This window comes from Chryseobacterium lactis (genome assembly GCF_003815875.1).
Lineage (GTDB): Bacteria > Bacteroidota > Bacteroidia > Flavobacteriales > Weeksellaceae > Chryseobacterium > Chryseobacterium lactis.
In genome coordinates this window covers 5247872-5305542 of record NZ_CP033924.1, presented here as the reverse complement: position 1 = coordinate 5305542, position 57671 = coordinate 5247872, and the positions used below count along the sequence as shown (strand labels likewise).

Below are 57671 nucleotides of genomic sequence, written 5' to 3'. Positions count from 1 at the left end.
AAACTGATCTTTTAATACTTTTTCATTGAAAGATCCCTTAAGACTTGCTACCACACTGGCTTTCTCGTTCGCATCTTTAATAAGCGTTCCTACAGCTGTAGATACTTTGGTATAAACTGCATCAAAACCTGTGATGGAGATTACATTTCCTTTTGTATCCATTTTCATGTTAAGCTTATTGCCGGTAAGTGCTCTGTTGATATTCCAGATCATTTTAAGCTCATCTTCTTTAGGAAGAGGTTGTTTTGTATCTACCACAACCGTTTTTCCCTGTGCAGACTGAGAACTTCTTTTTGCAACAAGATTAAGGGTCATATCATATACGTTTCCTTTGATATCATCTACGGTGAAGTTCATTTCATCTGTAGATTCGCTGGTAGCGGTAATAGATTTTCCCTGAGGATCTGTCATTGTTTTCACATCTCTCTGGTAAGTGGTAAGAGGATATGTTTTTCCTTTTTCAAGTTTAAAAGTTTGTTTCACAATCCCTGCAGAGTCTCTGATTGCCGGATTTTCTGCAACTTTTGCTACAGAATCAGCAGGAACTTCCACCGTAACTGTTTTTCCTGTTTTAGGATCTACTTTCGTGATTTTTGCCGTTTCTTTTTTACAAGATACAAGAGCTATAGATGAGATAAGCGCTAATGCTGCTATGTTTTTCATTTTCTGATTTTTTAAGTGTTGTGTGTTATCGAATTAACTTATTTCAATATTTTCTGTCTTACAGCTTCATATAAAATCGCGCCACAAGCAACAGAAACATTCAAAGATTGAGTTTTTCCTTCAATCGGAAGCTTTATTTTTTCGTCTGAATGGTGTAGTACTTCTTTAGAAATACCTGTTTCCTCATTTCCCATAACGATCGCACATGGCTCTGTGAAATCTACTTCGTAAATTAATTTTTCTGCCTTTTCACTGGCAGAGAATACGGTGATTCCGCTTTGTTGCAAAAAGTCTACCACATGTGCAAGGTTATTTTCTTTACAGATTTTGATATTATAAAGAGCACCTGCCGATGTTTTTATAGCATCAGAATTGATGGGAGCTCCTCCTTTTTCAGGAATAACAATTGCATCTACACCTACGCATTCTGCAGTTCTGCAAATCGCACCAAAGTTTCTTACATCAGTAAGCCTGTCCAGAATCAATAAGAAAGGAGTTTTTCCTTCTTCAAATAACTGGGGAACAATATCCTCCACTTTATGAAACGGAACATCCGAAATAAAAGCAACCACTCCCTGGTGGTTTTTTCTTGTAAAACGGTTCAGTTTTTCAACCGGAACATAATTGGGACGGATTTTATTTTTCGCTAAAATTGCTTTCAGTTCAGCATAAATAGGGCCTTGAAGTGCATTTTGCACAAAGACTTTGTCAATTGTTTTTCCCGCTTCAATTGCTTCAATAACGGGACGTAGCCCGAAAATAAAATCGTCTTTCATTGAAAATTTATTATATAATTATATAGTGAATGGCTAATTGTGAATTTTACTTTATAAATCAATTTTTTACTCATTGACTTACCCAGTAAGATTCACTATCTTCCTATCTCTCCTAAAATTGCTCTTTTTTGTGCCATCACATAACCATAGTGAAGGCTTTCGTGCATATTGTTAAAGATAATAGCATCCTGGATGCTTTTCAGGTCCATTCCGAAACTCGTGGTGTAAGGAGTATAGTCTGAAAAGAAATCGCTGTCATAATCCTTCATCAGAATTTTTGAAGTTTCCGTTAGTAAAAACTCCAAATCTTCCACTTCAGATTTTTGGACATTTAAGTTGGGTAAAGTACCTTTTTTATAAGTTTCAATCCAATACTTATCAATACGGAACGGATTTCCGCTCAGGTAATAGTGCAAAAGCTGTTGTGTAGCAACGGTATGGGCAATATTCCAGTAAATATTATTGTTGAAACCATCCGGAATCAGCAGCAAATCCTCGTGGGATGTATTCTGAAGGATGTCTAAAAGGTTCTTTCTTACTTGTCTGTGCGCTTGAAAATGATAATTCATTTTGCGAAATTTTTAATCTCCAAAAATAGGGTAATAAACTGGAAATGACAATTTTTTGGATCAACGATTAAAGTTAAAATTTTTTAACTCTTTCAAAAAATAATATTAATTACACTGTTTTCTAAAGAGATCCGATCATAATCGTATGGAGATTATCTGGTAAGTCTGATACAATTGTTAAATACAAAATCCCTCCTTTGAACATTTTCATAGGAGGGATAAACCAAATCTGAATTTTTTTTGAACTTTATTTTTTAATGATTTTATGGCTGAAAGCAGTGCCGTCTTTAAGAACGATTTTTAAAATATAGGCCCCTTTTCCGTAAGAAGAAAGGTTTATTTTGTTCTCTTTATTCGTTTCAGATATTTTTTTTCCATCCATGCTAAAAAGAGTCAGCGATCCTACTCCTGCTTTTGATTGTATGGTCACAATATCAGTAGTGGGATTTGGGTAGATAGCGACATCAACTGTTTTAATATCTTTTACATTTAAAGAAGAATTACTTTTCCCCTGCATATAAACAGAAAGGTAGACATCACCGTTTCTTTCATTAAAAACAGCGGTAGGGATAGTGTGCTTTAACGTGTGATTTCCTGCAGCCATATTACTTACTGTAAATTCCCTGATAGGGACAGCTGCACCAGGACACCAGTTATTCCATAATGTCCAGTCGGTCCTAGGAGTGAATCCATAAATCCTGTTGCCTTGTGTATTATAGATTCTATAAGGTTCACAGGAGACTCCTCCCGGGGTATAGGTAAGAACTTGTACATCGTCCAGATAAGTATAATTCTGTCTTCTGTTATATTCTTCACCTCCGGGATTTCCACCATGTGGGGTGGATATTACAAAGAAGCGGGCATTTGAGACAGGATTGGGAAGATTAAAGGTTGTAATTCTAACGGTCTCACCTGTAACGTCGGTACTATTATAGTTGTTGAGTCTGTTGTAAGTAAGTATAGGAACTAATGTATTGTAATCAGAAGGACTGCCTATATTATTTGATGATAAAGTAAGAGTTCCGGTAAAAACATCATTTCTGCTATTGCAGCCTACTACTTCATTATTAGCAGCATAGGGAACGCCAAAAACGTCCAGTTCCATATAGATGTCATAGGTGTTTCGTAGTTGGGTGTCATGAAATATGCTGTATAAATTACTTACATCATAAGTATAAGGAACTTCTGTAGGAGGAACGTTTTTGTTCATAAACGGAGTAATATAGCGGGCAACTTCAATTCTTTTAATGTTGGAATCATCCATTGTATAAGTAGTTTGATTTTTAGGGACTAATGTAAGAAAGACTTCTCCCAGGCGATCATAATTGTCACATAGTGCACCTATTTTTACGTTGATAGTGATTTTTGACTGGAAAGAATTAAGTTCATTATCTGTCAGTTTTCTCGAGTATCTGGTATTGCCCAGTCTGATCAATCCGGGTGGAATTGGTTGTGATACTGTAGCGGCATATCCGTCATAGTAAGTTGCTTGGGTGATCACAGGAGTGAGGGTCTGTGATTTAAACAGGCCTGCAATAAGTAGGCTTAGAAAAAATATTTTTTTGTACATAGTATTGGTGTTTTTATAAATGTATAAAAAAATATGCTATAAAAAAAAGTTTATTTTGTTGATTTGATAATTTATAACTCTATTTATTGTTAATTATTTAAAATAAACTATATGTGATGAATTTGTGAACAAAGTATGAATGATATCGATTGGTATTCTTAATAATTTTAAATTAAAGGTTATTTTGATTAAATTTTGAAATATTATAGTAGATAATAAGGTTATTAAGGTTGTTAAGTTTAAATTATATTTATTTCTGGCTGAAGATGGTGGCTTTAACAAACAAAAACTCCTCACGAATATTCTTCATCAGGAGCTTATATCTTAATTGTTTTAGAATGTAAATTCAGAAAAGTTATCTTTCTTTTATTTTTTAACAATTTTATGTTTAAATGCAGTTCCATCCTTAAGGACGATATTCAATACATACACACCAGCACTGTAAGAAGAAAGATCAATTGTGTTTTCTTTGTACGTTTCAGATAGCTTCCTTCCATCCATGCTGAACAGACTTAGTGAGGCCACAGCTATTGGTGATTTTATATGTACAATATCAGAAGTAGGATTAGGATATATACCCACATCGACTGTTTTAATGTCTTTTACATTTAAAGTAGCATTGCTCTTCCCTTGCAAATAGACAGATAAATATACATCACCTTGATTTTGATTAAATACAGCTGTGGGAATTGTATGTTTCAGTGTGTGGTTTCCTGCAGCCATATTAGGTAATGTAAATCCTCTGATCGGGACAGAGTTTCCAGGACACCAGTTGTTCCATGAAGTCCAGTCGGATTCAGTCTTGGGAGTTGCTCCATAGATTCCGTTCCCTTGTGTGTTATATACCCTGAATGGCTCACATGATGTCCCTCCCGGTGTATATGTTAGCATCTGTACATCATCAATATAAGTATAGTTTTGCCTTCTTACATATTCTTCTCCGCCGCTATTGGCACCATGCGGAGTGGATATTACAACAAAGTTGGCATTCGTGATAGCATTAGGGAGGTTGAAATTTACAATTCGTACCGTTTCACCCGGAACGTCCGTGCTGTTGTATTTATTAAGTGCGTTATAAGAAAGTAAGGGAACAAGGGTGTTATAATCACTGGCTGCTCCGGAATCATTCGAAAAGAATGTCAGCGTTCCGGTAAAGACATCATTTCTGCCGGCACAGCCCGGAACTTCGTTATTAGCCGCATACGGAACTCCAAAAACATCCAGTTCCATGTAGATGTCATAAGTGTTACGTAATTCCGTATCATGAAATATACTGTATAAATTGCTTACATTATAAGTATACGGAACTTCCACGGGAGTTCTGTTTTTATTCATAAACGGAGTAATATACCTTCCGACTTCAATTCTTTTAACATTTGGGTCATTGATTGCGTAGGTTGTCTGATTTTTGGGTACTAATGCAAGGAAAACTTCTCCCAGGCGGTCATAATTATCACACAAAGCACCTATTGTGACCCTCATCGCAATGGTTGTTTTAAAAGAATTAAGTTCAATATCTGAAAGCTTTCGGGTGTATCTAGCATTATTTAATCTGGTCAATCCGGTAGGCACAGGCTGTGATACCGTTGCGGCATAACCATCATAATAAACTGCTTCTGAAATTACATTAGTCATTGTGGTTACCTGTGATTGTATAAGACCCGTAAAGAATAGACTTAAAAAAAATATTTTTTTGTGCATATTACTTGGTATTTGTTGTAAATATATCAAAATATGTATTAATTTTCACTATTTGTTGAATGGAGTTGCGATTTGTTTTGTTTTTTATTGGCTATTGTGTAAAACTTAAATATTGACTGTTATGTACTTATGTTAATAATATGATTGAATAATCTATTTTTGTTATATAAATTTAAATTTTATTGTTATTTTAGCATAAAATCAGATATTAATATTGTCAATTATGAAAAGAATTTTACTTTTACTTCTGGTGTTGATATCGTCCGTGTTTGATGCACAGATCAATCTCAATATCGGAAGTACAAACGTTGGAAGCGCCCCTGTAAGCAGTTTTTTTTCCTATTCATACGTTCAGCAGATCTATCTTAAACAGGAAATAAATACCAATGCTGCCGGAAATATTACCGGGCTTACATTTTATCTGGATCCAACAGCAACAATTACCGATTCCTCTAACTGGACTCTATATCTTGGACATACCTCTAAATCAACTTTTACTTCAAGCACAGATTGGATTCCTGCTTCTCAGCTGACTCAGGTATTTGCCGGAAATGTTACAAAAAATAATGGTAAAGTTGAAGTGGTTCTCACCACACCTTTTCCATATAATAACACAGATAATTTAGTAATAGCAGCAAAAGAAAGTGCTCCAAGTATTGATATTAATAATTTTGATGAGGTGTTTCGTGTGTATCCGTATCTTCCCAATTCAACGCTTTATTATAAAGGAGATCGTGAAGTAATTGATCCTGCGTCTCCACCGGGAGGATTACGGGCGGATTATAAATCAGCAATAACAATTTCAGGATTAATTCCCAATACAACGCCCGGATGCCCTATTGTACTTTATCCTGCCAATAACGCCCAATATATCTCCTTGTCTCCTAATATAAGCTGGCAAGCGGTTTCAGGAGCCAGCTCTTACAAAGTTTCTCTGGGAACAGGCACAGGAGGTACGGATATTATTAATCAGCAAGTAGTAAGTACAAATAACTTGAATCTTTCACCCTCAATTGTTCTTAACCGCGATACAACTTATTACTTAAAAGTGACAGCTGTTTCAGCAAATGGAGAGTCTGCCGGTTGTACAGAAAATACTTTTAAAACCATCCCTCCGATACCGGTAAATGATGTCTGTACGGGAGCTTTGGTAGCAAGTACTTTTCCTTATTCCTATGTGCAGAGTGATGCGATGTCTTCTACGAATAACGGAGGATTTATTTTGGCATGTGCCAATGATGGGATGAATGATGGTCTTTGGTTCAAGATGATAGGAGACGGTGGGCAGTATTCCATTAAAGTAGCTCCTTCTACGCTTTCTTTTGATCCTAAAATTGGAGTTTTCCTTGGAACATGCAGTAACCTGACTTGTGTAGGAACAAGAGATAACGGTGGTGGAGGTACTGCGGAGACGTTGGTGATTCCAACGATTTCAGGAACCGAATACTTTATAAACGTAGGCTCGTACGAAGATAATGTAGATATGCCGGAAGATGTGTTTACAATTACAATTACCAAGCTTTAATACGGTTCTAATAAGATAATGAAAATGTTGTGATACATCTGTCACAACATTTTTTATGATCGATAAATATCGAAACTCATAGACCTGTTGATTTACAGTAGATTATAGCATGGTTTCTTTTTCCGGAAAAGTTATGGGATTAGGTGATCATTTGATTTTATGTATAAGAAAATCAGGCTGTTTGCTTCGGAATCTATTGCCGATACCGGAATTTTTAACAAACTTTAACTCAAAAATGGCATTGATTGTGTTGATTAATGCAAGTATTTATCAGAAATTTACCACTTATTTTAAATCAAGCTATGTCAGATATATATCAAGCAGAAGATATCCGCCAGTTGACGGAAAAAGTAAAAGAAAAAAACTACTTATTTTCTCTTCTGAGACAAGAAATCAACAAAGTTATTATTGGACAGGAATACATGGTAGACCGTCTTTTGATAGGGCTTTTAGGCAATGGTCACGTCCTTCTTGAAGGGGTGCCGGGACTTGCTAAAACCTTAGCCATAAAAACTTTGGCAGATGCTGTTCATGGTGAGTTCTCAAGAATTCAGTTTACACCGGATTTGCTGCCTGCAGATGTGGTGGGAACAATGATCTATAATATCAAAGACAATGATTTCTCAATAAAAAAGGGACCCGTATTTGCCAATTTTGTCCTTGCCGATGAGATCAACCGTGCGCCGGCAAAAGTACAGTCGGCTCTTCTGGAGGTGATGCAGGAGAAACAGGTGACCATTGGTGATGAAACCATGAAGCTACCAAAACCATTTTTGGTGATGGCCACGCAGAACCCTATCGATCAGGAAGGAACTTATTTGCTGCCGGAAGCACAAAGTGACCGTTTCATGCTGAAATGTACCATAGATTATCCTGCTTTCGAAGATGAAAGACAGGTAATGAGGATGGTCTCCACTTCGCACCAGCCAACAGTGAAGCCGGTAATTTCTCTTCAGGATATTGTAGATGCTAAAGAATTAATCAACCAGATTTACCTGGATGAGAAAATTGAAAAATATATCCTGGATATGGTATTTGCAACACGTTATCCGGAAAATTACGGACTTTCTGAGCTTAAAAATTATATCAGTTTTGGAGCTTCTCCGAGAGCATCTATTAACCTTGCTATCGCTTCAAGAGCCTATGCATTCCTTAAAGGAAGAGCTTTTGTGATTCCTGAAGATGTGAAAGCACTGGCTAAAGATGTATTAAGACACAGAATGGGCTTGACCTTTGAAGCCGAAGCGGAAGATATTTCAACAGAAGAGATCATCAACCGAATTTTAGCAAAAATCCAGGCACCATAATGAGTGACGTTATAATCAGGAAAGCCGTTAGTGAGGACTGCGCTTCAATGTTGGAGTTAATTAAAGAACTGGCAGAATATGAGAAAGCGTTGCATGAAGTAACGTTAACTTTAGACCAGTTTACAGAAGACGGCTTCGGTCAATCTCCGGTTTGGGGTGCATTTGTTGCTGAATTTGAAAATGAAATTGTAGGGATTTCTCTCTATTATGACCGATATTCAACCTGGAAGGGAAGAAGGTTATATCTTGAGGATCTTGTGGTGACAGAAAGATTAAGAGGAAAGCAGATCGGTAAGTTGTTGTTTGATGCCACACTGGAATATGGAAAATCAAATCATTATAGCGGAATGGTATTTCAGGTATTAAACTGGAATGAACCGGCCATCAACTTCTATAAAAAATACAGTCCGAAGTTTGATAATGAATGGTTGAATGTATCCATTGAGTTAAAAGATTAACTCGAAACCAGGATCCCACAATTCAACATTAAACTTTAAATTTTAAACTTGTCTATGCAGATAAAAGATATTGTAAAAAAAGTAAAGCAGATAGAAATCCGTACAAGAAAAAAGACGGAGGCTGCTTTGATGGGACAATATCACAGTGCCTTTAAAGGGCAGGGGATGACTTTTTCCGAAGTTCGTCCCTACCAGTTTGGAGATGAAATCAGAAGAATCGACTGGAATAAAACCGCCCGTTTCCGGGAACCATTCGTGAAAGTAATGGAAGAGGAAAGAGAGTTGACCATGATGCTTTTGGTGGATATTTCTGCCTCAATGGATTATGGAACACAAGTTCAGCTGAAAAGAGAATATGTAGCGGAAATTGCTGCCAGTTTAGGATTTTCGGCTGCCGGCAATAATGATAAAGTAGGTTTGATCCTTTTTGCCGACAAAGTATACAAAGTAATTCCTCCCCAAAAAGGAAGAAAGCATATTCTTTCCATCATCAGTAATATTCTGACTGCAGATTATGTTCCGGCAGAATCTAAAATAGATAAGGCAATGGAATATATGATGGGAATTTTTAAAAGAAAATCGTTGGTTTTCCTATTATCAGACTTTGAAGATGAATATGATTCCAAAATGCTAAGAGTAGCCTCCAAAAAACATCAGCTGCTGGGGATGAGGATTTATGATGATAAAGACAATGAGATTCCCGACGTAGGATACACTCTTTTGTATGATGCGGAAACAGGAAAACAAATATGGGCAAATACTTCCAGTGCAAGATGGAGATATACCTTTGCAGAAGCGCAAAAACAAAAATTGAGAACCTTGGAAGAAGATTTTGCCAGTAGTTCAGCCAGTTTTATGAATATCAGTACCGGCTCGGATTATTCAAAATTATTGTATAACTATTTTCAGAAAAAATAACACGGAACTTTATCCGTAAAAATACCAGGCTGCTGCCTTTATTATTGACATTGAAAAAAATATTTTTAATACTATCTTTTCTAATCTGTGCAAATGCTTTTTCACAGATATTATCCTCCAATGTAGAAAAGAAAACGATTGCTTTAGGGGAAATCAATCATCTGATCATAAAAATTGACAATATTAATGATCAGCAGGTAATTTCTGCACCAAAAAATGAATTACTTCCGTTTCACTTTGAAGAAACGAAAGACAGTATCGGACAAGGAGCCAATTTATACGAAAGAAAAATAGAATTTGCCGTTTTTGAAGAAGGTAAGTTTACAATTCCCGAACTTGAATTTAAAGTAGGTGATAAAATTCTTAAAACCATTCCTTACGAAATAGATGTTATTAATACCGCTCAAAAAGCAGATCAGATTAATGATATCATGAAAAATAAAGAGGTCAAACTGGAGGCTAAGGATTATTGGGAGCTGTACAAGTTCTATATCCTGGCAGCATTAGCCCTTATTGCACTTATTATCGCGATTTTTATGATTGTAAAATGGGGCAGGAAAGCAAAAAGCTCACCTGTTGTGGCTACCAATCAGACTTTAAAAGAACTTGATTCTCTTAAAAAGAAAAAATATATTGAAGAAGGTAATTTCCGTTCCTTCTATGTAGAATTGATTGATATTTCAAGAAATTTTATTACAAAACAATATCGGCTTCCAGCAGATGTCCTGCTAACTGATGACCTTATTGATGTTATGAAAATGAATAATACCATTTCTCAGGACAATGAAAAAATCATAGAAGATGTATTTCTCAGAGGAGACTTGGTGAAGTTTGCAAAAACTTTTCCGGATCAGGTTACCATGGAAAAAGACTTTGCTGATATCAGAGAATTTGTGAAGCGGTCATCGAAAGATTTAGAATTTGAAAACTTGAGGAAGGATGTTTAATTTTGAGTTTTACAGTCCGTGGTTTTTATTGCTTTTTCTGCTTTTTATCCCACTTTTGATCAAAGATGTGGGACAAAAGAAAAGGAAAGGAATAAAGGTACCCACCATCAAAAACATGGACAACAGCGGTGGGATTCAGGGGGTGCTTTTTGTATTAAAAATATCAAAGTATATCATTCTTTCTGCTTTGATTATTGCCATGGCAAGACCCAGAACTTTCACAGTTTCACAAGATCGCGATGATACGAAAGGTGTTGATATCATGCTTTCGATTGATGTTTCTTTAAGTATGCTGGCAAAAGATCTGAATCCGGACCGTATTACCGCTTTAAAAGATATTGCAGTAAAGTTTGTTCAGAAACGTCCGAATGACAGAATAGGAGTTGTTGCCTACGCTGCAGAAGCCTTTACAAAAGTGCCTGTCACTTCAGACCATCAGGTAGTGATTGATGAGATTAAAAATCTGAATTCTGAAGGTCTTGAACCGGGAACTGCGATTGGAGAAGGACTTTCTGTTGCCGTAAACCATTTAATTAAAAGTAAGGCCAAAAGTAAGGTTGTGATTTTAATGACGGATGGAGTGAGCAATATACAAAATGCAATTCCGCCACAGATCGCTGCTGAACTGGCAAAAAATAACAATATCAAGGTATATGCAATCGGAATCGGAACTAATGGATACGCACTGATGCCTACGGCGCAGGATGTTTTCGGAGACCTTGTGTTCACAGAAACTGAGGTTACGATTGATGAGAATACATTAAGAGAAATTGCACAAACGACTGGTGGTAAATATTTCCGAGCTACTTCAAACAGCAGTTTGGGAGAAATATATGATGAAATTAACCAATTGGAGAAATCGGATGTGAAAGTCTCAAAATTATACAACTATGAAGAATATTTCAAAATTTTCCTTTGGATTGCTTTGGGGATGTTGGTTGTAGATGCAATGATGAGGTGGGTGTTTTATAAAATTTTAAGCTGATGAGTTGGTCTTTAGGAAATTATTGGTATTTACTTTTACTGTTGCTTTTGCCGCTGTTAGCATCCTTTTTGATCCGTTTTTTAAAATGGAGAAAGAAGAAAAGAGAAATTTTTGCAGCCAGCCAGTTTCACGATAATTTATTTGAAAAAAGTTCCGGATTTACAAGATTTTTCCCGGCGTTATATCTTCTGGGAACATTATTTCTGATATTTTCGATTATTGACCTGTTGAATGGTTCAGAAGAAGTGAAAAGCAATCAGAAATTGAATAACGTGATCTTTATGCTCGATGTATCCAATTCGATGAATGCTGAGGATATCGATCCAAGCCGTCTTACCGAAGCGAAGAATCTGATGTTGGGAACCATGCAGAAAATGAAGAATGATAAAGTTGGAATTGTCATTTTTGCAGGACAGGCAATGTCGATTATGCCTTTAACTACAGATTACAACTCTGCAGAGACTTATATCAGCGGTATTGAAACGAACTCCATGCAGATCCAGGGAACAGATTTTTTGAAAGGAATGCAGGCAGCTGTTGAAAAATTTAAAAACGTAAGCAAAGGATCCCGAAAAGTAATTCTATTGAGTGATGGTGAAGATAATGAAGGAAATGATAATGCTGCGATACGCCTTGCCAATAAAGAGGGAATCAGTGTAACTTCTGTAGGGATTGGCTCAGACGAAGGAGCTCCGGTTCCGGAATATGTTTTCGGCCAGTTAATGGGTTACAAAACCGATGTGAACGGAGGTACGGTAATCTCAAAAAGACAGACGGAAGCGTTAAAGAAAATGGCAGAATCTACCGGCGGAACTTATATCGATGGGAATAACGTCAATGAAGCTCCAGACAGGATTATTGATGCAGTAAACAAGAATTCTTCGGGTGCCGCAACACTCGTGAAATCACAGAATGCCAATCATTATTATCAGTATTTTCTGGCAGTTTCTATATTATTTTTCTTTATAATTTATATTTTTAATCCTAAGAAAGATTTTAATGTGTAAATTTCCTCATTGTTAATCGGTATTTTGAGTAAATACTTTAACCCAATTTTAACAAATAAAACTCTGTTTCTTAACATATAAAGGAATAATTTTGCAAGTGATGAATACTAAAATCATTTTTTTATCGTTTATTGCTATTTTCTCATTCTCAGGCGTTTTGTTTGGGCAGGAAAACTATAGAACTTTGGTTCATGAAGGCAATCAGAAATTTGACGGTAAAGATTATGATGGAGCATCTTCAAAATACATGGAAGCTGCAAAATCTAATGACAAAGATTTTACGGCTCATTACAATTTGGGAAATGCTTTATATAAAAGTAAAAAGTATGAAGATGCAAAGGCCGAGTTTGAAAAAGCACAACAGCTTTCCCAGACGCTTCCAGATAAGTCAGCAGCTCTTCATAATTTAGGAAATACCTATATGCAGATGAACCAGCCGGAAAAAGCGGCAGATTATTATAAAAAGGCTCTGAAGCAAAACCCATACAGCGAGGCAACCAGAAAAAATTATGAAATTGCCAAACTAAAAGAAAAAGAACAACAGCAGAAAAATCAGCAGAATAACTCAGGAAAAGGAGGTGGCGGTAGTGATCAGAACAAAGGTGATGATCAGAAAGGTGATAAAGACCAAAAGCAGGATCAGGGAAATGGCCAGCAGAACGAAGGTAAAAGCGATCAGGGAAATAACCCTCAGCAGAACCAGAATAATGAAGGCAGGATGCCAAAGAATCTTGAAAATGCTATCTTAGATAAAATAAACGAAAAAGAAAAAGAAACCGCCAGAAGAATTTTAAATAAGAATTCTTATTCGATGCCTGAAAGCAACGAGAAAGATTGGTGATGCAGCACAAATTGATTTACATATTGCTTACTTTGGCATCCGTAATTGCTTACGGACAGGTAAATCTTTCTATGGACGCAGATAAATCCGAATATGGAAATAAGGATGTCGTGAACCTTACCATTTTGTTGGAATTGAACGGAAGTGATCTTGAACAGCAGACCCGTTTTCAGCTTCCGGACCTTTCAAAATTTAATATCATAGGCAGCGGATCTGTCACCAATACAGTCATTGATCCGGCTACCAATACTTTAATTACCCAAAAGATCTCCAGAATTGCCCTTGAACCTAAGAAAAAAGGGAAAATCAAAATCGGTTCAGTACTGGTTACGGTGAATAACAAGATTTACAAAACGGAACCTTTTGATGTAACAATCAAGGAATTTGTTGAAAAGAAACCTCTGGCCGTTAATACTTCAGGCGAGGTATATCTGAACATGGAAATCGAAGATAGGGAAGTATATCAGGACCAGCCTACGATTGCTGTCCTGAAGGTCTATTCAAGGAATATGGATAACCTTAGGAAAGTTAAAAATATCCGTCTTCCGGAGCAGGATAATATCAACGTACATGCCATCAACTTCAATAAATCTGAGATCGACCCATCAGGAACAGGAAATATGGCTTCTCAGGTATTGGCCATGTTTTTGGTATTTCCAAATGAAGCAGGATATATAGAAGTACCGGCTGTTTCCGCTTCTTTAAGCTCTTACTCCAATAAAAATAAGATTCTTTCCAATAAGATAAAACTTAACGTTAAAAAGCTCCCCGAAGGTGCTCCCGACTGCTTCAAAAATGCAGTAGGAAACTTCAAAGTAAGTGTTTACAATGCATCTAAAGAAAAAGCAGAGGCTAAGAAACCTCTGAATGTTGTTGTAAAAGTTTCAGGAGAAGGAAATCTTCCGGATATGGAGCTTCCTAAAATAGCAGCTTCTCCGGATTATGAAATTTTTGCCCCGAAGATTACCACCAAGGTTTCTCCCGGATCTACCGGAATGAAAGGTGAAATCCTTGCTAATTATGTTGTAATACCGAATAAGTCAGGAGCGATCTCGATCAAAACGGAGCAATTTGCATTCTTTGATCCTGAGAATAAGGAATATATTGATCTTGGACAAAAGACATTAGCTGTAAACGCTTTTTCTCATGATCAGATTTTAGAGGCCCGTTCAACAGTAGAAAAGGTAAATGAGTATACCAATAATCTTCTTGAAACGGTAAATACTCCGGTTTTAAAAACAACATCTTTTAAAGTAAAAGAGAAAAGTAAGTTCCATTGGAATATTCTCTTAACTAATATCGCTATTCTTTTAGGGCTATTTATTGCGTATCTGTTATTTAAAACTTGGCAAAAAAAACGTACATTAGTTAGGGAAACTGCATCTCCAAAACCTTTAGGCTCAGTGGCTGAAACGGAAAAGGAGATCAGAGAATTGCTGAAAACAGATATTAATGACTATTTTGGATACCTTGAAAACCTTAAGGATAACGGAGAATATGAAAAGTTCTTTGATACACTGGAAGAATTGGATCAGGAAGTAAGAAATCAGTATTTTCAAAGTACTCCCGGGGAGTTTAAGACTTTCCTTGAAAAGCACAAAGGTTCTTCGATCGCAGAAGAATATAGCAGCCTGCAGCAGAAAATTCAAATGGAGAAATATTCTCCTGTGAAATCTAATGAGGCCCTTGAGGAACTTTTGAAAACAATTGTTAATTTATATTCACAAATTAGCAAATAATCAGTTTATTTTCATATTTTTGCGAAATTTTTAATTACAAAGAGATGGAAATTTTTGAGGGTTTCTCTATTAAAGAGATCGTTACCAGCTTTATGGTTCTTTTTGCCGTAATCGATATTATCGGTTCGGTTCCCGTTATAGTAAGTCTTCAGCAGAAGTTCGGACAGATTGAAGCTGGAAAAGCTGCGATCACTGCCGGGGCTATTATGATTATTTTCCTTTTCGTAGGAAACAAAATTCTTAAACTGATCGGGGTTGATGTCAATTCGTTTGCCATTGCCGGAGCTTTTGTGATTTTTGTCATAGCGCTGGAAATGATTTTAGGAATCGAAATCAACAAAACAACGGAAGCAAAAGCCGCATCCATCGTTCCCATCGCATTTCCATTGGTGGCAGGTGCCGGAACCTTAACCACAGCTTTATCCCTCAGAGCTGAATTTCATGATATTAATATTATTTGTGGAATTATTCTTAATACAATTTTCGTATATTTGGTGCTGAAATCAGCGAAATGGCTGGAAAGAAAAATTGGAGATGCTACCCTGATGATTCTTCAGAAAGTTTTCGGAATTATTCTTCTGGCGATTTCAATTAAATTATTCACCGCAAATTTTGCTCAGTTGGTGCAGAATTATATTAATTTTTAAGTATCATGCAGAAGTTTTATAAAGTATTTCTAGTAGTATTTATCGTTTTCATGGCCATTAATCTTTATGCGATCAACTGGCAAACTGATATTTTAGCAGATGAAGACAATCTAAGATTTGTGTTTTCAGCCGCAGCATCAGCTATCGGTATTATCCTTCTTTTTGTGATGGATACCTGGAGCAGAATCGGAGCAAAGAAATAATCAATTATTTCATTATACATATAAAACCTCTTTCGTTTGAAAGAGGTTTTTTGTTTTAAAAGGTTGTGCTATTTTAAATGATTTGTCTTATCAAATATTTCCAGGGCTTTTTGCAAATCCTGGCTTCTGGCATTCGCTACGGTATGCAATTCAAGTTTCTTCCGGGTTATCTGCAGAATACTATCACTGGCCTTATCTACCTTTTTAATATCATTTGTGAATGTTATTTTTTGCTGTTCGATAGATAAACGGTCCAGTATAAATAGATCCTTTAACGCTTTATAATAATTAATGGCAGCTGTTTTTACCGGTGCAGCATCTTTAATATTGTCAGTAGGTATTGCCGATAGATCTTTGATAACGGAATCAAAAAACTTTTCTTCTTTATTGATTGAAGAAAGAGCTTCGTCGAAATTACGTTTTATAAGATTTTGTGATTTTTCTGTTTCATATCCGGTAGTATCAACCAATGCCTTAAAAACAATCTGTTCTTTATCGGTGATCTCTTTTCTGAAATCGCGGGCTTTTTTTGATGTACAGGACACCAATCCGACAAGCAGTACTAAGCTGAAGATAAGATTTGATTTCATAATGATGTTTTTAGAAATGATGTTCTGTAAAAGTATTAAAAGTTTGGTAACTGTTTTTACTTTTAAAAATTAAAAATTTCCAATTTTATGATTACAAAATCTTGTTTTTAGTAAAAGTTTATCTGGAAAATAACTTTTTACCGGGAAGTGAAATTCAATTTGATATAACCAGATTTTTCAGGATAGCTTCTGACTTTAATTCTGTTTCTACCCATTCTTTTTCCGGATTACTCTGTGCGGTGATTCCACCTCCCACGAAAACATGTACACGATCCCTGTATAGTCTCGCACATCGAAGGTTTACGAAATAAAGGATGCTGTCTTCTGTTTCCACTTTTATATAGCCGGCATAGAATTCACGGGGAAATTTTTCATACTTCCGGATATTCTCATTACAGAAATCTTTTGGAATGCCACAAACCGCCGGAGTAGGGTGCAAATCCTGAATAAGGGGGTCAAGATCTTCTGGTCTGATATGAGTTTTAAAATCGGTGCGTAAGTGCTTGATGTTTCCCGAAATATGATCATAGGTTTCCGATTGCTGAATCTGGTTTGAATAATTTCGGAGAATCTCTTGAATATAGGTTGTCACAGGTTTTTGCTCTTCAATTTCTTTTTCTGACCATTCTTCTGATACAGGAAGAGTTCCTGCCAGAGCCATCGTTTCAAATTCGTGCGTGATTTTGTTGAATTTCCCTAGTACCTCAGAAAAAGCTCCCATCCATGCATTCTGACCATCATTGAAAATATATCTGAAGGCATTAGGATAAGACAGGCATAGATTTTTGAAACTTTCTTTAAAATCAATACTTGTAAAGTCGGTAAAGATCTTTCTTCTCGAATAGACCAATTTAGGAAGGTTATTTTCCTTGATGACTTCAATAACCTGTTGTAAACTCTTAGAATATTCTTCCTGAGTCTCTGAGGCGAAATGCGTTGTATCATTTGCCAGGGATTCACTAGTGATAGACAGATGATCCGGTTCAGCAGGATTAACTTCGATTATATTTCCATGAAAACTGACCTGGTGAATACCATCGTAGGAATAAAAATTAACGGGATTTTTATTATTTTTTTCATCTACAGAATGCAATCTTTCGTCGAAAGGAAGTTTGAAATAAATCATTGGGCTACATTTTGAAAATCATTGACCGAAAATAATATAAGAAATTTCCTGGTTGATTTTCCTTTCTGCAAAGGTATTACTAGTCTCAAAAATGTCAAAATAAAAGCCCCTGTTTTTTAACGGAATATTCTTCTTTTTGAGTAGATGCTGAATTATTTCTTCTTCGGTAATAGCAAGGTCATTGTTGTTCTTAATGCCCATTTCGGTGCATAGTCAGGACGTTCCACATAATAACCACCACCTAAATCGGCACTAAAGTGTGTGGAACCTATTTTTAGCATTTTTCGACCTGCCAAATAAATGGGAACTGTCCATTGGCTTCTCTTCCAGTTATAGGTAGATTCGCTGCTCAGAATGACAGCTGTCGATTGTCCGTAAACGAAGAAGGGTTGTAAAAAGGTTGCACTTGTATTCTCTCTTGTTCCCGGTCCCACTACAGACCAAACATGATTGGCCAAAAGACCTGCGGTAAGTTTTCCTTGCTGTGTAAGTCCTACTGCGGTAGGTCCCACTCCCAGTTTTCCTTGCCCTAAACTACGATCCGTAGCTGAAGGCCACAAAATAACAGGACCAGCTCCCCAAACGATCCCATGTGCTGCTTTTTTAGGGGAAAGGAAAAAACTATGAACAATATCTCCTAAGCCGAATTTGGTATCCGGTGTATATTTTGAGGTGGAAATTACGGGAACAATAACACGCATGATTAAATTCCAGTCTTTGGATATGGAAAAAGGAATTACCGGTTGGAAATTAGTAGCGGTTGAAAAACCTTTATTATCGATTCCTCCTTTCCATCTTGCATTAAACTGCATCGGTACGCTTATTAAGCTTGAAATAGGGTTGGCTAGCTGCTTGGCAAGGTTGGTTGCTTTTTCCTCCGGAGGGTTCTGAGTAACTTTTGTTGTGTCATAGGCAGTTGTCTGTGCATGACTATTGGTACATAAAATAAATGCTATAAGAAAATAAATGAATGTCTCTTTACGGTAAGTTTGAATTTTTTTCATTGTTTTAACTATTTCTGGATTTAAAATCACCTCTTTTTTCTTTTACAATGATAGTGTGCTTTATAAAGGTTTTTATTATCCGAAAATATTCTTTTGTTGTCTGATATTCTCTAGTTAGTGAATTTCGTGTCGGCTTAGAAAAATAATGATTTTGAAGAATACCGGACATCAGAACGAAAAAAGAGCTGCTTCAACATTGAAGCAGCTCTTTCATATTCCTGGTAAACTTAATTATCTAAGAATAATATTATTGGTCATCGTTGTATGATTGATGAGTGTTCCTTTTTCGTCACGGATTTCAATTTCGGAAACGTGCATGGTCTTTCCTTTTCTGATAAAACGAGCTGTTGCCGTTACGATCCCGTCTTTTTTACTTTTCAGGTGATTGGAGTTGATGTTTGTTCCGACTCCGTAATACTTATTTCCATCGATAAAAATATTAGACAGGCTCGAACCTAGTGTCTCAGCGAGTACACAACTGGCTCCTCCGTGCAGAATTCCGAAAGGCTGATGAACCTTTGGCTGTACCGGCATGGTAGCAGTAAGGGTTTCGTTTTCTACGTCTATATCAATGAATTGTATTTCAAGTGTTTTTGCTAATGTTACACCTTCTCCCCAGTTGTTTAAAAAGATAAGGAGTTCTTCTTTGGTCTGATCTTTCATTTTATTAATTGATAAATGATGATTGATAAATAGTAAGCAGGCAGGTAGTTGTGCTGAATTCTGAATTATTCTCCGGCACCCATGATATCAGGATTCCAGTTGGCGGGAACTTTAGGAACAATATCATTTTTTACATAATAATCCTGTATTTCCTGCATAATTTCAGAAAATGGAACTGAAGCTATTCTTTCATAAGGAATGGTATACCCCAAGTAAACCGTATTTCTTTTGAAATCACCGGCCGCCAGTACAATGGGTACTTTTGCCGCCAGAGCCATATGGTAAAATCCTTTTCTCCATTTTGGAACCCAGCTTCTTGTCCCTTCAGGAGTGATAACAAGGCTGAAATCTTCTTTGGCAAATTGTCTCGCTACGAAATTAACGAGATCATTTTTCTGAGTCCTGTCGATTCCGATACCTCCAAGACCTTTTACAACACCTCCATACCAGGCTTTGGTATGTGCATCTTTAATAATGATCTTTAATGGTTTTCTTAATGACCAATAGGCAAAATTTCCTAAAATGTATTCCATATTGTGGGTGTGTGGTGCCACCACAAGGATACACCTGTTGAGATTGTTCACATCGCCCTGTAGAACGACTTTCCATCCCATTAATTTTAACATCAGTTTGCCTATCAGCTTTTTCATAGATTCTTGGATTAAAAACAAAAAAGTATAACCAAATATTGGTTATACTTTACAAATATATTGAAAATATTATCGCTCTTAAAATAAACCGTTAATTAAATCTACGATTTTCATTACGAATTCTAGTGCAAATTGTATCATAACAATAGTGTTTTTTGGTTGATTTGGTTATTAAATTTTTAACAGTACGAAATTAAAACTTTTTTTTTACATACCGAACTAAATACTATGATTTTTTTTCACTTTTATGAGAGAAGAAGAGTGTGAATTTCAAACGGTTGGCTATCCATTCACACCTTCCACCACTCTCTGAAGTTAATTATTTAGTTTGTATGGAAATTTCGTTTTTTCCGTCTTTGATTTTAATGTCTACATCTTTATTGATTTTTTTGATGTCAGATGCTACAGAATCAATTACTTTCTTTGCCTGATTATTAGGAACTTTTTTACCATTAATAATAATACTGTCCTTATCGTCAGAATTGTATTCAATGCTTGAACCGTTTACTGTAATCTTATTTTTTTCGATTCTGATTCCGTTGTGGTTTTCGTCTCTGTCCTGATCATTATCATTGATGCCATCACCGTCTAAATCACCATCGAAGTTGATACCGCTTTTTTTCATAGAGATTACCACTGTTTTTTGAGGAACTACAAGTTCGTAATCAACTCTGTAATCTCTGAATCTGTGATCATAAGGATATTTAATAAAGTTAGGAAGCATTACTTTGTTGTTGACAACTTCTACAGGAACGGTCACCTGAACCGGATAGTTATAGCCGTTTCCTTCTTTTTTAATGATCAGGTAAGGCGTTTTGATATCTGATTTTCTCGTTACATCTACCGAAATATAATCTTCTTCGTAAACGGATTTTTTATCAGAATAAATGTCATCGTTATACGCTTTGAAATTCTGAGGGATATTAATTTGTTTTACATCTACATACACCGTGTCAGATGTAGTATTGATAGCAACATTTTCTATATCTTCCTTACTTCCTCTGTAGATCAGGTTTTTCTTCGCCATGCTGATTCCGAAATAAGTTCCCAACCCGATAAGCAGAAGAAATAAACCACCGATTACCCATCCGATATTTCTCAATTTGGTTTTTGGTGAGAATATTTTGATGCTTAGTAAGCTGAAGATAATGGCAGGAATTAAGCTTCCGATCACCATCATAGCAGCTAATACTTTATCAAGCCCCTGATCATCCATATAGAATCTGATTTCATTCGCTCCCGGGAAGTCAGTATCCATTCCGAAAAGACCAAAAACCACAAATACTCCAATGATGCTTCCAACAGCCATTAGTACGAGGATTCCACCTACAATATACTTGAATACATTCCATACACCGCTGCTTGCGTTATTGATATAAGGTTTGTTTTCGTTGTATATTTCTCCGACTCTCTGTGTAGATTCGTTAGCAAACTGAACCAGTTTGTTCGATTCATTTTTAAGATTGTCGAAGTTCATAGGCTTTCCCTGCATTTTCAGGAAATCTGCTGCTGTTTCAGCCTTAGGAAGTACAATCCAAAGAACAACATACAGAAGTCCGATCAATGAAGAAGAGATGGCTGCGGTGAAGATTCCAAGAATGAAAATTCCTAACCAGATGGCTCTCATTGCAGTAATATCCATTCCTACATATTGAGCTAATCCTGCGCAAACCCCTGCAATTTTTTGTTTTTCAGGGTCACGGAATAATTGTTTTTTATCTGTGTAACCTGTGCCTGGGTTGCTTTTTTTGTTTGTCGTTTTTTCAGAAAAATAAGCTTCTTCCTGTTCTTCAATTTTTTCAGGGCTTCCGATTTGTGCGATTACTTTTTCTACATCAGTATCGTTAATCACTTCACGTTTTCCCAGAGAATCATTGAAAATCTCCACCATTCTTATTTCTATGTCATGCATTACCTCATCTGCTTCCGAAGCATCCAGTGAGCTTCTCAGAGCATTCAGGTAATCGCTGAGCTTTATATATGCGTGTTCTTCTATTGTAAAAGAAAAACCTGCGAGTCCTATTGAGAGTGTCTTGTTCATAGCTTTGTTTTTAATTTTGTTGGGTGATTTGGTTTACTGAAGCAGTCAGCTCATTCCACGTATTTAAAAGTTCATTCAGGAAAAGCTTTCCTTTCTCTGTGATCTGATAATATTTTCTGGGTGGTCCTCCGGTAGATTCTTCCCATCTGTAGGAGAGAAATTCTCCGTTTTTAAGTCTAGTGAGAAGAGGGTAGAGGGTACCTTCCACAACATCCAGTTTTCCTTTTTTTAGTTCATCTATAAGGTCGGAAACATACATTTCACGATGATTGATGAGACTTAAAATACAGAATTCCAGAATTCCTTTTCGCATTTGCGCTTTGGTATTTTCAGTATTCATCTTTGATAAGTTTTGTTAATTAGTTATATTTTTAGAATAATACTCCTAGCTAGTTGAGCGTATTCTAATTTTACATTACAAAGATATGTAAATAAAATGGTATTATGCAATACAAAGTAGTGAAATTTTTAAAATAAATTATTTAATTATCTGTTAATCAGTGTAATAAATTTTGTACTGGTTTTTTTAAAAATAAAGAATTCTTTAAAAGAGATAGATTTTTGACTTAAAATGTAAAGGCAAATGCATCAAATGTCCAATTTTAAATTTGTATTGTAGCAGCAGATTCATTTCTTTCCTTTTGAAAAAACAGCTTTTATATCATGCTGAGAGATCCTATTCATCAATTATATTTTGAAATCGATAGTATGATTTGTATTTTTGTTATGAAATTTTTTTAACACATCAATCCATTTTTACTATTACTATGAAAAGATTTAATGTATATAAGAGTTTATCGACTCTTGTTTTATTGGGACCTTTATGTTTCGGACAATACAAATTTGAGGTGAAAAATGCCTCTAAAAACTATACTGTCATCATCAATGTAGAAAATTGCTACGATGGGAGGTGTCATGATAAAGGAACAGTAGAATTATTTGACAATAAAAACACCAAGGTTCAGACTTTTACTTCTGAAGAACTGGTTATAGAATTAAATGAAAATCAAAAACCTACATCCGGAAAGCTAATACAATTGACAGAGCAGCAAAGTCCTGTTATCATTGATGACTTTAATTTCGATGGAACGGAAGATATTGCGATAAGAAACGGAAATAACGGAAATTATCAAAGCGATTCCTACGATGTCTATGTATTCAATAGTACAAGAATGGCTTTTGTGAAAAGTAAAGAACTGACAGATCTTGCTTCTAATGCGCTGGGACTATTTAATGTAGATTATAAGAGAAAGCGTCTTATTTCTACAGGAAAATCCGGTTGTTGCAGAATTTTTACCACAGAATATGAAGTGGTTCCGAATAAAGGATTAGAGTCAGTATTAGAGAAAGAGGAAGATATGACGGAAGAAAGTCGTGTAAAGGTGATTACCAAAGAGAAAATAAATAATAAATGGGTGACTAAAACTAAAGTTTATCCTGCAGATAAATATAATAGATAATACAATGAAGATACAGAAAGAGATCGATTTTATTCTGGCCGTAGATGCTTTGAAGAACGTGCAGAGAAGAAATTATAATGCAGATGATTCCAGAAGAGAAAACACTGCAGAACACTCGTGGCAGATTATTATCCTGGCTCAGATTCTTTTTCCATATGCGAAAAACCGTGCGGATATTGATTTACTGAGAGTAATAAGAATGCTTTCAATACATGATCTGGTGGAAATTGAAGCCGGTGATACTTTCTTATTTGATGAGAAAGCCATGGTTGGAAAATTCGAGCGAGAAAAGATTTCTGCTCAAAAGATTTTCGGGATTCTGGATGAGCCACTGCGTACGGAATTCTTTAATTTATGGCTTGAGTTTGAAGAAGAAAAAACACCGGATGCTATTTTTGCATGTTCTATCGACAGAATTATGCCTTTCATCCTGAATTCTCACACTTCAGGAAAAAGCTGGACAGAAGCCGGAGTGACCGAAAAACAAATCAGAAATATGCTTGAAAATGCCATCAGCAGAGCATCAGATGAAATGGGTGAGGCTTTTGAATTGCTATTGAGCAGAAGTTTGGAAACAGAGAAAGTACAGAAGTAATTTAGAATTTAAATAATATATAGAGCCGACTATTTAGTCGGCTTCTTTCGTGTGAGAACTGTATTGAGTAAATAGTTTCGGGCGGCCAAAGGCCGCCCGAAACTTTTATTATAGAATTTGGATTGGCTTTTTAAATTCGTCAATCGCTACAAAAGTGAAATCCCCGACAATGGCTTTTTCTCTTTCATAAGAGTACATCTGTTCGGTGAAGATCTCAACGTTTACTTTCATACTGGTCTTTCCAACGTAAGAAACTTTTCCGATCAACTCAACAATCGTTCCTGCAGGTATAGGTTTTTTAAAATCGATTTTATCACTGCTTACCGTTACCACTCTTTTTCTTGCAAAGCGGGTAGCGGTGATGAAGGCTACTTCATCCATCAGCTGCATTGCTGTACCTCCGAAAAGAGTATCATAATGATTGGTTGTGTTCGGGAAAACTGCTTTAAAGATTCTTGTTTCGGATGCTTCAATTCTTTCTTCTGTAGTCATATTTCATTATTAATTAAAGCGAAATGAAATCTATTAAAACAACAGAATAATGACAGGAACCTTAGAAATCCCTGAAACATCCATCAGATCAATATAACTTCAGATCGCGAAAGTTGCTTGTTTAAGAAAAAGGCAGGTCTCCTGACTTGTAACATCTTTTATCTCCTTCCCATGCCTCGCACAGTGGATCTTTTTATAAAAGACTTCAGTTACTTTACAGTTGCGCGACAGTCCGTGATTTTCACACGATTCCCTTTTAATCTGCGGTTAAGCAGAACCAGTTTCTGTGATGAATAAGTGGTAAAACTTTTCGGGTGCAAAAATAATGAAATTATTCCGGATTATGATAAATAATCTGACTGATCACTCTTCCTTTTTTGATCGTCCAAAGAGTCGTATATCTGTATTCTCCCGAACCATTGGTCATATAAAGAAAGATATTGTCGTTGTCCAGAGCAGTTACCGCTACATTATTGAAATCCATCGTAGGCTGGAACATATTTTTGATAGCTTCTCTTACAAAAACGGAACCTCGTCCGGGTTGCTGAACTCTGATTGATTTAATTTCAGTCATTCCTTCCGGAAGATCATTGCCGATTCCCCAGGGCTTTATTTTATCAATAGTAAGGATTTTACCTTCAGCATCTTTTTCCTTTTTACGGTACCCGGCGTTGGAAGGGTACACATCGATAACGACTTTACTTCTTTGGGCCGTAGGGACTTTAGGATCAGAATTATCTGTGAATATCATTGATTTCCCGTTTTTAGATTTCGAAGGCGTGTATGCCGGAAGCTGATCGATATAGGCAATACGCTCTTTATTAACCATTCCTTCCTTATCAAGGGTTTCATACCTTACGAAGGGTTTATCCTCATCCTGTTTTTCAGGATATTTAATCCAGATCCACTCCGTTTCTCCGGGAGCGGGTTTTACGTAAACAAATACATCCCCTTTACGCATGCGGATTTTATCTACAATTTTTCTGTAGTTATCCTTATGAACGCGTACATTGGCGTATCCTTCTTCAGCTTTTACAACACCGAAAGGAACTTTATTCTGACCTTTAACGAATGCCAAAGAAAAAATGCTGAAAGCGGATAAATAGAATGCTTTGTTTACAGAAATCATCATTACAAATTTTTGATTTCCCAAATATATAAATTAAATGGACGAATTTAAAGAATAGTCTTTCCAATTTTTGCGGCGTAATCACCCAGGTTGGTCTCGTTGGTATTTGATAGAATAATGATACTTAAATCATTGTTCAAATAATGAAACCATACGCAATTTGCACCTTCTATTTTTCCATACCGTTCCATTCTTTTGTACTTTTTAACGTCTCGAATCCAGACACTGTATCCATAATCATCCAGACCTGGATTCAGAAGCTTGTCTAAAGTTTCTTTTTTGATGAGTTGATAATCAAAAAGAGCATTGTTAAATTTGATAAGATCAGATGTACAGGAATACATAGCACCCGCAGCAGAAAAGTCTCCTACATACATGGGAATATTTGGAATTAAATGATCAAGATTTTTATCCTTGTAATAAGGGGTTGCCAAATTCTCTATCAATTTATAATGAGAAATAAGCCCCGAATTGTACATTTTTAAAGGGATAAGGATTTTTTGACTTAGTATTTCTTCATAGGTCATTTGATACATAACTTCCAAAATTCGGCCTAGGATCATATATTCTCCATTATTATAATCAAATTTTGTTCCCGGTTTATTCACCAACGGATTGGAACAAAATTGAGTTACAATCTCTTTTAATTGATACGGTCTATTATAGAATCCTAATCCGTATTTTAAAAAATTTTCATCTCTTGCTGTGTCTGTATTTTTCATTCCGGAGGTATGATTTAATAACTGGTGAATAGATACCTTAGATCCAGCTTCCCCTTTGTAATCGGGTAAATAGTCAAGTATTTTTTTATTTAAATCAATTTTTCCTTGATCTACAAGCTGAAGAATTAGAACAGCAGTAAAGGTTTTGGTTATAGAACAAACCTGGTATTTGGTATCGTTTGTGGTCGGCGAATTGAAAGACCGCTCAGCGACACCAAAACTTTTATGATAAATTATTTTTGAATCTTTTTGAATTAAAACCGTTCCATTAAATTGATTCTCAAGGGCATATTTTTCAACAAATTGTCCTACTTTTTGGGCTTGCCCGAAAGCAGAATGACAAAATAGTGAGAGAAGTACAATAATTAATATTTTAGGCATTTTAATGAGTTTATTGAGTAGGATTTTTCACCGATGATCATTTTGCATTCTAAGAAAAATGATTGCTTTTGAGTGATTCATTAATCTATTTCTTATGATGACTAATGTACTAATTTATTGATCGTCTGCAAATTATTATTTCTAGGGTTAATAAATTAGTAATATAGTTTTCTTTTGATAAATAAGACCTAAGATTGATTAATCCGGGCTATAAAATGGCAAAAAGATGCTGTCCGGTGGAACTTCGCAACATGATAAACAATAATCCTTATAAAAGTTTTAAATATAAAAAGGTCGGAATTTCTTCCGACCCCAGCTGGTTTAACAGCTTTTTTTATTTTTTAAACTGAGTTAAATTCGTTCTAACTCATCTGCATTAATCGTAGTCTTGAATGTTCCGTAGTTGACAATCACTTTGTTTCGGGAGATTTTCTCAATCGTTCCTACGCTGGTACTTCCCGTAATACGGACACGTTGTCCTATCTTCATCCATACCGCACGGTCGCTTTTGCGTTTTTCCTCTAACTTTTCATTGGTTTCTGCAATTTTTTCAATCACTTCTTCCTTTTTAAGTTGTTGCGTAATCTTCCTTTTAACAACCTGCAGACGTTTGGATTCATCCTGATCACTTCCCAGTTTTCTGAATTTTTCCTGTTCAAGAAGCTTTACAAAATCTTTTACAACATCCTTCCTTGATTTTCCTTTGGTATAGCTGTCGATGAAGGTTTCAATTTTGTTTCCGAACTGAAGTTTGCGGTGTTCTTCTTCATATAATTTCTGGAAATTGAATAACTTCTGCTGAAGCTGATCATTCAGTTTCTGAAGGTTATCACGTTTATCTTCTACGGATTCTTTTCTTTCTGCAAGGTCAGATTTCAGTTTTTCAACCTCATATTTTTCCTGCTGAAGCTTTACAATCGTTTTATCAAGATTCACAATATCATGCTCCACTTTTTTCTTTGCCGAATGAATGATAAATCTTGGGATTTTATTCTTTTCCGCTACTTCAAAGGTAAATGAGCTTCCTGCCTGACCAACTTCCAGTTTATACATGGGTTCCAGCGTTTCTTCGTTGAAAAGCATTGCTGCATTCTCTGCATTCGGAAGTTGCTCTATAACCAGTTTAATATTGGTATAGTGAGTCGTAATGATTGCAAAACTCTTTTTGTCATAGAAGTATTCCATAAAGCTTTCTGCCAGAGCACCTCCAAGCTCAGGATCAGAACCGGTTCCGAACTCATCAATCAGTAAAAGCGTGTCTGAATCGGCCTCACGGATAATTCCTGACATTTTCTTCAATCGGGATGAATAGGTCGATAGATGATTCTCAATGGATTGGTTGTCACCGATATCCGTCATCATTTTTTCAAAGAAAAACATTTCAGACTTAGGATGTACAGGAACCAGAATACCACTTTGGATCATCAGTTGCAACAATCCTACGGTTTTCAGTGTGATGGATTTCCCGCCGGCATTAGGACCGGAAATACAGATAATTCTGTTATGTTCCGTCAAGGCTAAGGTTTGAGGATAAATCGTTTTATTTTCTGTTTTATTTCTCAACCACAGCAAAGGATGATAGGCGTCTTTTAATCTTAATGTTTTATGACGGTTGATCTTGGGAAGAATTCCCTTGATCAGCTCCGAAAATTTCGCTTTCGCCCTTGTCAGGTCAAGATCAAAAATATATACCTGATATCGCCACAGCTGAGGTTGAAACTCCGCCAGTTCTGTAGTCAGTTTCCTGAGAACTCTGTCGATCTCTTTTTTCTCTTCCTCTTCATTATCACGAAGGTTAAAGTAATGTTTTACAACACTGTCCGGCTGAATGTAGGTAATTGATCCGGTTTTGGAAATTCCTAATGTTCTTCCGGATACTCTTTTCTTAAATCCTGATTTTACCGCCAATACCCTCTGGTCGTCGATAATTGTTTCCCGTATATCATCCAAAAGGTCACTCTGTCCGTAGGTGGTAAGTGCACGATTGAAATTTTCCTGAATGGCTTTCTTAGCAAGCTGGATTTCTGCTCTTATCCCTTTTAATGCAGGGGAAGCTTCATTTTTTACCTCACCAAAACGGTTGAAAACTTTATCAACTTTATCAATGATCTCTTTTCTGAATTCCAATACAGAAACCTCTTCCAGTAAAGTAGGGAAGGTTTCAGGCATGGTAGGGAAAAACTTTTGCAGTCTTCCGATTTGTTCCGTGATGGTTTTTATTTTGATGAAAGCATTGTTTTCCAGTCGGTAGTTCTCAATCAGCATTAATTTCAGCTCACTTTCAATATCTTCATATTCATCAAACGGAATCGCATTTGAACTTTCAAAACTCGACAGATATTCTGACGTTTTTTTCAAAGAAAGTTCCGCCTCGTCAATTTCCATGGGACGAAGTTGAAGAATTTTTTCTCTTGTTTTCGGAGAATACGCAAATGGGGAGATTTCCGCGAGCAATTGCGGAAACTCTAATTCGTCTAAATCTTCTTTATTTATATACACAGTACAAATTTAGTGAGAAAATGTGAATATTAGGGCGGTGGCATTTGAAAATGAGTTAATTTGAAAGTTTGAGAATGAGTTGACATTCCTTTTGAATCAATCCTGTTTAGTAAATTTGAGCTATGGAAATAAAAACCGAACGATTTGTCCTTAAAGAGATAGATGAGAGTTATGTTGAAGATATTTTACGCATCCGAAGCAATGAGGTAATCAATCAATATGTGAAAAGAAAATCCCCAAAAACCAATTATGATGCATTAGAATTTATTTTAACTATTAAAAAAAAGACCCAGAATCGGGAAATTTTATTCTTTGGGATTTCTTATCAAAATCAGCGAAACCTTATCGGAACCATTTGCCTGTGGAAGTTTTCAGAAGATAGAAAAACCGCTGAAGTAGGGTATGAGCTGTTACCTGATTATCATCAAAGAGGAATCATGGGTGAAGCGCTGAAATCTGTTTTAGATTATGGATTCAATACACTCAAACTTCAGGAAGTGAGAGCTTATACTCATAAAAATAATAATGCTTCTCAGCAACTTCTTTTAAAACAGGGCTTTGTAGTGAAAGAAGGTGCGATTGATGAAGGAAACCTGGATAATATAATCTTTACATTAAATAAATTAAAGAATGATAATATAGAGAGATGAATGTTTTTTTTATCTTCGCCGTTGAAAATTACATAACCACTTTATATTACACATGAAAAATGAAATCAAATCATTAACAGGCCTTAGAGGAGTTGTAGCATTATGGGTAACCTTTTTTCATTTTTTTTCATTTAAAAATAATCTCATCGAAAGCATTATAGGAAAAGGCTATGTGGCAGTTGATATTTTTTTTGTACTAAGTGCCTTTCTTCTGACGGTTTCTTATTCTGAAAAATTTAAAGTTCTGAATTTTAAAGGAGTGCAAACCTTCTATAAAAAGAGGGTTAACAGGATTTATCCCGTCTACATCATCTCAGTTATTGTGATTGCTTTGTTTTTTGTGGAGGTTTCCAAAACAAAATTTTTGATTAATGCAGCACTGATCCAGTGTTTTTTCAATCCAAATTATTTATTGAATATTGTGTACTGGTCACTCAGTACAGAATGGATTTGCTATCTGATTTTTCCCTTTTTACTCTGCTTTGTCGTGCGATATAAAATACGTGGTGAAATATTGATTATAGCAAGCCTTGCCTTGAGATTTATACTTCCCTATCTTCCGGATACGCTGCATATTGGATCGGATGTTCCCATGCAGATAGGGAAATCTTCAAAATATCTCGACATTCCTTATGGACTGAATTCGTTGGTAAGAACGATATCATCATACCTTTTAGGAATGGGTGTTGTGACGGTATCCGCGATTAAAATAAAGAAAGATGGGTATTTTATTTATATCGCCATTATCTTGTCTGTTTTACTACTCTACACCACCAGAGGATTATTTTTTATCCCGTTATTATCAGCTTTTATTATTAAAATTTTATACGAGGGAGGGCAAAGTTTTGTAAAAACGTTCTTGGAAAGTAAAGCAATATATATGCTGGGAAATATTTCATATTCTCTGTATATTATTCATTATATTGTTAGAAAGCAATATGTTGTTCTGGTAGATATTATGTTTCTTAACAACCTTTTACTGATTTCTTTTTCGTTGATCCTCTCTTATTTTTCTTATATTTTGATTGAAAGAAAAGTGAAGATATTTAAAGTATAGGCCATGTCCTTATTTTAAATTATTTATTTTTGCATTATGACCTGGACAGAAATTTTAGCCCCGATAAAAAGTACAGAATACTTTACAACCCTTTGGGAAAAAGTGAAGAATGAATATGCAACCACGAAAGTTTTTCCACCCAAAAATCAGATTTTTCGTGCCCTGGAACTCACTTCATTCGACGATGTTGAGGTAGTGATTATTGGTCAGGACCCTTATCACAACGATTATCAGGCAAACGGTTTATGTTTTTCGGTTTCAGAACAGGTTACAGCACCTCCTTCTTTGAAAAATATTTTTATTGAACTGAAAGATGACTTGGGAATTGTAAGAACCTCCAAAGAGCTTGATGATTGGGGAAGACAAGGTGTTTTACTGCTAAATGCAACATTAACTGTTCGTGCCCATTCTCCAAATTCACATAAAGATCTTGGTTGGGAGAAGTTTACCAATTTTATCATCAAAGAAATTTCCGATAAAAAGGAGAATGTAGTTTTTGTATTATGGGGAGCTTTTGCACAAAAAAAAGCCGAACTCATTGATCCGGCTAAGCATTTTATTATAAAATCGGCGCATCCTTCACCCTTCTCTGTATACAGAGGTTTTTTTGGAAGTAAGCCTTTTTCAAAAATTAATGAATATCTTATTTCTAAAGGGAAAAAGCCTATTTCGTGGTAGAACCTGAAGGTTTTTCTTCTTTCTTTATAGTAATTCCTATTTTATATTTTCCGGTAAGCGCTGAGGCTCCACCGTCCGTTTTAGGATAAGGAGTTACATCCTGTAAAGTAATCGTATATCCGTTAAAATCAGCTGATTGATGGTAATCTCTTGCCGGATGATCCATACTGGCCAGATTTAAAGTTATAGGTCGGGTAGCTGTTCCCATTACCTGAACCTGAGCAAGAGCAACGCCGGCCCAGATACAATTGGCTCCTTCGGGGCAGCGGCTGTCTTCCGAAATGCCTGTGAATGTTACATTCATCTGGTATTCTTTCAGGAATTTATTTTCTCCTTCGTTGAGATAGATGATGCCGGCTTTCTGATCCTTAGGCTTTGTCATTGTTGTATTTGCAGACCCTGGAGGTGTATTTTTATCGGTTTTAACTTTCTTTTGGGCATCACATCCTGTTAATGCGAATATTCCCAGACTGAGGATGAAGATTTTATGGAACATAGTTTATATTTTTTGTTAAATAATACTAAACATATTTAAAAGTACTACCAAAAACATTGCCACTCCTACCACAAAGCTGAATCCTGTTCCGTAAATGAATCCGATTAATGCTCCTTTGGTGGATTGCAGTGCTTTATTCATGTCTTTACTGTCATGAAGCATTTCCCCAATAAATACTCCTGCAAACATCCCTACAAGAAAGCCCAGCGGAATGGGAAGGAATATTCCGACAATGGTTCCGATTACAGAACCGATGCTTCCCCAACGGGTTCCTCCGTATTTTCTGTTGGTTTTTGCAGGAATTACATAGCTCAAAACTACAGAAGCTAAAGTAAGAATACCAAATGCCCAGATATAAATCATTGGCAGATCTGCATCTGTTCCGAACTTATAGATCAGAAGTCCGCAGATACTCAGTAACAAACCGGGCAAAACCGGTAAGAAAGTTCCTAATATCCCAATAAATAACAGAATAAGGCAAAGAATATTAATGACTGTTGTATCCATTCTTTAAAAATATACATGCAATATAAAAAAAGTGGCCTTATAAAAAGCCACTTTCAGAATTGTGTTACAAAATTTTATTATAAATTTAGGATTACATATTCAAGAATCGGTCCTGTTTTACCGATATTTCCGCTTGCATGGTTGTGGAATGTGGTGTAATAGATGTTCCCGCTACCAGTATTTCCTGAACATGCTCCCACGTAATCGCCGTGTGCCTGGTGAGCACTCCATGCATTCTGATTAATCGTAATGGTGATATTATTACCGCTTGATGTATGATGACAGATCGTCATATGGTTATTGTTTGAAGCCGTTCCTACTGTGATTTTAGGGGCGTTTTTATTAGTATACTTATTGGTTCTTATCATCAAAGGTTCATTCCCTTTTTGTACCAATACTTCCCAGAATAAAGGATCATGGTATTGTATTTTGTCCCACAAAGGCTGATCATACTGAATATCCAATGTATTAAATCCTATTGAAGCAGCCATAGCAGTATTGGAAATGCTGCAATTATCATACATCCCGATAGATCCACTATTAGTAAAGCAAACCTGCGTGAAATCTATAAATCCTGCACCAGGACCACAGGACAGAACATTTCTGTCTCCGCCTACCAGATAGGCTGCAGCCCAGTCTGAGGTATAGATGCTTCCGCCGTTCGTTATAAAAGTAGAAAGATTGGCAAAAACACTAAGGTCATTACCCGGCGTGTTGGTTCCTGTTTGTGTAAAATTACGTGAACCGCAATTCAGGAATATAATGTCATATTGGGAGATAGTGTTTAAATTTTTTAAATCATGATAGGAAATCTCTGTCGCAGTATACCCAAGATTGGCAATAATAGTTTCTATTTCATCATAACTGCCCTCTACATAGGCTATCTTTGCAACTTGATTCAGTTTTGAATCTTTACCGGCTACACTGGTTGTTTCATTTCTTTTTACAGTAACCGGAATTTCGGTTCTGAAATTAAGACCATTACCTGTCTGGATGTGAAGTGTGGTATTTCCTTCAGGAGCCGTCAGACTGAATGTGCCATCGGCATTGGAATAGGTGTGGTAAACTTGATTTTTATTATCAACAGTGAATACAATTGCACCACCAATTGGTTTTGTTCCGTTCTTAGCAAATACTTTACCTTCTACCGTTCCGGTTGATATTGGTTTAGCGTCTTCCGGAGTGATTGTATCATCCCCTCCTTTACAGTTTACTAAGAGCACAAGTGTGCAGAACATGAGGAACAAATAATTTTGTTTCATATTTAATTGATTTTTATGGGTTTAGTTTAAATCAAATGTAATAAATATTTGGTAATAAATGCATAAAATTGAATTATTTGTAAAATATATTATCAATTATGTTTATTTGTTTTTTTGATTTTTTGTTTATAGTTAGTGATTTTGATTAATTTTTTATTCTGTTGTGTTTTTGAGAAAATATTTTTACCAAATATCCTCCGATGAATATCTTTTGGGATGAAAATTGATTGTCAATAATAAAATCATGATTCTTAATTTCATAAATTTGCTGTAATGAATGACCAGTTACAAGAAACTAAAAATTTTATACAGGAGCTGAGCGAGCAGCTTTACATTTATATATCCCGGATTTCACCAGCCGGACTGGACTGGGTTTTTCATATCATCGTCAAACTTAGCTTGCTGCTGATCCTTCTCTTAATTACAGATTTTGTTTTTAAGTTCATCATTAATTTCATTTTTCGGTTATTTCATAATCAGGAAAAATTTCCGATTTTAAATTCTATTTATCAATCTAAAATAACCAACTCTGTTGCGCATTTTGCCGCACTGATCGTAGTCGGATCCATACAAGGATCGATATTTCCTGAAAATGCACTGCCAAAAACAACGATTTTTATTATAAGATGTATTAATCTTGGATTAGTATTGATACTGGCAGGAATGCTCTACAGATCATTGAGTGCTTTTAGAAATTATTTTAGCATAAAACAGGATTTCTATAAAATCATGGCACTTAATGCCATTTCAGAAACCGTAAAAATTCTGGGACTTTTTATATTTACTGTTTTAGGAATCTGTGTAATTTTCGGAATAAAAGGAACTACTATTGTTGGAAGTTTGGGAGCTATAACGGCAGTTCTGGTACTCGTTTTCAGGGATACTATTTTAGGGTTTGTAACCGGACTGCATGTGGCGACTTCCAAAAATTTAAAGGTTGGAGACTGGGTAAGTATTCCCAAATATACGATTGAGGGAAATATTACAGAGATTAATCTTTTAACCACAAAAATCACCAATTTTGATAAGACGGTTTCAACAATTCCGACCTATGACCTGATGACCACGGAGATCAAAAACATGCAGGTCATGTCTGAATCCAATACCAGAAGAATTAAGAAGTCCATTTATTTTAACATCAATTCTTTTAAGTTTTTAAACGACGAAGATATTGAACGTTTAAAGGAAATTAATTTGATTTCAGATTATCTTGAAGAAAGAACTATTGAAATCAGAAAAGAAAAAGAAGGTCTGGAGCATAAGGATAAAGTTGTGAATGGAAGACAGCTTACCAATATCGGAGTTTTCAGATATTATGCCCAGAAGTATATCGAAAATGATCCTGATGTCGATAAAAACGGAACAAGAATGGTTCGCCAACTGGAAATTACACCTCAGGGCCTTCCTCTGGAGATTTATTGCTTTGCCAATGATTCCAAATGGGAAAGGTTTGAGCAGATTCAGGCAGATATTTTTGATCATTTGCTGGTGGCTTCAAAAGAATTTGAACTGCAGGTAATGCAGGTAAGTGTTAAAGTATAAAACCGAGAGTTTAAAAAGGAAGGCAGAAAAGCTTTCGCTCTTTTCAAGAAATTATAAATTAAATTTAAAATGATAATGAGTTTAGAAACCCTAAAAGAAGTATGAAATCCGGATTGAGTTCCAGATTTAACATTCGGGCTTTTAAACTGTCTATCTAACATCTGAATATAAAATGACAAAACTAAGCGTAAACATTAATAAAATTGCGACCTTAAGAAATGCAAGAGGAGGTGAAACACCAAGTGTCACAGAAGCAGCAATAAAAATCCAAGAATTTGGAGGCCAGGGAATTACCATCCATCCAAGACCTGACGAAAGGCATATTACAAGAAAAGATGTCTATGATCTGAAACCATTGGTTACGACTGAGTTTAATATTGAAGGAAACCCGCACCAGAGTTTTATTGATATGGTGCTGGAAGTAAAGCCCGAGCAGGTAACTTTGGTGCCTGATGCGGACGATGCTATTACTTCAAATGCAGGCTGGGATACTAAGAAACATCTGGATTTTCTCACTGAAATCATCGCAGAATTTAAAAATGCAGGCATTCGTACCTCTATTTTCCTTGATCCTTTACCGGAGTTGGTAGAATATGCAGCGAAAACCGGAGCTGACAGAATAGAATTGTATACTGAAGCATACGCAAAAGACTATTTGAGCAACAAAGAACAAGCGATAAAACCGTATTATGATACCGCTGTTGCAGCAACAGAATTTAATTTGGGAATCAATGCCGGGCATGATTTAAGCTTAGATAATTTAAAATACTTTGCTGATAATATCCCGAATCTGCTGGAAGTATCTATCGGGCATGCTTTAGTGTCTGAAGCGCTTTATATGGGATTGGAAAATACGGTTCAGGCTTATTTGAAGAGACTGGCAAAATGGTAATAATATGAGATTATAAGTTGGTGAAATTTCTCTCCAGCCTCTCATATTCTCCAGGAATTGTGCGGGTCTTTGTGATTTTACTTCTTATCTCTCATCTAACTTCTACAATATGGAAATTTTAAATTCAAAAATATTTGGCGAAAATCAATCCGCCACACCACTCCTGGTATTCCACGGATTATTTGGAATGCTTGACAACTGGGGAAGCTTTGGAAAAGATCTGGGAGAATATCTTCCGGTGCATCTGATTGACCTTCGAAACCATGGAAGGAGCTTTCATTCAGAAAGTATGTCACACGATGATCTGGCAGATGATATTGCTCATTACATGGATCATTACGGGATTCAAAAAGCTCATGTTCTGGGACATTCTTTAGGAGGAAAGGCTGTGATGCAGTTTGCGATAAGATATCCGGAAAAAGTTGAAAAGCTGATTGTGGTGGATATTACCCCAAAAGCTTATCCTCCGCATCATCAGGGCGTTATTAAGGCGCTGGAAAGTGTAGATTTTAATACGGTAGGTTCCAGAAACGATGTAGAAGCCGTTTTGAGCCAGTATATTCCCGAGAGATCTACGATCCAGTTTTTGACGAAGAACCTGTACTGGGATGATAACAAAAAACTGAAGTGGAGATTTAATCTTAAAACATTATCCGAAAAATATAATGAATTTGTCTCCAATGCCATAAAATTCGGTGTTTTTGAAGGAGAAACTTTATTTATTGCCGGAGAAAAATCCAATTATATCTTACCACAGGATGAATTCGGAATTAAACAGCAATTTCCAAAAGCAAAAATTGTTACCATAAAAAATGCAGGACATTGGGTACAAGCTGAGAATCCTGTTGATTTTGCGGCAGTTGTTAAGGTGTTTCTTGGAATAGGTTAATTTTATTCTTGATATTTTGCTATTATGTTAAAATTTTATTAAAACGATGGATTATTTCTCCATGAGTTGAATTTTTTGTACTTTGGTTTTATCAAAAAAATAAAAATATTAACTTATGGAAAACAACAATTCAAAGAAAAAACCGTTTTTCGCATCATTCTTAGAAAAACAAGTGAAAGATCCTGAAACTGTAAAAGGAGGAACAGATATGTCTATTCCGGAAAGAGATGCTATTACAAAACCGCTTATAGATACGGTAACAACTCCGCAAGCAGATTTACAGCATACGATGAAGTATCCTTCTGACGGTGATGAAGATACTGCTCAACTATAATATCAGCACTGTTTAGTAATATACAACAACATTATAGTAAGGGAAACTTAGACATTAAGTTTCCCTTTTTAATACAACCGGCAAAATGATTCTCTGCATCACCCATTCACAGGATTTTTATAATATTGATATTTTTTTCGAATACCTTACCTCTCAAAATATTCCATATTTCAGGTTGAATTCTGACAGGCTGAATCATCTTCAGAAGATCAGTGTGGATGAAAATTCATTTGAATTAACTGATGAATGCGGTAATACCATTCATTCTGATACCATCAAAGGAGTCTGGCACAGAAAAGCCTGGAAAATAAGCATTCCTGAAGAACTTGATCAGGAGTATGAAAAGATTTTCCTGAACGAATATGGAAGTCTCCGATCTAATCTGATCACGGTCTTAGAAGATATTCCATGGATTAATCCTTACGAAAATGAAAAAAAAGTGGATGGAAATAAGTTGTTTCAGCTGAAAATAGCTCACAAAAATAACCTTACGGTTCCTCAAACTATTTTTTCTAATGATGAAGAAAAAATAAACGCTTTTTTTTATCAATACTGCAAAGGAAAAGCGATTGCAAAACTTCATGGCGTAACAGCAAAAACAATGAGTGGGGAAAACATGATTTCCACAACAGTTATTGAGGAAGAATCCCTTGAACATCTTTCGGATATTGCCTATTGCCCGATGATTTTCCAACCTTATATTGAAAAAGAATATGAATTGAGAATTGTCTATGTAGATGGTGATTTTTTTACCGGAAAGATCAATAACAGTGAAAATGCCGACTGGAGGCTTTCACGTGAAGGGTATTTCTGGTCAGCCTACGAATTACCTGAAGATATTAAAATAAACCTTACCTCGATGATGAAAGAAATGGGACTGTATATCGGAGCCATCGATATGATCAAAGGAAGAGATGGGAAGTATTATTTCCTGGAAGTCAATCCGCAGGGAGAATGGGGAATGTTACAGAAAGAACTGAACTTTCCCATCGCAGAAAGAATTGCCGATAATCTTATTAAAAGAATTAATTTCCATGAATAAAATTTTAATTATAACCCATACTTTAGATAATTTTTCCATTGAAAAAGTAACAGAGTATGTTGAGCAAAATAACTATGAAGTCATCCGTTTTGATGTTGACCTATACCCGTTACAAAACAAATTATCAACTGTTTTTCAGGATGGAGAATGGGTAAGCATTCTTGAAACAGCAGATAAAAAGTACCGTTTAGATGATATTTCTGCAGTTTGGTACAGAAGGGCTTACAATATCGGAAATGGATTGAAAGAGGAAATCGAGGGTAAATTTTATGGCGCTACAATGGGTGAGATCCGTAATACACTTTTCGGGTTTATTGAATCCGTTGATACTTATTCATTAGGGAAACCAAGTGTTTACAGAAGGCTTGACAGTAAGGAAGAACAACTGAAAGTTGCCCATAAAATAGGACTTACCATTCCTGAAACCTGTCTTACCAACAACCCTGAAGAAGCCAAAAAATTTATTGTAAAACATCAGAATGTTATAGCCAAAATGCAAACCGGTTTTGCGATCTATGAAGATGGGGTAGAAAATGTAGTATTTACCAATGTGGTAAGTGAAGATAAACTGGAAGAACTGGATTCTCTTTTATATTGCCCGATGCAGTTTCAAAAGATGATTCAAAAGAAAAGAGAGCTTCGCATTACCATTGTCGGCAGAGATGTATATGCATTCGAAATCGATTCTCAACAGTCTGAAGATGCAAAAGTAGACTGGAGAAAAGATGGCATTAATCTGATTGATAAGTGGAAAAGAACAGAGCTTCCAGAAGATGTTGAAGAAAAGCTGCTGGAATTGCTGGATGTTTACCATGTAGATTATGGTGCTATTGATATGATTGTTTCTCCTGAAGATGAATATTATTTCATTGAAATCAATGCAGCAGGAGAATTTTTCTGGTTAGATAACCTTACGGAAGGAAATATGATTTCTAAAAGCATTGCAGACGTTCTTTGTGACAAAGCTCCAAGAAGAAATAATATGGTAATGGCTTAATAATAGTCATTTTAAATATAGAAGTCCTGATGGTTTTTAACTTAAAACTTTCAGGACTTTTGCGTTGAAACCACCCCGTCAAAAATTCTTTGAATTTTCGCCACCCCTCCGGAGGAGGGGAATTCTTACGTCTTCAACTATAATATAGGTGAAATTAGAGATGGTGAGAATACTTAGTGGTAACTTTATATGTGAAAGTTGAAACCTAGACCTTATAATCGTCAAAATACTTTGTGAATTAAAACGTAGATATTTTGTCTTCCAACTTCATTTTTTGTGATTTCAGGAATGATAATATTGGTTAAATTAAATTGAATTATGCTTTAAAAATCGCAAATTTGCAAAAGCAGTTTTTCAAAGGAACTTTTGCAGGAACCTGAAGAATTGCCGGATAGAAAATATTGTCATATTTTAGTCAGCAATCAAGTAAAATAATTAATGGTTTTTGTAACGGGCGCTACCGGAATCCTGGGGAGAATAATCGTGCTGGAGCTTCTTAAAAGAGGTAAAAATGTACGTGCTTCCAAAAGACCGGGTAGCAATTTAAACGAAGTAAGGCATTCATACAGCTTTTATACGGAGAATCCTGACGATTTTTTCAATAAAATCGAATGGGTCGATGTGAATTTTGATGATTCTGATTCTTTACAGACTGCGTTAAAAGGCGTAGAAGAAGTATATCACTGTGCCGCAAAAGTAAGCTTTCATCCGAAAGATGAAAAAGAAATGTATCATACCAATATCAAAGGTACAGAAAGCTTGTTGTTTGCCTGTGAAGGATCTGAGGTTAAAAAATTTCTGCATGTAAGTTCTGTCGCTGTTTTAGATAATTTTAATGAAAAAGGAGAACTGGATGAAGATTCTGATTTTAATCCAAAATTAGAGCATTCGGCGTATGCTATTTCCAAACATTTATCTGAAATGGAGGTGTGGAGAGCTTCCGCAGAAGGGTTGAATGTCATTATTATCAATCCGGGAATGATCGTTGGAAGCGGAAACTGGAGTCAAAGTAGCGGAGAACTTTTTTCTACTTTTGAAGATAATGGTTTTACATTTTCCGGAGGTTCCGCCTATGTGGATGTAAGAGACGTTGCAAAAACTGCCATTGAGCTGATGGAAAATAATATTTTTGGAGAAAGATTCATCATTGTTTCCGAAAACAAAAAATTTACTGAACTGGCCAAACAAATCAGAACACGATTAGGCCTGAAGGATGCAAAAGTACTTTCACAATCAGTATTGAATATCGGCAGATTAGCCAATACTCTTTTCGGATGGCTGATCCCCAAATTAAAAATGGTTACAAAATCCAATATAGAAGCAATATCTTCATTCAATACCATTTCCAATCACAAAGTCACCGAGAAGCTGAACTATCAGTTTATTCCCATACAAGAAAGTATCGACTTTCACCTGAACAATTATATTAACGACAAAAAGCTGAAGAAATGAATCTTGCAGAGGCAATTATCCTTAAAAATGTAGAAAAGCACCCTATAAAAGCTGCTATTGGCTTTAAAAAGAAAGATGCAGCGTGGAAAGAGCTGAGTTGGAAGAAATTCAGTGAAATTATCTTTAAAACGGCTAATGCATTAAGAAGTTCAGGGATTCAGGATGGTGATAAAGTAGCCATTTATTCGGACAATTCATCAGAATGGATGATCGTTGATCTGGCTGCTATGGCGATCGGGGCGATTACTGTTCCCATTTATTCAACGAATAACGCCGAGCAGGCAGAATATATTCTTAGTGATTCTGAAGCGAAAGCGGTTTTGGTGGGTAATCAGGCTCAATATGATGCTTGTCTTGAAATTTTAAATAAAGAAAATAACCGTCTTGAAACCATTATTGTTTCTAAAAAAGCAGTGTGGATCAAGAAAGAATTCAATAGTTTTTACCTCGAAGATTTTATAGCAAAAGCTTCCCAGGAGCTGGAAATCTGTAAAAAAGACAATGACGATACTGCAACACTGATCTATACATCAGGGACCACAGGTATCCCAAAAGGAGTAATGCTTACCCATGGGAATTTTATCAAGGCTTTTGATTCTCACTTTGAATTTTTTGAATTTAAAAAATTTGAAGAAGAACTTTCCCTTGCATTTTTACCATTAAGCCACGTTTTTGAAAGAAGCTGGAGCTTGCTTTGTCTCTATGGAGGGGCAAGGGTTTATTTCCTTGAGGATCCGAAAAATGTAGCCAAAGCATTGGAGGAGGTAAAGCCAACTGCTATGTGTACGGTTCCGAGATTTTTTCAGAAAGTCTATGCAGGAGTTTTGGAGAAGGCAGAGGAGGGATCATCGTTCAAGAAAAAAATATTCGATTGGGCTTTGAAAACCGGATGGGAAACTGCAGAGTTGAGACGAAATGAAAGACCAATTCCATTGGGGTTAAAAATAAAAGAATCCGTTGCGGATATGTTGGTATTCAGCAAAATCAAAGAAAAAATGGGTGGAAGACTTTGGTTTTTACCTTGTGGTGGCGCTTCTCTGTCACCTGAAGTAACCCGGTTTTTTGAATCTGTGGGCATCCACATAACCGTTGGATACGGATTGACAGAAACAACCGCAACATTAACGCTGTTCCCTTTAACTCATTTCGAGCATGCAACAAGTGGAAAGCCATTACCGGGAGTAGAAATCCGTATCGGAGAAAACGATGAGATCCAGGCCAGAGGAAATGGGATTATGAAAGGATACTACAACCGTCCTGAAGAAACTCAGAAAGTATTTACTGAAGATGGTTGGTTTAAAACGGGAGATGCCGGTAAATTTGACGAACATGGAAACCTTGTCATTACAGACAGAATTAAAGACCTGATGAAGACTTCCAACGGAAAATATATTGCCCCGCAACAAATCGAAAACCTTCTGACCAATAATAATTTTATTCAGCAGATCATGTTGATTGCCGAAGGCAGACAGTTTGTTTCCGCTCTGATTGTACCGAACTTTGAATTTTTACAGGACTATATTAAAAAGAATAATATTCCTTTCACCAATTGGGAAGAAGCTGTAAAAAATGACAAGGTGATCAACCTTTATAAAGAAAAAATAAAAGAATTACAAAACCACCTTGCCGACTATGAGAAAGTGAAGAAATTCACCCTGATGCCGGCAGAATTTGACATCAATACCGGAGAAATCACCCCGACATTGAAGGTTAAAAGAAATGTGGTGATTAAAAAATATGCAGATATCATCGAGAAGATGTATTAATTAACTTGTAAACCGTACAGTACATATTAAGCTTTGCAAAAATCTCCAATTCTTACTAATATATAAGTTGAAGACGTAAGAATTCCCCTCCTCCGGAGGGGTGGCGAAAATTCAAAGAATTTTTGACGGGGTGGTTAAAAAAGAAGTTGTATTACCGAAATTAAGCTATGACAACACAATTTATAGGAAAAGAGAATTTTACAATCCATACTCAAACAGTTACAGAAAGCTGCCCATCTAATATTGCTCTGATAAAATATTGGGGGAAATATGCAGACCAGATTCCTGCAAATCCAAGTATTAGTTATACATTGAATCATTGTAAGACCAATACTTCGATGGAGTTTATAGCAAATGAGCCTTTTTCAGTGCAGACTTTGTTGTCAGGAAATGAAGAAGTGAAATTTGCTGAAAAAATAGAAAAATATTTCAGAAATATAGAACAATATCTTCCGTGGATCTTAAAAGGAAGATATATCATCAGAACTGAGAATACCTTTCCGCACAGCTCAGGTATTGCGAGTTCTGCGTCAGGATTCGGGGCAATCGCAAAATGTTTGATGAAGCTGGATGAAACATTTACCGGAGAAATTTCTAAAGAAGAATCTTTGAGAAAAGCCTCTTTTTTATCAAGGCTAGGAAGTGGAAGTGCCTGCAGAAGTCTATACAACGGACTTATTGTCTGGGGAGAAACTGATGAGGTTGAAGGAAGTTCCGATTTGTTTGCAGTACCTTATCCTGAAACGGAAATTCATGAGATCTTTAAAAATTTCAATGATTGGGTTTTATTAATTCATGAAGGTCAGAAAAGTGTATCCTCTACAGTAGGACATGGCTTGATGAATACAAATCCCTATGCAGAAAGGAGATTTCAGGAAGCAAGAGAAAATTTTGTTCCAATGAAAGAGGTTCTGAAAAGTGGCGATATGGAACGTTTTATAAAACTGGTCGAACATGAAGCGCTTACTCTCCATGCCATGATGATGATGAGTGATCCTGCTTTTATTCTGATGAAAACAGGAACATTGGAAGTGATCAACAAAATCTGGGACTTTAGAAGAGAAACTGGACTTCCGCTATTCTTTACCCTGGATGCCGGAGCTAACGTTCATCTTTTGTTCCCTGGAAATGATTCTGAAGACCAGATCAAAGCATTTATTGAAGCTGAATTATTACAGCACACGCAGAAGAATGGAGTGGTGAAGGATGTGATGAGGTTTTAAAAAAATAACATATATAGAATAGGAGCGGGCTTTGGCCTAGTGGTGGTCGGAAGATTTTTTCTTCCGATTTTCATTTTTGGTTACTTAAGTTTTATCTTTGATAAGTATACTTATTAATATGTCCATTTTCAACGAACACAAAATTTCAGTTTCCCAGTTGTTAAGCTTTATTCCTGAAGCCCTTTTATCCCATCTTTCAGCCAATACTAAAGTAGATCATTATTCTAAAGTTCTTCAAGGCAGAAAGATGTTTTATCTTCTGTTATTTGCCATTACCAGCAGTGAAAAATTAAGCCAGCGAACACTGGAAGACACATTTAAAGATCCTGTATTTAAGGCTTTATTCAATCTTGATGAAACTGAAACTGTCATACGCAGTTCTATTTCTGAGAGGCTTTCGAAAATCGATTCAGGATACTTTAAAGAAATCTACGATTGTATTTATAATATGTTCTGTGATTCCTATAACCCGGCAGAAAGAGAAAAATATGATTTAATAAGAACAGATAGCACTGTTATTGGTGAAGCCGCTGGAAAATTAAAAGAAGGCATTGCTCAAAACGGAGGTAAGAAATTTATTAAGTACAGTGTCTTATTTGATGGACTACTTCCTTGTGGAGTTGAAATTTACAATACTCCCAAATACTGTGCAGAAGATAATGCTCTTTCTGAAGCTGTATTGCAACATGTGAAAAGAGAAAAAGAACATGCCAATATTTATATTATAGATAAAGGATTGGGTTCTGCCCAAAGAATGAAAGAATTTGATGATAAAGGGGTGTTTTTTGTTATAAGATCTAAAGAAAATAGAAAACATGAAGAAATAAAGTCTTTTATTGAAAAAGATCAGAATATCGACTTAGGAGAAATTGTACTGATAAAAGACAGTTTAGTAAAGCTATATTCGTCAAAACCTGTCCCAACTCAAAAAGGGAAAACTTATAATAAAGAGGAACAAATTGAAACACATTTCAGATTGGTTGTAGTAAGCAGCAAACAGCAACCTGAAAAAGAATTTTGGTTTCTGACCAATGACTTTCAAATCTCTGCAAAAGATATTGCGAATTATTATCGAAAAAGATGGGATATTGAAGTTTTTTTTAGATTTCTAAAACAGGAACTTCATGCAAGTCATCTTCTTTCACTCAATAAAAATGGTATAGAAGTAATGATTTACATGACTCTTATTACAGCTATGCTTATACTGATCTATAAAAAAGCAAATAATATAGGATATAAAACAGCCAAAAGAAGATTTGCTATGGAGATAAGAAACCTTGCCATATCCATATTAATAATAGGGGCAGGTGGAAATCCTGATAAAGTCTTTAAAACTTAAAATAAAATGGTCGGACATTCTTCCGACCACCACTAGGCTTTGGCCTGCTTTTTTTATTTTAAACACAAATTACACGAATGTTTTCACAAATATCACAATAATTTAAGCGGTTTGCAACCAGATCTTTGTAAAATGGCTGTTGCATAAAAACAATTCAGGGTTATGGGAATTCAATAACAGTGGTCTTTAGGTTGCTTTTTATTTAAACACAAATTGCACGAATGTTTTCACAAATATCACAATAATTTAAGCGGTTTGCAACCAGATCTTTGTAAAATGGCTGTTGCATAAAAAGAATTCAGGGCTATGGGAATTCAATAGGGGTAGGCTTTAGCCCACTTTTTATTATTAAAGATATCAAATGGCTTTAGCCAAAACATATTTTCCTTATTTTTATATCCAATAAACACATAAAGTATTCCCATGAATAAGATTACCATCCTATTTTTATTGCTCAGTATATCCTGTTTTGGTCAAAAGAATCCGGAAATTGAAAAGCCCATCCGTAACTTATTTCTTGCGATGAAAAATGCTGATACAGACTTATTAAAATCTGTATTTACAGAAAATGCAATTCTTCAAACTATCACAAAAGAAGGGATGGTAAAGAGTGACAGCATACCGGATTTTATAAGCTCTGTTTCTAAATTTCCAAAAGGAGATCTTGACGAGCAAATTACGATAGAAGCAGTTCATACAGACGGAAATCTGGCCAGTGTATTTACTCCTTATTCTTTTTATCTGAAGGGTAAATTATCACATTGTGGAGCTAATAGCTTTCAATTGGTCAAACAAAATAATGAATGGAAAATTCAATATATTATTGATACAAGAAGAAAAGAAAATTGTAAGGAAATAAAGTAAATATATTATATAAAAGAAATGAAGATGAAGATCCATCATATTGCCATTATTTGTTCAGATTATAGCGTTTCAAAAAAGTTTTATACAGAAGTATTGGGATTGAATATAATCCGTGAAGTGTATCGTGAAGAAAGGCGGTCTTATAAGCTAGATCTGGCCATCGGAGATCATTATGTCATCGAGTTGTTCTCTTTTCCAGATCCTCCTCAAAGACCTTCCCGACCAGAAGCCTGTGGTTTAAGGCATCTTGCCTTTTCCGTTGAAAACGTATCCGAAAAAAGGGCAGAACTGATGAATAAGGGCTTAAGTTGTGAAGATATCAGAACAGATGAATTTACCGGAAAAGAATTTTTCTTTACTCAGGATCCGGATCAGTTGCCACTGGAGTTTTATGAAATGTAAAAATTAGTGAGCGTAACCTGCAAAAAAGCTTACCGCCATGATCGTTAAAACAATTGAAGAAATGACTACATATACGTAGTCTTTTTCTTTTAGATACCCGATCAGAGCAAATACAATCCGCATTAAAGGAGTAACAATCAACAAAAGAATCCCCAGTTGAATAATAGCTGAACCTTCTCCTTTACAAAGTGAATCCCAGAAATGTCCCCATACCTTTTCTGATGAGGTTCCCACATTCAGGCTGCTGTATTTTTTGGGCATTTCAAAGCCTTCAATAAATAACTTGACAAAACCTATTAATGATGTTGTTACAGATAGAATTACCCCTAATCTAAGAAGGTTTCCTACTGAGCGGTTCAGATCAACATCTGTAAAATTCTTTTTCATTATCTGAAGCTTTTGTTGATACCGTTATACATCATATAAATTGATAACACTGTGATCACAATGGCAAAAAATACTTTTAATTTTTTAGTCTTTGAAACCATCAATGTTTTTGATCCGATGAAACTTCCTACAACTACTCCTATTAGTACAGGCGCTACGATCACAGGAATAATTTCTCCTCTTTGAAAATAAATCAGCGCACTTGCCACAGCGGTTACCCCAATCATAAAGTTACTGGTGGTTGTGGAAACTTTAAAAGGCAGTTTCATCATATTATCCATCGCCAATACTTTTAACGCTCCGGAACCTATTCCTAAAAGTCCGGACATGGCACCTGCAAACATCATCATTAAAAATCCGGGAACTGTATTTCTTGCTGAATAACTTTTTAAAATCCCTTTATCAGGGAAAGTTCCGTGAAGTTTTAATTTGTCTTCAAGGCTTCCTTTGATCAGAGGTTCCTGATGATCAGGCTTTCCTTTAAGATTCAAAATAACGGTTAACAGAAGGATACTTGCGAAAATAATCCCGATGGTATTAGGATTCAGCATCCCTGAAACCAGGGCACCAATAATGGCACCTGCAGTGGTTGCAATTTCGAGAAACATTCCGATTCTCATGTTGGTAAACCCTTCTTTAACGAAAGCTACGGCGGCACCCGAAGAAGTACCAATAACGGAAATCAGTGAAGCACCAATGGCATAATGCATAGGGACGCCAAAACCAAGCGTTAATAAAGGAATGATAATAACTCCCCCTCCTAAACCCGTAAGTGAACCTAAAAGCCCCGCGGAAATAGCACCCAGGAAGAGTATGATAATTTCTGACATACTACAAATAATGTTACAAATATAAAATTATTGTAGTAGTCTGCCAAACATTTGAAAAAGATAAATTTAACGTATTTTTGTATGCATGAAAAGTGAAATGAAATTATTTTATGTCATCCTTGGGGCAACCCCTAAAGGGAGAAACATTGAGCAGCATGACGTATTTTTCGGAATTGCGGAAAGTCTTAAAGATCTGATTCCTGATATGAAGGACTTCTGGAAAGAAGCAGAAGGTAAGATTCACCTGGACTGTCATCAGGAAGTAAGATTCGCAGATGGCTATGAGGTAAAGATTGTAGAAAAGGGACAGGAGCCATCTCAGGAGCAATTGTTCTTCCTTAATTTAGGAGGATACAAGCCCGGTTTTTTTGAAGAATTCCATGAGCAGCACCTGATGGTAGGACAATCCATGGGTGAAATTATAAAAAGGGCAAAAGCCACTGAATTTTATCAGACGATGGGATTTGAAGGAGCAGTAAGTCATATTGATGATAAACATGGAGTAGATATCGATGATATTTTCAATGTGAATGATATCCTGCCTGAAAAAATGAAAGAAAAATATTCTATTGTTCTTGCGAAGTCTGATGCTGAAAATCAGGAAAACCCAATGGGACTGGGATATTTAAAAATTGATAAAATTCAATAAAAAAGAATCTAATAAAAATAAAAAATGAAAATAGGAATTCTGGGAGGCGGACAGCTGGGAAGAATGTTGATACAAAGTGCACTGAAGTATGATGATGAGTTTTATACTCTGGATCCGGCTTCTGATGCACCATGCCATAATATCTCATATTTTACACAGGGAAATTTCAATGATTACGATACCGTTTTGAACTTCGGAAAAGATAAAGATGTCGTTACTATCGAAATCGAACATGTAAATGCTGATGCATTGGCAGAACTTGAAAAGCAGGGAATACGAGTGGTTCCCAATGCTAATATTGTTAAAACTATTCAACAGAAAATCCTTCAGAAAGAATTTTATAAGACGCATGATATCCCAAGTCCGGAATTTCAGATCGTATGGAACAAAGATGAAAAGATCATGATGCCGTTACCGTTCGTTCAGAAAATGAATACCGGAGGTTATGACGGAAAAGGGGTACAGGTTATCAGAACGGAAGATGATTACCAGCATATTTGGGAAGAAGCTTCAGTGATCGAAAGTCTGGTGGATATTGACAAAGAACTTTCTGTGATCGTTGCCAGAAATGAAAAAGGAGAAACCAATACTTTTCCCGTAACGGAAATGGTTGCTGATCCAAAATTAAACCTATTGGACTTCAATGTATGTCCGGTTCTTCTTACCGAAGATGTGCAGAGCCAAATCGAAGTAATTACAGAGAAGTTTTTAAGTGCTGTAAATTCTCCGGGACTTTTTGCCATCGAACTATTCTTAGATAAAGAAGGAAAAGTGTGGGTAAATGAAACAGCGCCTAGACTACATAATTCCGGGCACCAGAGCCAGGAAGGAAATACCAATTCGCAGTTTGAACAGATGTATCGCGTGGTGAAAAATCTTCCCCTTGCAGATACGGATGCCATTACCTACAGCGGAATGCTGAACCTGGTAGGAGCAGAAGGCTATGATGGAAAAGTAGTATACGAAGGAATGGAAGAAGTACTTAAATTACCTGAAACCTATATCCACTTATACGGAAAAACGGAAACCAAACCCGGTAGAAAAATGGGTCACATCAATGTTCTTGCTGATTCCAGAGAAGAATTGATGGAAAAACTTGTGATGGTAAAGGGAATGGTGAGGGTAATTGCAGAATAAATCACTAATTTGATGAATTCGTCCTGGAATAAGCTGGCAGAAAATCAACTTACTTTAGGACGAATCATTAAATTAATTACTTAATATCTTTTTCTTCTGCTTTTTCAAAAGCTTTCTTCTGTTCATTCCATACAAAAGCATGATAAAATACAGTCTCCGATTCTGGTGATTCTTTACAAATACTGGCAATAAACAATCTGCTTTTTGCATCGAAAATGGCTCTGTCTTCAGCAAATAGGCAGGATGTTTCTTCTCCCAACGGAAGACCATAGATTTTTCCGTCGCGCACATCCATCATTAACCCCATAATGCAGCTTGAGCCGCATCCAAAAGTGACGGTGATATAGTAGCTGGCAAAATCAGGAGTTCCTGCAGCATAGGCCTCCTTAATTCTCGTTCTGAAATTATAAGAACCTTCATTACTTGAGAAATCCAGTTTTGCCTTTTTTACAAATTGATAAGGTACTGACGGAAATCGATCGAAATGAAAATTATAATTGACCGTTTCCGGTTCTTCCACAGTATCTGTGTCTGACTTTTGATCTGTTTTTCCAGCTGTTAGCTCTTCAGTTTTCCCGGTATCTGCTGTATCGATTTCTCCGGGTGGCACTGCTTTTACAGTATCCACCGCAGAAGGTATTGAAACTTCATTTTTGACTGTCTCCTTTTTATCTTTGCATGAAAATAGAATACAAGCCATTAAAGGGATCATCAATGTGTTAATTTTCATGTATTATCATTTTTATAAGATTTTCTAGAAGGGTAGGGTGAGCATCTTACCTTTATACTTTCCTTTCTCAATAATAAAAAGACCTACGTAAGCACCGGCTCCATCAGAATTATTCATTTCGATGTACAAGGTATCGTTGATCTTGTCAAAGTAGCAATGAGTTGCTTCATTATCGATATTAAACAGATTTTCAATTTCTTTTGCAGGGATTTGCAGTGTTTTTCCATTCATTTGAACAGTGATAGACTTGTAGTGTGTTTGAGGAACAGTACCGTCTGTACCCCAGATCTGCTGTCCTTTATACTGGTCCTCCTGTTGCTGGTCTCCCATATGGCTTGAAGAGAAATGTTTTTTATTTTCTTTATAATTAAACTTTTCAGAAAGAATATCTACTTTGATGTCGCCGGATTTAAAAATGATTTTATTTCCGCTTTTTTCTGTTGAAGGAACTGCATCATAAGATTCAATATACTTCACCCTTGAATTGTGGATATATCCTCCGGTTTTTCCTTTGGTATCAACATTAAGCCATTCTTTATCGGCTTCATCAGGTTCAAAAATATAGACAATTTCATCAGAATTGATTCTTCCAATAATTTTACTTTTGGCATCTGCATTTTCCCTTATATTCACGTAGCCGTCTTTATCTACAATCTTTGCAAACTGAGCAAAGGATAATTGTACACTTAAAACAGCTGCTAAAAGGAATATTTTCTTCGTCTTCACTATTTTTTTATTTTAATAAAGGCTAAAATAGCGGTTATTATTTGAAAATCTTCTGAATTACATTTCCAATCTCTACAAAATCTCCGTGATTTCCTACAGAACGTATTTCCGGACTGTTTTTATCATATTCCGAGAAAGGAAAGATTAAAAGATAGTTATTAGTACTTAAATATCTGTTTAGCATCTCAGGGATGAGTCTCATTCGTGGAATATATGATTGCATTCCTCGTTTAGCCATGAAAATAATTAATGCTTCATCGTCTTTTAGCTGAGCGGCTGTTTTCTCACCGTCCTGCCATGTATTCATAATGATAAATTCAGCTTCGATATTGGCTTTTTTAATTATTTTCTGAAGAATGTCCAGGATGTTTTCAGGTGCATAAAAAACAGTAGTTGCGCCGGAATTTCTGGCAATATTCCAAACTCTCAGAAGCGCATGGAAGAATCCTGCTTCCTTATGAGCATTTTCAGGAATCATCACGGCATATTTTTTTATCGTAGAAAGAGGCTGGGCAGCATGGTACACCAGTACATTAACATCATCATTCTGAAGATAACCATTGTAAAGATTATAGACAAAAGAGGGTGAAAATCCCTTTTCATCTTCCAATCCGATAATAAGGTCAGTGATTTTCTGCTCTTTAATCACATTGCTTACTCCGTTGATGACATCGTTATCATATCTTTTAAGAGCCTGAAGCTTCACATCGGCCGCTGCTGCTGCATCGGCTGCCAGATGTAGCAGTTTTTCAGCGTTTTTAACTGATGATTCATTTTTATCCTCATTAATGACATTTAATGCAAATAAATCTTCCGTGTTGGAGTGCGCTTTGATCAGAATTCCAAGATTTACCATTCTATCAACGGTTTCCTCATGATTGATGGCTAAAAGAATACTTTCTTCCTCATGGCTGTCACCGGAAACAGTATCTTCATTGTCGGCTTCAGCAATTTTCTGGGCACTTGACATTGAAATAAATGATGAAATCGTACATGAAATCAGGATAAGCAAGATACTTCCATTCAATACATGTTCATTCAATAATCTTATAGGTTCTCCGGTTTCAGTTTCTGAAAGGATAATGTTATAACCCACCATTACTGTTGCTAAAGTTGCCGCGGCAGAAGCAGAGCTTAATCCGAAGATAAGTCTTCCTTCTTCTTTAGTAAATTTAAATGTTTTTTGAGTGATTACTGCAGAGATATATTTACCACCAATGGATGCAACCAGCATAATGGCAGCTACTTTTAGGGTTTCAAAACTTTTGAAAAATACGGTGAAGTCGATCAGCATTCCGACGCTGATCAAGAAGAACGGAATGAAAATCGCATTTCCTACAAATTCAACCCTGTTCATCAAGGAAGAGGTATGAGGAATTAGTCTGTTTAATGCCAGTCCGGCAAAGAACGCTCCGATAATAGCTTCTACACCGGCAAGTTCAGCGAGCATTGCTGCCAGATAAATCATAACCAGCACAAAAATATATTGGGAGATTTTATCGTCCACTCTTTTGAAAAACCAACGTCCTATAATGGGAAATACAATCAAAACAATCAAGGCAAAAAGAATAAAAGAAACAGATAATTTGACCCAAAATGAGGCGCCAACATCTCCCTGAACCATTCCCACCACTACAGCCAATACCAGTAAGGTTGCAATGTCGGTGATCATCGTTCCTCCCACAGTAATATTGACCGCCTGGTTTTTTGCAATTCCCAGTTTACTGATAAGGGGATAAGTAATAAGAGTCTGCGAGGAAAACAAGCTGGCAAACAAAACAGAGGTTAATATTGAAAATTCCAGCAGATAATAAGCGCCCAGGTATCCTAAGATAAATGGAAAGATAAATGCATAAGCTCCATAGCCTAAGCTTTTCCATTTGTTTTTCTTAAAATCTCCCATGTCAATCTCAAGTCCTGCGAGGAACATGATATAAAGGAGACCCGTTGTGCCGGTAACAACAATACTGCTGTCTCTTGACAGTACATTAAAGCCGTTAGGACCTATGATAGCACCGGCGATGATAAGGCCAAGCAGGTGAGGAACTTTAATTTTATTCAGTAATAATGGAGCGGCAAGGATGATGACCAATACCAATAGGAATTTCAGTACCGGATCTTCTATAGGAAAACTCAGGTTGTGTATACTCAGTAAAATCATATGTGTTTATTTTGTGGAACGTACTAATTCAACAGAGAATTTAGCAGTACAGCCATCAGAGGTGATGGTTCGGGTACCTTTGATCTTGTTGTCTGAAATGTCATTAAGAAGGACATTCATTTCTACATTTTTTTTAGCCGTAGAATCTGTTTTGAAAGAAAGTCTGATTTCATTATTTTCAAACTTACCGGTATATAATCTTACCAGGTTATTATTATTAATGATTTTGGTGATAGGCTGGGTAGAATCGTTGTCGAATTCCCAGATGTCTGTACGTTGGTCTCCTATCGCATAATCACTGCAATTAGACTCTGTACAGATCACTTTGCCATTCCATGGACCGGAAATTTCTTCAGGCCAGGCAGCAATCACTACAGAATCTTTTTTTGCATAAATACTGTCCCTCATTTTTAAGAGCGACTGATATTCAGATTCTTTCTTTGCAAATATTTTTTCTTTCTCCAATAATTGTTTTTCTCTGTCTGTCAGACTCTTCTCTTTTTCTTTGTAGTCACAGCTTAACAAAAGAAAAGAGCTTGCAAGAAGTAAAAAAAATGTGTTTTTTAGCATATTGTATAAGTTGAGTATACAATATAAAAAAATTAGAGGAAATATCAAAACTTCCTCTTACATACCTTTTTCAGGTTTTTAATATTCGATCGGAATAAAAACCACTCCTGAAACTTCGTAACCCTGAATATTGGTGTTCCATGCTGGGGATTTTTGGACGGCATCACTCAATTGCTTTTTGATATCATTCGGAAGCATTAAGCTCTTGATTTCAACAAAGGATGCAGTTCCTTTCGAATCTATTTCCAGAATAAGAACAGCATTACCCTTTTCTTTTTTCTTGAATTTTTTGTCAAGGATAGGATAGATATTTTTTTCTATCCATTGATAGAGTTTAGTTTCACCTTCGACAAATTCAGGATGAGGAGGTTTGTTATCCTTAAACTTAGGGGGGAGATCTGTAGGATAAGCACTCAGATTGGAGTTTTCTTTCACTAATGTAAGCAACCCCTTTTTATTGGGAGTATATACTTTATGACTGAATTTTTCATTTTTAAGATCAATATCTACAAAATGAATTTCCGTCCCGTTTATTCTATAGATTCCTCTGTGGGTTTCCTCTCCTGAAGCATTTTTAATCAAAGCATTTTCCCTGATGGTATCTCCCTTGTTGGGGATGAGGTATAGTTCGGTATCAGTGGTCTGGTCTTTTTTGTTTTGAGTATAAATGCTGTAGTCAAAGCTTTTCAATCTGATTTCTTCTCTGGGTTCCACTTTTTGAGAAAAATAAAATAAAGGAAGAAGCGTAGCTGAAATAATGGATAATTTTTGATTCATGGTTAATCATATTAGCGTTCAGGCAAATGTAAAGAAATTCCAAAATGTAAATAGAATTTTAACTATCTTCAATGAGGTTAAAATACAATGCTGCCATGAAAAATGCCTTTTTTCTGTTTTTATTTTCTGTACATCTGTTTTGGGCACAAAAAGAAACTTCCATGGTGCCATTGCCAGCTGTTCCTTTATGGACTAAGATACCGGATGGACCGGGACCAAACGGAGGAAAGATCACTTCATCAAAAGGATCTCTTACTCATATCAGTAGTCCCCAGCTGATTGTTCATCAACCCACTAATCCGAACGGAATAGCTGTGCTTGTAATAAGTGGAGGTGGATATGCTCATATTGAATCGGGTTCAGAAGGTTATCCAACGGGAGAATGGCTGAAGTCTAAAGGAATTACTGCTTTTGAATTGGAATACAGACTTCCCGGAGAGGGATGGGCAACACAATTAGTGCCTTTTCAGGATGCTCAACGAGCTATCAGAATAATCAGAAGTACGGCTAAGAAGTATAAAATAGATCCTGATAAAATAGGAGTGCTGGGTTTTTCAGCAGGAGGACATCTTGCAGGATATATTGCATCAACCTTTGATACTATGTATTATCCACCTCAGGATGCAATTGATCTCGTTTCGGCACGGCCGGATTTTGCGGCAATGATTTATCCCGTAGTATCGATGTTACCTCCTAACAATACTACCCATTCATTTAAATCTTTGCTGGGTAAAAACCCGGATATAAAAGATGAAATTAAATTTTCGGTGGAAAAGCAGGTGAAAGTTCAGACTCCGATGACCTTTTTGGCACATGCTGAAGATGATCCGATCTCTCCTGTAGAAAACAGTATCCTGATGTATCAGGCGTTGAAAAATAATAATATTCCGGCCGAAATGCATTTGTTTCAAACAGGCGGACATGGGTGGGGATTGGGTAAAAAAAATACCAATACCGGTGAGTGGAAGGAGTTGTTTTTAAATTGGTTAAAAGTGAATGGCGTTTTAACCACCCCGTCAAAAATTCTTTGAATTTTCGCCACCCCTCCAGAGGAGGGGAATTCTTAATCAACAGATATTTACTGTATTGCTTTCTGTCTCCTAAACATTTCCGGTTTGTAATTGATAATAAAAACACCACAGATAATTAAAGCGGCGGCAAGAATAAATTTAACCGTAACTTTCTCATCCATAATGAGCCAGCCTAGAAATATGGCAATAATGGTATTGATATAGGCAAGAATAGAAACCTGTACCGGTGAAATCTTCGTTAAAGCAAAATGGAATGCAAAAAAAGCAGCTACAGAACCAAATACAGACAGGTATAACATAGCTGAAATACTTTTTAAAGTCCAGTTTCCAAAATTATAATTTTCTGAAAACAGGAAGGCAAATATAATCTGAACAATCCCTGCAAACAGAAACTGATAAAAAAGATTCAGGGTAATGTTTCCGCTTTGGATATTTAATTTTTTGGTGAAAATAGTTCCGGAAGCCCAGCCGGCAATAGCACAAAAAAGGAAGATCATTCCCATTCTGTAATCGGGGTTTGCAAGATCTTTAAGCCCGTCCCAGAAGATAAAGAGTATTCCGCTGAAACACATCAGAACTCCGGCAAGTGCGCGAAAACTGAATTTTTGCAACCCTACTGCCACACTCCCCAGAAATACCAGAATAGGAGAACATGCACTGATCAGTGATGCCAGACTGCTGGACACGGTTTCTTCAGCCACCGTTGTCATTCCGTTGGCGATAACCAGCATCAGCGACGCAAAAATAATCTGATATCCGAGACTCTTCCAGCCAATCCATTTGAATTCTTTCCTTGAAAGAAGGACAAATAGCATAATGATGGAAGCCAGAAATTGACGGATTCCGGCTACAAACCAGGCCGGAATAGTTTCCACCGCAACACGGATGGCTAAAAATGTAGTTCCCCAGACAATAGCCACGGTAAAAACGGCAACGATAAGTTTATAATCTTTCAAGGTAAATGTAAGTATAACAGACAAATTTACCTGTTATGAAGGAAAACGGATGGGTACAGTTGTTACTATTTTTTAAGACATAGAAACTTAATACATATATAATGACAAAAAGAGGTTGTCTCAAAGTAGGATCTTACCTTTTGAGACAACTTCTTTTACTTTTTTAAGGATGGAATCCTCCGCATGTGTCAAAAGGGACACATGTCCATTTGCCATCTCTAAAGCAAAGTTGGAATTTGCAGGCCTCCATACCTCCTAAAACTTTTTTTAATTCTTCTTTTTTAAGCTTCTTTAAATTTTTCATTTCTTTAATTTTTTATGTGGTTAGTAAAACAAATATTATAAAAAAATGATAACAAATTATCACAATTAACAGAGTTTAACTTCTTTTATTCAATTCTAATTTATAAAATGTTGCCATGAACTGATGTATTAAAAAAGGTTAAATTTTTTTATCTTTGAACATCTAATAAAAATTGAAGATGGTAGGAATTATTATGGGCAGCCAGAGCGATCTGCCGATTATGGAACAGGCGGCAAATTTTCTGAAAAGTCTGGATATCCCTTATGAATTAACTGTAGTATCTGCACACAGAACACCGGAAAGAATGTTCGATTATGCAAAAACGGCTAAAGATAGAGGGCTTAAAGTTATTGTTGCCGGAGCAGGCGGAGCAGCACATCTTCCGGGAATGGTGGCAAGCTGTACTACACTTCCGGTGATTGGAGTTCCGATTTTATCGAGTAATTCTATAGACGGATGGGATTCTGTTTTATCCATTCTGCAAATGCCGGGCGGAATTCCTGTAGCCACTGTTGCATTGAACGGAGCTTTGAATGCGGGGATTCTGGCAGCGAAAATTATAGGAAGTGCAGATGAAAAGGTAGCCGAAAATCTTCAAAAATATCAGGATTCTTTAAAAGATAAAGTACTGGGAACGGTAGATGACATCAAGGCTCAGCACCCGAACCATTTTGATCAATAATTGAAATCAGACAAAAAATAAAGAGGCTGTCTCCAAAGTGTCATTCTGAAAGAAATGAAATGTAATGAAGAATCTCATGTATGGGTGATCATCAAAAGATTCTTCCTTCGTCATAATGACAATAGTCTAAT

Annotated in this window: 60 protein-coding genes and 1 riboswitch (1 of these 61 cut by a window edge); of the genes, 32 read left to right on the top strand and 28 right to left on the bottom strand. The window is 36.1% G+C overall.

The genetic code is table 11. The features are described 5' to 3' along the window. The 5 genes from EG342_RS23655 to EG342_RS23635 all read right to left on the bottom strand — a co-directional run. Positions 1-663, bottom strand: partial view of a DUF6263 family protein gene (locus tag EG342_RS23655; RefSeq protein ID WP_103293115.1) — the 5' portion only. Its footprint begins 387 nt before the window's first position; only the first 663 of its 1050 coding nucleotides appear in the window; it begins with the start codon at positions 661-663; its stop codon lies off the left edge, out of view. Between the two features lie 38 nt (positions 664-701). Next, positions 702-1439: a 23S rRNA (guanosine(2251)-2'-O)-methyltransferase RlmB gene (rlmB, locus tag EG342_RS23650; RefSeq protein WP_103293114.1), complete on the bottom strand. Its 738-nt coding sequence runs from the start codon at positions 1437-1439 to the stop codon at positions 702-704. Positions 1440-1534: 95 nt separating this feature from the next. Further along, positions 1535-2008, bottom strand: a complete 474-nt coding sequence (locus EG342_RS23645) for a DinB family protein (protein WP_103293113.1) — start codon at positions 2006-2008, stop codon at positions 1535-1537. 247 nt (positions 2009-2255) lie between these two features. Beyond that, on the bottom strand, positions 2256-3578 hold the full coding sequence (locus EG342_RS23640; protein WP_103293112.1) for a peptide-N-glycosidase F-related protein: 1323 nt from the start codon (positions 3576-3578) through the stop codon (positions 2256-2258). A 366-nt stretch (positions 3579-3944) separates the two neighbouring features. Beyond that, positions 3945-5279: a peptide-N-glycosidase F-related protein gene (locus EG342_RS23635; protein ID WP_103293111.1), complete on the bottom strand. Its 1335-nt coding sequence runs from the start codon at positions 5277-5279 to the stop codon at positions 3945-3947. 223 nt (positions 5280-5502) lie between these two features. Here EG342_RS23635 and EG342_RS23630 point away from each other — a divergent pair, with 223 nt between their 5' ends. The 11 genes from EG342_RS23630 to EG342_RS23580 all read left to right on the top strand — a co-directional run bounded on the left by EG342_RS23630 (position 5503) and on the right by EG342_RS23580 (position 15856). Next, a complete protein-coding gene (locus EG342_RS23630; RefSeq protein ID WP_103293110.1) occupies positions 5503-6804 on the top strand; it encodes a hypothetical protein in 1302 nt (433 codons plus the stop codon). Between the two features lie 302 nt (positions 6805-7106). Then, complete coding sequence (locus tag EG342_RS23625) at positions 7107-8111, top strand: AAA family ATPase (protein ID WP_103293277.1); 1005 nt, start codon at positions 7107-7109, stop codon at positions 8109-8111. Beyond that, entirely contained in the window at positions 8111-8569 is a 459-nt protein-coding gene (locus EG342_RS23620; protein ID WP_103293109.1) for a GNAT family N-acetyltransferase, read from the top strand. Before EG342_RS23625 ends, EG342_RS23620 begins: the two co-directional genes overlap by 1 nt. A gap of 54 nt (positions 8570-8623) precedes the next feature. After that, positions 8624-9487: a DUF58 domain-containing protein gene (locus EG342_RS23615; protein ID WP_103293108.1), complete on the top strand. Its 864-nt coding sequence runs from the start codon at positions 8624-8626 to the stop codon at positions 9485-9487. A 50-nt stretch (positions 9488-9537) separates the two neighbouring features. Continuing rightward, positions 9538-10434: a BatD family protein gene (locus EG342_RS23610; protein WP_103293276.1), complete on the top strand. Its 897-nt coding sequence runs from the start codon at positions 9538-9540 to the stop codon at positions 10432-10434. Continuing rightward, complete coding sequence (locus EG342_RS23605) at positions 10427-11419, top strand: VWA domain-containing protein (RefSeq protein ID WP_103293107.1); 993 nt, start codon at positions 10427-10429, stop codon at positions 11417-11419. The genes EG342_RS23610 and EG342_RS23605 overlap by 8 nt, the downstream gene beginning before the upstream one ends. Then, positions 11419-12426, top strand: coding sequence for a vWA domain-containing protein (locus EG342_RS23600; RefSeq protein ID WP_103293106.1), 1008 nt, complete (start codon positions 11419-11421; stop codon positions 12424-12426). The genes EG342_RS23605 and EG342_RS23600 overlap by 1 nt, the downstream gene beginning before the upstream one ends. A gap of 100 nt (positions 12427-12526) precedes the next feature. Further along, positions 12527-13267: a tetratricopeptide repeat protein gene (locus EG342_RS23595; RefSeq protein ID WP_103293105.1), complete on the top strand. Its 741-nt coding sequence runs from the start codon at positions 12527-12529 to the stop codon at positions 13265-13267. Beyond that, positions 13267-15006 (top strand): BatD family protein, encoded by a 1740-nt coding sequence (locus EG342_RS23590; protein ID WP_103293104.1) that lies wholly within the window; start codon positions 13267-13269, stop codon positions 15004-15006. Before EG342_RS23595 ends, EG342_RS23590 begins: the two co-directional genes overlap by 1 nt. 44 nt (positions 15007-15050) lie before the next feature. Further along, positions 15051-15653, top strand: a complete 603-nt coding sequence (locus EG342_RS23585; protein WP_103293103.1) for a MarC family protein — start codon at positions 15051-15053, stop codon at positions 15651-15653. A 5-nt stretch (positions 15654-15658) separates the two neighbouring features. Next, positions 15659-15856, top strand: a complete 198-nt coding sequence (locus EG342_RS23580) for a hypothetical protein (RefSeq protein ID WP_103293102.1) — start codon at positions 15659-15661, stop codon at positions 15854-15856. Positions 15857-15924: 68 nt separating this feature from the next. Here EG342_RS23580 and EG342_RS23575 read toward each other — a convergent pair whose 3' ends face one another. The 7 genes from EG342_RS23575 to EG342_RS23545 all read right to left on the bottom strand — a co-directional run bounded on the left by EG342_RS23575 (position 15925) and on the right by EG342_RS23545 (position 22270). Beyond that, positions 15925-16446 (bottom strand): hypothetical protein, encoded by a 522-nt coding sequence (locus EG342_RS23575; protein ID WP_103293101.1) that lies wholly within the window; start codon positions 16444-16446, stop codon positions 15925-15927. A 154-nt stretch (positions 16447-16600) separates the two neighbouring features. After that, positions 16601-17572 (bottom strand): chorismate-binding protein, encoded by a 972-nt coding sequence (locus EG342_RS23570; protein WP_103293100.1) that lies wholly within the window; start codon positions 17570-17572, stop codon positions 16601-16603. Between the two features lie 152 nt (positions 17573-17724). Further along, the gene (locus tag EG342_RS23565; RefSeq protein WP_103293099.1) at positions 17725-18576 is read right to left on the bottom strand and encodes a hypothetical protein; all 852 of its coding nucleotides are present in this window, start codon (positions 18574-18576) and stop codon (positions 17725-17727) included. A 231-nt stretch (positions 18577-18807) separates the two neighbouring features. Continuing rightward, on the bottom strand, positions 18808-19239 hold the full coding sequence (locus tag EG342_RS23560) for a PaaI family thioesterase (RefSeq protein ID WP_103293098.1): 432 nt from the start codon (positions 19237-19239) through the stop codon (positions 18808-18810). A gap of 65 nt (positions 19240-19304) precedes the next feature. Continuing rightward, a complete protein-coding gene (locus tag EG342_RS23555) occupies positions 19305-19889 on the bottom strand; it encodes a 1-acyl-sn-glycerol-3-phosphate acyltransferase (protein ID WP_103293097.1) in 585 nt (194 codons plus the stop codon). Positions 19890-20208: 319 nt separating this feature from the next. After that, the gene (locus EG342_RS23550; RefSeq protein ID WP_103293096.1) at positions 20209-21930 is read right to left on the bottom strand and encodes a PspC domain-containing protein; all 1722 of its coding nucleotides are present in this window, start codon (positions 21928-21930) and stop codon (positions 20209-20211) included. A 10-nt stretch (positions 21931-21940) separates the two neighbouring features. Beyond that, complete coding sequence (locus EG342_RS23545) at positions 21941-22270, bottom strand: PadR family transcriptional regulator (protein ID WP_103293095.1); 330 nt, start codon at positions 22268-22270, stop codon at positions 21941-21943. Positions 22271-22697: 427 nt separating this feature from the next. On the opposite strand from EG342_RS23545, the gene EG342_RS23540 reads away from it, so the two are divergent. Both EG342_RS23540 and EG342_RS23535 read left to right on the top strand, forming a co-directional pair. Further along, positions 22698-23390, top strand: a complete 693-nt coding sequence (locus EG342_RS23540; RefSeq protein WP_103293094.1) for an XAC2610-related protein — start codon at positions 22698-22700, stop codon at positions 23388-23390. Positions 23391-23394: 4 nt separating this feature from the next. Further along, positions 23395-23985 (top strand): HD domain-containing protein, encoded by a 591-nt coding sequence (locus tag EG342_RS23535; RefSeq protein ID WP_103293093.1) that lies wholly within the window; start codon positions 23395-23397, stop codon positions 23983-23985. Between the two features lie 108 nt (positions 23986-24093). Here EG342_RS23535 and EG342_RS23530 read toward each other — a convergent pair whose 3' ends face one another. The 4 genes from EG342_RS23530 to EG342_RS23515 all read right to left on the bottom strand — a co-directional run bounded on the left by EG342_RS23530 (position 24094) and on the right by EG342_RS23515 (position 29208). After that, positions 24094-24477 (bottom strand): acyl-CoA thioesterase, encoded by a 384-nt coding sequence (locus EG342_RS23530; RefSeq protein ID WP_103248227.1) that lies wholly within the window; start codon positions 24475-24477, stop codon positions 24094-24096. 114 nt (positions 24478-24591) lie between these two features. Beyond that, positions 24592-24774: riboswitch (cobalamin riboswitch) on the bottom strand. A 34-nt stretch (positions 24775-24808) separates the two neighbouring features. Next, positions 24809-25609: a hypothetical protein gene (locus tag EG342_RS23525; protein ID WP_103293092.1), complete on the bottom strand. Its 801-nt coding sequence runs from the start codon at positions 25607-25609 to the stop codon at positions 24809-24811. A gap of 44 nt (positions 25610-25653) precedes the next feature. Further along, positions 25654-26709 carry a serine hydrolase domain-containing protein gene (locus tag EG342_RS23520; RefSeq protein WP_103293091.1) on the bottom strand — a complete coding sequence of 352 codons (1056 nt, stop codon included), beginning with the start codon at positions 26707-26709 and terminating at the stop codon, positions 25654-25656. Positions 26710-27060: 351 nt separating this feature from the next. After that, entirely contained in the window at positions 27061-29208 is a 2148-nt protein-coding gene (locus EG342_RS23515) for an endonuclease MutS2 (protein ID WP_103293090.1), read from the bottom strand. Positions 29209-29330: 122 nt separating this feature from the next. Here EG342_RS23515 and EG342_RS23510 point away from each other — a divergent pair, with 122 nt between their 5' ends. The 3 genes from EG342_RS23510 to EG342_RS23500 are packed head-to-tail and all read left to right on the top strand — an operon-like array spanning position 29331 to position 31593. Continuing rightward, the gene (locus tag EG342_RS23510; RefSeq protein WP_103293089.1) at positions 29331-29858 is read left to right on the top strand and encodes a GNAT family N-acetyltransferase; all 528 of its coding nucleotides are present in this window, start codon (positions 29331-29333) and stop codon (positions 29856-29858) included. Between the two features lie 52 nt (positions 29859-29910). Next, a complete protein-coding gene (locus EG342_RS23505) occupies positions 29911-30915 on the top strand; it encodes an acyltransferase family protein (protein ID WP_103293088.1) in 1005 nt (334 codons plus the stop codon). Between the two features lie 36 nt (positions 30916-30951). Beyond that, positions 30952-31593, top strand: a complete 642-nt coding sequence (locus EG342_RS23500) for a uracil-DNA glycosylase (protein ID WP_103293087.1) — start codon at positions 30952-30954, stop codon at positions 31591-31593. On the opposite strand, the gene EG342_RS23495 is transcribed toward EG342_RS23500, so the two are convergent. The 3 genes from EG342_RS23495 to EG342_RS23485 form a co-directional block, all read right to left on the bottom strand. Continuing rightward, positions 31580-32089 (bottom strand): hypothetical protein, encoded by a 510-nt coding sequence (locus tag EG342_RS23495; protein ID WP_103293086.1) that lies wholly within the window; start codon positions 32087-32089, stop codon positions 31580-31582. The genes EG342_RS23500 and EG342_RS23495 overlap by 14 nt on opposite strands. Positions 32090-32104: 15 nt before the next feature. After that, positions 32105-32596 (bottom strand): DUF456 domain-containing protein, encoded by a 492-nt coding sequence (locus EG342_RS23490; protein ID WP_103293085.1) that lies wholly within the window; start codon positions 32594-32596, stop codon positions 32105-32107. 77 nt (positions 32597-32673) lie between these two features. After that, a complete protein-coding gene (locus EG342_RS23485) occupies positions 32674-33858 on the bottom strand; it encodes a carboxypeptidase-like regulatory domain-containing protein (RefSeq protein WP_246008691.1) in 1185 nt (394 codons plus the stop codon). A gap of 273 nt (positions 33859-34131) precedes the next feature. Between EG342_RS23485 and EG342_RS23480 the strand changes: the two genes are divergently transcribed. The 12 genes from EG342_RS23480 to gloA2 all read left to right on the top strand — a co-directional run bounded on the left by EG342_RS23480 (position 34132) and on the right by gloA2 (position 46600). Next, complete coding sequence (locus tag EG342_RS23480) at positions 34132-35400, top strand: mechanosensitive ion channel family protein (protein ID WP_103293083.1); 1269 nt, start codon at positions 34132-34134, stop codon at positions 35398-35400. A gap of 172 nt (positions 35401-35572) precedes the next feature. Further along, positions 35573-36292, top strand: a complete 720-nt coding sequence (locus EG342_RS23475; RefSeq protein WP_103293082.1) for a pyridoxine 5'-phosphate synthase — start codon at positions 35573-35575, stop codon at positions 36290-36292. A 109-nt stretch (positions 36293-36401) separates the two neighbouring features. Beyond that, complete coding sequence (locus EG342_RS23470; RefSeq protein ID WP_103293081.1) at positions 36402-37181, top strand: alpha/beta fold hydrolase; 780 nt, start codon at positions 36402-36404, stop codon at positions 37179-37181. 115 nt (positions 37182-37296) lie between these two features. Next, positions 37297-37515, top strand: a complete 219-nt coding sequence (locus EG342_RS23465; RefSeq protein ID WP_103293080.1) for a microviridin/marinostatin family tricyclic proteinase inhibitor — start codon at positions 37297-37299, stop codon at positions 37513-37515. An 85-nt stretch (positions 37516-37600) separates the two neighbouring features. Then, positions 37601-38557, top strand: a complete 957-nt coding sequence (locus tag EG342_RS23460; RefSeq protein WP_103293079.1) for an MvdC family ATP-grasp ribosomal peptide maturase — start codon at positions 37601-37603, stop codon at positions 38555-38557. Continuing rightward, positions 38550-39554, top strand: a complete 1005-nt coding sequence (locus EG342_RS23455) for an MvdD family ATP-grasp ribosomal peptide maturase (RefSeq protein WP_103293078.1) — start codon at positions 38550-38552, stop codon at positions 39552-39554. The genes EG342_RS23460 and EG342_RS23455 overlap by 8 nt, the downstream gene beginning before the upstream one ends. Positions 39555-39992: 438 nt before the next feature. Continuing rightward, positions 39993-41006, top strand: a complete 1014-nt coding sequence (locus EG342_RS23450; protein WP_103293077.1) for an NAD-dependent epimerase/dehydratase family protein — start codon at positions 39993-39995, stop codon at positions 41004-41006. Further along, the gene (locus EG342_RS23445; protein WP_103293076.1) at positions 41003-42772 is read left to right on the top strand and encodes an AMP-dependent synthetase/ligase; all 1770 of its coding nucleotides are present in this window, start codon (positions 41003-41005) and stop codon (positions 42770-42772) included. Before EG342_RS23450 ends, EG342_RS23445 begins: the two co-directional genes overlap by 4 nt. 167 nt (positions 42773-42939) lie before the next feature. Beyond that, on the top strand, positions 42940-43995 hold the full coding sequence (locus tag EG342_RS23440; RefSeq protein ID WP_103293075.1) for a diphosphomevalonate decarboxylase: 1056 nt from the start codon (positions 42940-42942) through the stop codon (positions 43993-43995). A 118-nt stretch (positions 43996-44113) separates the two neighbouring features. Further along, positions 44114-45334, top strand: a complete 1221-nt coding sequence (locus tag EG342_RS23435; RefSeq protein ID WP_123868166.1) for an IS4 family transposase — start codon at positions 44114-44116, stop codon at positions 45332-45334. Positions 45335-45757: 423 nt separating this feature from the next. Then, entirely contained in the window at positions 45758-46198 is a 441-nt protein-coding gene (locus EG342_RS23430) for a nuclear transport factor 2 family protein (protein WP_103290451.1), read from the top strand. A 24-nt stretch (positions 46199-46222) separates the two neighbouring features. Beyond that, entirely contained in the window at positions 46223-46600 is a 378-nt protein-coding gene (gene gloA2 / locus EG342_RS23425; RefSeq protein WP_103290512.1) for an SMU1112c/YaeR family gloxylase I-like metalloprotein, read from the top strand. Positions 46601-46603: 3 nt separating this feature from the next. Here gloA2 and EG342_RS23420 read toward each other — a convergent pair whose 3' ends face one another. Both EG342_RS23420 and EG342_RS23415 read right to left on the bottom strand, forming a co-directional pair. Further along, complete coding sequence (locus EG342_RS23420; protein ID WP_103290449.1) at positions 46604-46987, bottom strand: DUF1634 domain-containing protein; 384 nt, start codon at positions 46985-46987, stop codon at positions 46604-46606. Next, positions 46987-47817: a sulfite exporter TauE/SafE family protein gene (locus EG342_RS23415; RefSeq protein WP_103290446.1), complete on the bottom strand. Its 831-nt coding sequence runs from the start codon at positions 47815-47817 to the stop codon at positions 46987-46989. The genes EG342_RS23420 and EG342_RS23415 overlap by 1 nt, the downstream gene beginning before the upstream one ends. A gap of 97 nt (positions 47818-47914) precedes the next feature. Between EG342_RS23415 and EG342_RS23410 the strand changes: the two genes are divergently transcribed. Both EG342_RS23410 and EG342_RS23405 read left to right on the top strand, forming a co-directional pair. Next, positions 47915-48466: a DUF1543 domain-containing protein gene (locus tag EG342_RS23410; protein ID WP_103290509.1), complete on the top strand. Its 552-nt coding sequence runs from the start codon at positions 47915-47917 to the stop codon at positions 48464-48466. A gap of 24 nt (positions 48467-48490) precedes the next feature. Continuing rightward, a complete protein-coding gene (locus EG342_RS23405) occupies positions 48491-49603 on the top strand; it encodes a 5-(carboxyamino)imidazole ribonucleotide synthase (protein ID WP_103290443.1) in 1113 nt (370 codons plus the stop codon). 76 nt (positions 49604-49679) lie between these two features. On the opposite strand, the gene EG342_RS23400 is transcribed toward EG342_RS23405, so the two are convergent. From EG342_RS23400 to EG342_RS23380, 5 genes are all read right to left on the bottom strand, one after another. After that, positions 49680-50333, bottom strand: coding sequence for a hypothetical protein (locus tag EG342_RS23400; RefSeq protein WP_103290440.1), 654 nt, complete (start codon positions 50331-50333; stop codon positions 49680-49682). A 24-nt stretch (positions 50334-50357) separates the two neighbouring features. Continuing rightward, positions 50358-51059: an SH3 domain-containing protein gene (locus EG342_RS23395; RefSeq protein WP_164465225.1), complete on the bottom strand. Its 702-nt coding sequence runs from the start codon at positions 51057-51059 to the stop codon at positions 50358-50360. 37 nt (positions 51060-51096) lie between these two features. Further along, entirely contained in the window at positions 51097-53220 is a 2124-nt protein-coding gene (locus EG342_RS23390) for a cation:proton antiporter (protein WP_103290435.1), read from the bottom strand. Positions 53221-53226: 6 nt separating this feature from the next. After that, positions 53227-53790, bottom strand: a complete 564-nt coding sequence (locus tag EG342_RS23385; protein ID WP_103290433.1) for a hypothetical protein — start codon at positions 53788-53790, stop codon at positions 53227-53229. A 78-nt stretch (positions 53791-53868) separates the two neighbouring features. Further along, complete coding sequence (locus EG342_RS23380; RefSeq protein WP_103290431.1) at positions 53869-54567, bottom strand: hypothetical protein; 699 nt, start codon at positions 54565-54567, stop codon at positions 53869-53871. A gap of 71 nt (positions 54568-54638) precedes the next feature. Between EG342_RS23380 and EG342_RS23375 the strand changes: the two genes are divergently transcribed. Then, positions 54639-55598, top strand: a complete 960-nt coding sequence (locus EG342_RS23375; protein ID WP_213083875.1) for an alpha/beta hydrolase — start codon at positions 54639-54641, stop codon at positions 55596-55598. A gap of 47 nt (positions 55599-55645) precedes the next feature. On the opposite strand, the gene EG342_RS23370 is transcribed toward EG342_RS23375, so the two are convergent. Then, positions 55646-56554 carry a DMT family transporter gene (locus EG342_RS23370; protein WP_103290429.1) on the bottom strand — a complete coding sequence of 303 codons (909 nt, stop codon included), beginning with the start codon at positions 56552-56554 and terminating at the stop codon, positions 55646-55648. Positions 56555-56717: 163 nt separating this feature from the next. Further along, positions 56718-56858 carry a bacteriocin-like protein gene (locus EG342_RS25300; protein WP_164465224.1) on the bottom strand — a complete coding sequence of 47 codons (141 nt, stop codon included), beginning with the start codon at positions 56856-56858 and terminating at the stop codon, positions 56718-56720. Between the two features lie 178 nt (positions 56859-57036). Here EG342_RS25300 and purE point away from each other — a divergent pair, with 178 nt between their 5' ends. Then, the gene (purE, locus tag EG342_RS23365) at positions 57037-57540 is read left to right on the top strand and encodes a 5-(carboxyamino)imidazole ribonucleotide mutase (RefSeq protein WP_103290426.1); all 504 of its coding nucleotides are present in this window, start codon (positions 57037-57039) and stop codon (positions 57538-57540) included. The last annotated feature ends 131 nt before the right edge of the window (positions 57541-57671 follow it).

Coding starts and splice junctions, on each gene's coding strand:
- rlmB (WP_103293114.1), bottom strand. CDS start 1,439: ATGAAAGACGATTTTATTTTCGGGCTACGTCCCGTTATTGAAGCAATT.
- EG342_RS23645 (WP_103293113.1), bottom strand. CDS start 2,008: ATGAATTATCATTTTCAAGCGCACAGACAAGTAAGAAAGAACCTTTTA.
- EG342_RS23640 (WP_103293112.1), bottom strand. CDS start 3,578: ATGTACAAAAAAATATTTTTTCTAAGCCTACTTATTGCAGGCCTGTTT.
- EG342_RS23635 (WP_103293111.1), bottom strand. CDS start 5,279: ATGCACAAAAAAATATTTTTTTTAAGTCTATTCTTTACGGGTCTTATA.
- EG342_RS23630 (WP_103293110.1), top strand. CDS start 5,503: ATGAAAAGAATTTTACTTTTACTTCTGGTGTTGATATCGTCCGTGTTT.
- EG342_RS23625 (WP_103293277.1), top strand. CDS start 7,107: ATGTCAGATATATATCAAGCAGAAGATATCCGCCAGTTGACGGAAAAA.
- EG342_RS23620 (WP_103293109.1), top strand. CDS start 8,111: ATGAGTGACGTTATAATCAGGAAAGCCGTTAGTGAGGACTGCGCTTCA.
- EG342_RS23615 (WP_103293108.1), top strand. CDS start 8,624: ATGCAGATAAAAGATATTGTAAAAAAAGTAAAGCAGATAGAAATCCGT.
- EG342_RS23605 (WP_103293107.1), top strand. CDS start 10,427: ATGTTTAATTTTGAGTTTTACAGTCCGTGGTTTTTATTGCTTTTTCTG.
- EG342_RS23600 (WP_103293106.1), top strand. CDS start 11,419: ATGAGTTGGTCTTTAGGAAATTATTGGTATTTACTTTTACTGTTGCTT.
- EG342_RS23595 (WP_103293105.1), top strand. CDS start 12,527: ATGAATACTAAAATCATTTTTTTATCGTTTATTGCTATTTTCTCATTC.
- EG342_RS23590 (WP_103293104.1), top strand. CDS start 13,267: ATGCAGCACAAATTGATTTACATATTGCTTACTTTGGCATCCGTAATT.
- EG342_RS23585 (WP_103293103.1), top strand. CDS start 15,051: ATGGAAATTTTTGAGGGTTTCTCTATTAAAGAGATCGTTACCAGCTTT.
- EG342_RS23580 (WP_103293102.1), top strand. CDS start 15,659: ATGCAGAAGTTTTATAAAGTATTTCTAGTAGTATTTATCGTTTTCATG.
- EG342_RS23575 (WP_103293101.1), bottom strand. CDS start 16,446: ATGAAATCAAATCTTATCTTCAGCTTAGTACTGCTTGTCGGATTGGTG.
- EG342_RS23570 (WP_103293100.1), bottom strand. CDS start 17,572: ATGATTTATTTCAAACTTCCTTTCGACGAAAGATTGCATTCTGTAGAT.
- EG342_RS23565 (WP_103293099.1), bottom strand. CDS start 18,576: ATGAAAAAAATTCAAACTTACCGTAAAGAGACATTCATTTATTTTCTT.
- EG342_RS23560 (WP_103293098.1), bottom strand. CDS start 19,239: ATGAAAGATCAGACCAAAGAAGAACTCCTTATCTTTTTAAACAACTGG.
- EG342_RS23555 (WP_103293097.1), bottom strand. CDS start 19,889: ATGAAAAAGCTGATAGGCAAACTGATGTTAAAATTAATGGGATGGAAA.
- EG342_RS23550 (WP_103293096.1), bottom strand. CDS start 21,930: ATGAACAAGACACTCTCAATAGGACTCGCAGGTTTTTCTTTTACAATA.
- EG342_RS23545 (WP_103293095.1), bottom strand. CDS start 22,270: ATGAATACTGAAAATACCAAAGCGCAAATGCGAAAAGGAATTCTGGAA.
- EG342_RS23540 (WP_103293094.1), top strand. CDS start 22,698: ATGAAAAGATTTAATGTATATAAGAGTTTATCGACTCTTGTTTTATTG.
- EG342_RS23535 (WP_103293093.1), top strand. CDS start 23,395: ATGAAGATACAGAAAGAGATCGATTTTATTCTGGCCGTAGATGCTTTG.
- EG342_RS23530 (WP_103248227.1), bottom strand. CDS start 24,477: ATGACTACAGAAGAAAGAATTGAAGCATCCGAAACAAGAATCTTTAAA.
- EG342_RS23525 (WP_103293092.1), bottom strand. CDS start 25,609: ATGATGATTTCTGTAAACAAAGCATTCTATTTATCCGCTTTCAGCATT.
- EG342_RS23520 (WP_103293091.1), bottom strand. CDS start 26,709: ATGCCTAAAATATTAATTATTGTACTTCTCTCACTATTTTGTCATTCT.
- EG342_RS23510 (WP_103293089.1), top strand. CDS start 29,331: ATGGAAATAAAAACCGAACGATTTGTCCTTAAAGAGATAGATGAGAGT.
- EG342_RS23505 (WP_103293088.1), top strand. CDS start 29,911: ATGAAAAATGAAATCAAATCATTAACAGGCCTTAGAGGAGTTGTAGCA.
- EG342_RS23500 (WP_103293087.1), top strand. CDS start 30,952: ATGACCTGGACAGAAATTTTAGCCCCGATAAAAAGTACAGAATACTTT.
- EG342_RS23495 (WP_103293086.1), bottom strand. CDS start 32,089: ATGTTCCATAAAATCTTCATCCTCAGTCTGGGAATATTCGCATTAACA.
- EG342_RS23490 (WP_103293085.1), bottom strand. CDS start 32,596: ATGGATACAACAGTCATTAATATTCTTTGCCTTATTCTGTTATTTATT.
- EG342_RS23485 (WP_246008691.1), bottom strand. CDS start 33,858: ATGAAACAAAATTATTTGTTCCTCATGTTCTGCACACTTGTGCTCTTA.
- EG342_RS23480 (WP_103293083.1), top strand. CDS start 34,132: ATGAATGACCAGTTACAAGAAACTAAAAATTTTATACAGGAGCTGAGC.
- EG342_RS23475 (WP_103293082.1), top strand. CDS start 35,573: ATGACAAAACTAAGCGTAAACATTAATAAAATTGCGACCTTAAGAAAT.
- EG342_RS23470 (WP_103293081.1), top strand. CDS start 36,402: ATGGAAATTTTAAATTCAAAAATATTTGGCGAAAATCAATCCGCCACA.
- EG342_RS23465 (WP_103293080.1), top strand. CDS start 37,297: ATGGAAAACAACAATTCAAAGAAAAAACCGTTTTTCGCATCATTCTTA.
- EG342_RS23460 (WP_103293079.1), top strand. CDS start 37,601: ATGATTCTCTGCATCACCCATTCACAGGATTTTTATAATATTGATATT.
- EG342_RS23455 (WP_103293078.1), top strand. CDS start 38,550: ATGAATAAAATTTTAATTATAACCCATACTTTAGATAATTTTTCCATT.
- EG342_RS23450 (WP_103293077.1), top strand. CDS start 39,993: ATGGTTTTTGTAACGGGCGCTACCGGAATCCTGGGGAGAATAATCGTG.
- EG342_RS23445 (WP_103293076.1), top strand. CDS start 41,003: ATGAATCTTGCAGAGGCAATTATCCTTAAAAATGTAGAAAAGCACCCT.
- EG342_RS23440 (WP_103293075.1), top strand. CDS start 42,940: ATGACAACACAATTTATAGGAAAAGAGAATTTTACAATCCATACTCAA.
- EG342_RS23435 (WP_123868166.1), top strand. CDS start 44,114: ATGTCCATTTTCAACGAACACAAAATTTCAGTTTCCCAGTTGTTAAGC.
- EG342_RS23430 (WP_103290451.1), top strand. CDS start 45,758: ATGAATAAGATTACCATCCTATTTTTATTGCTCAGTATATCCTGTTTT.
- gloA2 (WP_103290512.1), top strand. CDS start 46,223: ATGAAGATCCATCATATTGCCATTATTTGTTCAGATTATAGCGTTTCA.
- EG342_RS23420 (WP_103290449.1), bottom strand. CDS start 46,987: ATGAAAAAGAATTTTACAGATGTTGATCTGAACCGCTCAGTAGGAAAC.
- EG342_RS23415 (WP_103290446.1), bottom strand. CDS start 47,817: ATGTCAGAAATTATCATACTCTTCCTGGGTGCTATTTCCGCGGGGCTT.
- EG342_RS23410 (WP_103290509.1), top strand. CDS start 47,915: ATGAAATTATTTTATGTCATCCTTGGGGCAACCCCTAAAGGGAGAAAC.
- EG342_RS23405 (WP_103290443.1), top strand. CDS start 48,491: ATGAAAATAGGAATTCTGGGAGGCGGACAGCTGGGAAGAATGTTGATA.
- EG342_RS23400 (WP_103290440.1), bottom strand. CDS start 50,333: ATGAAAATTAACACATTGATGATCCCTTTAATGGCTTGTATTCTATTT.
- EG342_RS23390 (WP_103290435.1), bottom strand. CDS start 53,220: ATGATTTTACTGAGTATACACAACCTGAGTTTTCCTATAGAAGATCCG.
- EG342_RS23385 (WP_103290433.1), bottom strand. CDS start 53,790: ATGCTAAAAAACACATTTTTTTTACTTCTTGCAAGCTCTTTTCTTTTG.
- EG342_RS23380 (WP_103290431.1), bottom strand. CDS start 54,567: ATGAATCAAAAATTATCCATTATTTCAGCTACGCTTCTTCCTTTATTT.
- EG342_RS23375 (WP_213083875.1), top strand. CDS start 54,639: ATGAGGTTAAAATACAATGCTGCCATGAAAAATGCCTTTTTTCTGTTT.
- EG342_RS25300 (WP_164465224.1), bottom strand. CDS start 56,858: ATGAAAAATTTAAAGAAGCTTAAAAAAGAAGAATTAAAAAAAGTTTTA.
- purE (WP_103290426.1), top strand. CDS start 57,037: ATGGTAGGAATTATTATGGGCAGCCAGAGCGATCTGCCGATTATGGAA.